This window comes from Tsukamurella spumae (genome assembly GCF_012396015.1).
Lineage (GTDB): Bacteria > Actinomycetota > Actinomycetes > Mycobacteriales > Mycobacteriaceae > Tsukamurella > Tsukamurella spumae.
The window spans coordinates 57672-115342 of record NZ_JAAXOQ010000004.1 but is presented as its reverse complement, the minus strand read 5'-3'; the positions used below and the strand labels follow the sequence as shown (position 1 = coordinate 115342).

At 69.3% G+C, this 57671-nt stretch carries 51 protein-coding genes (1 of these 51 only partly in view); 26 read left to right on the top strand and 25 right to left on the bottom strand.

Features of this window, described 5'->3' with window-relative positions; all coding sequences use genetic code 11:
- Window positions 1-384: 384 nt before the first annotated feature.
- Complete coding sequence (dnaB, locus tag HF999_RS04540; RefSeq protein WP_168544719.1) at window positions 385-3045, bottom strand: replicative DNA helicase; 2661 nt, start codon at window positions 3043-3045, stop codon at window positions 385-387.
- A 545-nt stretch (window positions 3046-3590) separates the two neighbouring features.
- On the opposite strand from dnaB, the gene HF999_RS04535 reads away from it, so the two are divergent.
- The gene (locus tag HF999_RS04535) at window positions 3591-4091 is read left to right on the top strand and encodes a hypothetical protein (RefSeq protein WP_168544718.1); all 501 of its coding nucleotides are present in this window, start codon (window positions 3591-3593) and stop codon (window positions 4089-4091) included.
- A 66-nt stretch (window positions 4092-4157) separates the two neighbouring features.
- Here the strand turns inward: HF999_RS04535 and rplI are convergent, their stop codons facing one another.
- The 5 genes from rplI to HF999_RS04510 form a co-directional block, all read right to left on the bottom strand.
- Window positions 4158-4610, bottom strand: a complete 453-nt coding sequence (gene rplI, locus HF999_RS04530; RefSeq protein ID WP_168544717.1) for a 50S ribosomal protein L9 — start codon at window positions 4608-4610, stop codon at window positions 4158-4160.
- Between the two features lie 14 nt (window positions 4611-4624).
- Window positions 4625-4882 carry a 30S ribosomal protein S18 gene (gene rpsR / locus HF999_RS04525; RefSeq protein ID WP_068526176.1) on the bottom strand — a complete coding sequence of 86 codons (258 nt, stop codon included), beginning with the start codon at window positions 4880-4882 and terminating at the stop codon, window positions 4625-4627.
- A gap of 77 nt (window positions 4883-4959) precedes the next feature.
- Entirely contained in the window at window positions 4960-5496 is a 537-nt protein-coding gene (locus HF999_RS04520) for a single-stranded DNA-binding protein (RefSeq protein ID WP_068570215.1), read from the bottom strand.
- A gap of 27 nt (window positions 5497-5523) precedes the next feature.
- Window positions 5524-5808, bottom strand: coding sequence for a 30S ribosomal protein S6 (gene rpsF / locus HF999_RS04515; protein ID WP_068570214.1), 285 nt, complete (start codon window positions 5806-5808; stop codon window positions 5524-5526).
- A 141-nt stretch (window positions 5809-5949) separates the two neighbouring features.
- Entirely contained in the window at window positions 5950-7119 is a 1170-nt protein-coding gene (locus HF999_RS04510) for an oxygenase MpaB family protein (RefSeq protein WP_376766473.1), read from the bottom strand.
- 39 nt (window positions 7120-7158) lie between these two features.
- Here HF999_RS04510 and HF999_RS04505 point away from each other — a divergent pair, with 39 nt between their 5' ends.
- Genes HF999_RS04505 through HF999_RS04490 form a run of 4 tightly spaced genes read left to right on the top strand, consistent with a single transcriptional unit; the run spans window position 7159 to window position 10136 of the window.
- Window positions 7159-7374 carry a hypothetical protein gene (locus HF999_RS04505; RefSeq protein WP_168544647.1) on the top strand — a complete coding sequence of 72 codons (216 nt, stop codon included), beginning with the start codon at window positions 7159-7161 and terminating at the stop codon, window positions 7372-7374.
- Between the two features lie 29 nt (window positions 7375-7403).
- Window positions 7404-8417: an MlaD family protein gene (locus HF999_RS04500; protein ID WP_168544716.1), complete on the top strand. Its 1014-nt coding sequence runs from the start codon at window positions 7404-7406 to the stop codon at window positions 8415-8417.
- Complete coding sequence (locus HF999_RS04495) at window positions 8414-9376, top strand: MlaD family protein (protein WP_168544715.1); 963 nt, start codon at window positions 8414-8416, stop codon at window positions 9374-9376. Before HF999_RS04500 ends, HF999_RS04495 begins: the two co-directional genes overlap by 4 nt.
- Window positions 9377-9398: 22 nt before the next feature.
- Window positions 9399-10136 (top strand): hypothetical protein, encoded by a 738-nt coding sequence (locus HF999_RS04490; protein ID WP_168544714.1) that lies wholly within the window; start codon window positions 9399-9401, stop codon window positions 10134-10136.
- 21 nt (window positions 10137-10157) lie between these two features.
- Here the strand turns inward: HF999_RS04490 and HF999_RS04485 are convergent, their stop codons facing one another.
- A complete protein-coding gene (locus HF999_RS04485) occupies window positions 10158-11348 on the bottom strand; it encodes a TetR/AcrR family transcriptional regulator (protein WP_168544713.1) in 1191 nt (396 codons plus the stop codon).
- Window positions 11349-11479: 131 nt separating this feature from the next.
- Here HF999_RS04485 and HF999_RS04480 point away from each other — a divergent pair, with 131 nt between their 5' ends.
- From HF999_RS04480 to HF999_RS04475, 3 genes are read left to right on the top strand one after another with little or no spacing between them, the layout of a single operon-like run.
- Entirely contained in the window at window positions 11480-12403 is a 924-nt protein-coding gene (locus HF999_RS04480) for an oxygenase MpaB family protein (RefSeq protein ID WP_168544712.1), read from the top strand.
- A 35-nt stretch (window positions 12404-12438) separates the two neighbouring features.
- The gene (locus HF999_RS22380) at window positions 12439-13029 is read left to right on the top strand and encodes a helix-turn-helix domain-containing protein (protein WP_246207213.1); all 591 of its coding nucleotides are present in this window, start codon (window positions 12439-12441) and stop codon (window positions 13027-13029) included.
- Between the two features lie 20 nt (window positions 13030-13049).
- A complete protein-coding gene (locus tag HF999_RS04475) occupies window positions 13050-13658 on the top strand; it encodes an RES family NAD+ phosphorylase (protein ID WP_312854013.1) in 609 nt (202 codons plus the stop codon).
- A gap of 84 nt (window positions 13659-13742) precedes the next feature.
- On the opposite strand, the gene HF999_RS04470 is transcribed toward HF999_RS04475, so the two are convergent.
- On the bottom strand, window positions 13743-15326 hold the full coding sequence (locus HF999_RS04470) for a long-chain-fatty-acid--CoA ligase (protein WP_168544710.1): 1584 nt from the start codon (window positions 15324-15326) through the stop codon (window positions 13743-13745).
- Between the two features lie 112 nt (window positions 15327-15438).
- Between HF999_RS04470 and HF999_RS04465 the strand changes: the two genes are divergently transcribed.
- Together HF999_RS04465 and HF999_RS04460 are read left to right on the top strand one after the other, a co-directional pair.
- Window positions 15439-16650 carry an acetyl-CoA C-acetyltransferase gene (locus tag HF999_RS04465; protein ID WP_168544708.1) on the top strand — a complete coding sequence of 404 codons (1212 nt, stop codon included), beginning with the start codon at window positions 15439-15441 and terminating at the stop codon, window positions 16648-16650.
- A 36-nt stretch (window positions 16651-16686) separates the two neighbouring features.
- Window positions 16687-18858: a 3-hydroxyacyl-CoA dehydrogenase NAD-binding domain-containing protein gene (locus tag HF999_RS04460; RefSeq protein ID WP_168544707.1), complete on the top strand. Its 2172-nt coding sequence runs from the start codon at window positions 16687-16689 to the stop codon at window positions 18856-18858.
- Window positions 18859-18946: 88 nt separating this feature from the next.
- On the opposite strand, the gene HF999_RS04455 is transcribed toward HF999_RS04460, so the two are convergent.
- The 3 genes from HF999_RS04455 to HF999_RS04445 form a co-directional block, all read right to left on the bottom strand.
- Window positions 18947-19450 (bottom strand): DUF805 domain-containing protein, encoded by a 504-nt coding sequence (locus tag HF999_RS04455; protein ID WP_168544706.1) that lies wholly within the window; start codon window positions 19448-19450, stop codon window positions 18947-18949.
- A gap of 111 nt (window positions 19451-19561) precedes the next feature.
- Complete coding sequence (locus HF999_RS04450) at window positions 19562-20323, bottom strand: enoyl-CoA hydratase-related protein (RefSeq protein ID WP_168544705.1); 762 nt, start codon at window positions 20321-20323, stop codon at window positions 19562-19564.
- Complete coding sequence (locus HF999_RS04445) at window positions 20320-21309, bottom strand: NAD(P)H-dependent flavin oxidoreductase (RefSeq protein WP_168544704.1); 990 nt, start codon at window positions 21307-21309, stop codon at window positions 20320-20322. Before HF999_RS04445 ends, HF999_RS04450 begins: the two co-directional genes overlap by 4 nt.
- 74 nt (window positions 21310-21383) lie before the next feature.
- Here HF999_RS04445 and HF999_RS04440 point away from each other — a divergent pair, with 74 nt between their 5' ends.
- Complete coding sequence (locus HF999_RS04440; protein ID WP_168544703.1) at window positions 21384-22874, top strand: aldehyde dehydrogenase family protein; 1491 nt, start codon at window positions 21384-21386, stop codon at window positions 22872-22874.
- Between the two features lie 54 nt (window positions 22875-22928).
- On the top strand, window positions 22929-23174 hold the full coding sequence (locus HF999_RS04435) for a hypothetical protein (RefSeq protein ID WP_168544701.1): 246 nt from the start codon (window positions 22929-22931) through the stop codon (window positions 23172-23174).
- A 62-nt stretch (window positions 23175-23236) separates the two neighbouring features.
- Here HF999_RS04435 and HF999_RS04430 read toward each other — a convergent pair whose 3' ends face one another.
- The 4 genes from HF999_RS04430 to HF999_RS04410 all read right to left on the bottom strand — a co-directional run bounded on the left by HF999_RS04430 (window position 23237) and on the right by HF999_RS04410 (window position 30041).
- Window positions 23237-23785, bottom strand: coding sequence for a hypothetical protein (locus HF999_RS04430; RefSeq protein WP_168544700.1), 549 nt, complete (start codon window positions 23783-23785; stop codon window positions 23237-23239).
- A 1367-nt stretch (window positions 23786-25152) separates the two neighbouring features.
- Window positions 25153-26751: a glycosyltransferase family 87 protein gene (locus HF999_RS04420; protein WP_312854018.1), complete on the bottom strand. Its 1599-nt coding sequence runs from the start codon at window positions 26749-26751 to the stop codon at window positions 25153-25155.
- Between the two features lie 95 nt (window positions 26752-26846).
- Complete coding sequence (locus HF999_RS04415; RefSeq protein WP_210733454.1) at window positions 26847-29582, bottom strand: transglycosylase domain-containing protein; 2736 nt, start codon at window positions 29580-29582, stop codon at window positions 26847-26849.
- Between the two features lie 60 nt (window positions 29583-29642).
- Window positions 29643-30041: a DUF5318 domain-containing protein gene (locus tag HF999_RS04410; protein WP_312854012.1), complete on the bottom strand. Its 399-nt coding sequence runs from the start codon at window positions 30039-30041 to the stop codon at window positions 29643-29645.
- Between the two features lie 237 nt (window positions 30042-30278).
- Between HF999_RS04410 and HF999_RS04405 the strand changes: the two genes are divergently transcribed.
- The 4 genes from HF999_RS04405 (at window position 30279) to HF999_RS04390 (ending at window position 33958) form a co-directional block, all read left to right on the top strand.
- The gene (locus HF999_RS04405) at window positions 30279-30833 is read left to right on the top strand and encodes a PadR family transcriptional regulator (protein WP_168544698.1); all 555 of its coding nucleotides are present in this window, start codon (window positions 30279-30281) and stop codon (window positions 30831-30833) included.
- The gene (locus tag HF999_RS04400; protein WP_168544697.1) at window positions 30826-31923 is read left to right on the top strand and encodes an inositol-3-phosphate synthase; all 1098 of its coding nucleotides are present in this window, start codon (window positions 30826-30828) and stop codon (window positions 31921-31923) included. The genes HF999_RS04405 and HF999_RS04400 overlap by 8 nt, the downstream gene beginning before the upstream one ends.
- A gap of 135 nt (window positions 31924-32058) precedes the next feature.
- Entirely contained in the window at window positions 32059-32841 is a 783-nt protein-coding gene (locus HF999_RS04395; RefSeq protein ID WP_168544696.1) for a DUF1542 domain-containing protein, read from the top strand.
- 28 nt (window positions 32842-32869) lie between these two features.
- Window positions 32870-33958 carry a DUF475 domain-containing protein gene (locus HF999_RS04390; protein ID WP_168544695.1) on the top strand — a complete coding sequence of 363 codons (1089 nt, stop codon included), beginning with the start codon at window positions 32870-32872 and terminating at the stop codon, window positions 33956-33958.
- 88 nt (window positions 33959-34046) lie between these two features.
- Here the strand turns inward: HF999_RS04390 and HF999_RS04385 are convergent, their stop codons facing one another.
- On the bottom strand, window positions 34047-36047 hold the full coding sequence (locus HF999_RS04385) for an OPT family oligopeptide transporter (protein WP_168544694.1): 2001 nt from the start codon (window positions 36045-36047) through the stop codon (window positions 34047-34049).
- 124 nt (window positions 36048-36171) lie between these two features.
- Between HF999_RS04385 and HF999_RS04380 the strand changes: the two genes are divergently transcribed.
- From HF999_RS04380 to HF999_RS04355, 6 genes are all read left to right on the top strand, one after another.
- Window positions 36172-37050, top strand: coding sequence for an LLM class flavin-dependent oxidoreductase (locus tag HF999_RS04380; protein WP_168544693.1), 879 nt, complete (start codon window positions 36172-36174; stop codon window positions 37048-37050).
- A gap of 225 nt (window positions 37051-37275) precedes the next feature.
- Window positions 37276-39342: a PhoX family protein gene (locus HF999_RS04375; RefSeq protein ID WP_168544692.1), complete on the top strand. Its 2067-nt coding sequence runs from the start codon at window positions 37276-37278 to the stop codon at window positions 39340-39342.
- A gap of 92 nt (window positions 39343-39434) precedes the next feature.
- Window positions 39435-39920 carry a MarR family winged helix-turn-helix transcriptional regulator gene (locus HF999_RS04370; protein ID WP_168544691.1) on the top strand — a complete coding sequence of 162 codons (486 nt, stop codon included), beginning with the start codon at window positions 39435-39437 and terminating at the stop codon, window positions 39918-39920.
- Between the two features lie 96 nt (window positions 39921-40016).
- Complete coding sequence (locus tag HF999_RS04365) at window positions 40017-41288, top strand: MFS transporter (RefSeq protein WP_168544690.1); 1272 nt, start codon at window positions 40017-40019, stop codon at window positions 41286-41288.
- An 84-nt stretch (window positions 41289-41372) separates the two neighbouring features.
- Window positions 41373-42056 (top strand): SDR family oxidoreductase, encoded by a 684-nt coding sequence (locus HF999_RS04360; protein WP_168544689.1) that lies wholly within the window; start codon window positions 41373-41375, stop codon window positions 42054-42056.
- Window positions 42057-42098: 42 nt separating this feature from the next.
- Window positions 42099-42737 carry an O-methyltransferase gene (locus tag HF999_RS04355; protein ID WP_168544688.1) on the top strand — a complete coding sequence of 213 codons (639 nt, stop codon included), beginning with the start codon at window positions 42099-42101 and terminating at the stop codon, window positions 42735-42737.
- On the opposite strand, the gene HF999_RS04350 is transcribed toward HF999_RS04355, so the two are convergent.
- Window positions 42738-43919, bottom strand: a complete 1182-nt coding sequence (locus tag HF999_RS04350) for a winged helix DNA-binding domain-containing protein (protein WP_168544687.1) — start codon at window positions 43917-43919, stop codon at window positions 42738-42740.
- A 118-nt stretch (window positions 43920-44037) separates the two neighbouring features.
- On the opposite strand from HF999_RS04350, the gene HF999_RS04345 reads away from it, so the two are divergent.
- Window positions 44038-45657 (top strand): HNH endonuclease signature motif containing protein, encoded by a 1620-nt coding sequence (locus HF999_RS04345; protein ID WP_168544686.1) that lies wholly within the window; start codon window positions 44038-44040, stop codon window positions 45655-45657.
- Between the two features lie 16 nt (window positions 45658-45673).
- On the opposite strand, the gene HF999_RS04340 is transcribed toward HF999_RS04345, so the two are convergent.
- From HF999_RS04340 to HF999_RS04325, 4 genes are read right to left on the bottom strand one after another with little or no spacing between them, the layout of a single operon-like run.
- Window positions 45674-46312, bottom strand: coding sequence for a maleylpyruvate isomerase family mycothiol-dependent enzyme (locus HF999_RS04340; protein WP_246207208.1), 639 nt, complete (start codon window positions 46310-46312; stop codon window positions 45674-45676).
- Window positions 46309-47346: a hypothetical protein gene (locus HF999_RS04335; protein ID WP_168544685.1), complete on the bottom strand. Its 1038-nt coding sequence runs from the start codon at window positions 47344-47346 to the stop codon at window positions 46309-46311. The genes HF999_RS04340 and HF999_RS04335 overlap by 4 nt, the downstream gene beginning before the upstream one ends.
- A gap of 15 nt (window positions 47347-47361) precedes the next feature.
- A complete protein-coding gene (gene leuS, locus HF999_RS04330) occupies window positions 47362-50211 on the bottom strand; it encodes a leucine--tRNA ligase (RefSeq protein WP_168544684.1) in 2850 nt (949 codons plus the stop codon).
- 30 nt (window positions 50212-50241) lie between these two features.
- A complete protein-coding gene (locus tag HF999_RS04325; RefSeq protein WP_168544683.1) occupies window positions 50242-50997 on the bottom strand; it encodes a hypothetical protein in 756 nt (251 codons plus the stop codon).
- A gap of 88 nt (window positions 50998-51085) precedes the next feature.
- Between HF999_RS04325 and HF999_RS04320 the strand changes: the two genes are divergently transcribed.
- The 3 genes from HF999_RS04320 (at window position 51086) to HF999_RS04310 (ending at window position 53720) form a co-directional block, all read left to right on the top strand.
- Complete coding sequence (locus HF999_RS04320; RefSeq protein ID WP_168544682.1) at window positions 51086-51556, top strand: SdpI family protein; 471 nt, start codon at window positions 51086-51088, stop codon at window positions 51554-51556.
- A gap of 4 nt (window positions 51557-51560) precedes the next feature.
- Window positions 51561-52550 (top strand): bile acid:sodium symporter family protein, encoded by a 990-nt coding sequence (locus HF999_RS04315; RefSeq protein ID WP_168544681.1) that lies wholly within the window; start codon window positions 51561-51563, stop codon window positions 52548-52550.
- A gap of 90 nt (window positions 52551-52640) precedes the next feature.
- Window positions 52641-53720 carry an endonuclease NucS domain-containing protein gene (locus HF999_RS04310; protein ID WP_168544680.1) on the top strand — a complete coding sequence of 360 codons (1080 nt, stop codon included), beginning with the start codon at window positions 52641-52643 and terminating at the stop codon, window positions 53718-53720.
- A 16-nt stretch (window positions 53721-53736) separates the two neighbouring features.
- Here the strand turns inward: HF999_RS04310 and HF999_RS04305 are convergent, their stop codons facing one another.
- The 4 genes from HF999_RS04305 to HF999_RS04290 form a co-directional block, all read right to left on the bottom strand.
- A complete protein-coding gene (locus tag HF999_RS04305) occupies window positions 53737-55014 on the bottom strand; it encodes a hypothetical protein (protein WP_168544679.1) in 1278 nt (425 codons plus the stop codon).
- Between the two features lie 91 nt (window positions 55015-55105).
- Complete coding sequence (locus HF999_RS04300) at window positions 55106-56080, bottom strand: ABC transporter substrate-binding protein (RefSeq protein WP_168544678.1); 975 nt, start codon at window positions 56078-56080, stop codon at window positions 55106-55108.
- Window positions 56080-57078, bottom strand: coding sequence for an ABC transporter substrate-binding protein (locus HF999_RS04295; protein ID WP_168544677.1), 999 nt, complete (start codon window positions 57076-57078; stop codon window positions 56080-56082). The genes HF999_RS04300 and HF999_RS04295 overlap by 1 nt, the downstream gene beginning before the upstream one ends.
- A gap of 45 nt (window positions 57079-57123) precedes the next feature.
- Window positions 57124-57671, bottom strand: partial view of a YqgE/AlgH family protein gene (locus tag HF999_RS04290; protein WP_312854011.1) — the 3' portion only. It continues 82 nt past the right edge of the window; the window shows 548 of its 630 coding nt (coding positions 83-630); the start codon falls outside the window, past its right edge — the gene reads right to left on this strand; the stop codon is at window positions 57124-57126.

Sequence of the window (57671 nt, the reverse complement as noted above, 5' to 3'; positions counted from 1 at the left end):
GAACCCGTTGGCACACGCGCTTGTCTCACGCCTAGAGATTCAAACCCGCGCCACTAGTGGCGCGTGGTGCTCGACCAGAACCACCCCGAGCAGCGCTCTTGCCCCTGTACTAGCGGAAGGTTCGCCACTGCGCGGCAGCACAGAGGTCCTCCAGCTCAGCCGACGACAATGCGACTCTCCGCTTACAGAGGTTATCGCCGCGGCGGAACGAGACGTCTACCGCGGACCCCGCGAGCCGATCAGGCGGCATGCACCTGACGGTGCCATCTCAGACCTCAGATCCGGGGAGTTCGCGCGCCTGTCCCATGCAAATGTCGGAACCACCAAGTGTCCGACAAGTAGGTTCGGATCCCGACATGTCATCAGGGGACCCTACAGACGAGCTCAGCCCTTGGCCATGTCCACGAACCGGGAGTAGTGCAGCTGGTGCGCCACGGTGATGGTGGCGGTGGGACCGGCGCGGTGCTTGCCGAGGATGAAGTCGGCCTCACCCGCGCGCGGGTCGTCGCGCTCGTAGGCGTCGGGCCGGTGCACGAGGACCACCATGTCCGCGTCCTGCTCGAGCGAGCCGGACTCGCGGAGGTCGGCCACCTGGGGCTTCTTGTCGGTGCGCTGCTCGGGACCACGGTTGAGCTGTGCCACGGCGATGAGCGGGACCTCGAGCTCCTTCGCCAGCAGCTTGAGCTGCCGGGAGAACTCGGAGACCTCCTGCTGGCGGGACTCGACCTTCTTGCCCGAGGTCATCAGCTGCAGGTAGTCGATGACGATGAGCTTGAGGTCGTGCCGCTGCTTGAGGCGGCGTGCCTTGGCCCGGATCTCCATCATCGTGAGGTTCGGCGAATCGTCCACGAACAGCGGCGCTTCGGAGATCTCCGACATGCGGCGCGCAAGGCGGGTCCAGTCGTCGTCGGACATCTTGCCCGAGCGCATGTCGGCGAGCTTGATCCGCGCCTCCGCGGAGAGCAGGCGCATGACGACCTCGGTCTTGCTCATCTCGAGACTGAACAGCACGCCGGGCATGTGGTGCTCGACGGTGCACGAGCGCAGGACGTCCAGCGCCATGGTCGAGTTGTGTGTAGGAATCATCGACTCACCGGCGAGGTAGAGGTGGGATTCGTTGTCCACCTGCACGCAGCGCACGGGCACGCTCGGAATCGGCCGGACGTCCACGATGAATCGAGTGCCTGAACGAGCGGGGCTCGCGGTGCGCCGGCGCTCCTTGTGCAGGATCGCCTTCCGGCTCAAGCCGAAGACCTCGTCCTGGGTCGTGAACGTCAACGTGTAGGCGATCGACGATGCCTCCGAGCGACCCGATACCCGCTTGGTCGACACATGGCACCGGTAGCCGAGGCCGACGATCAGCTCACGAACATCCATTGCGAGACGGCGATCCGTCACCCCGAACTGAACCCCGCCGCTCGGAGTCACAGTGCCGTCCGTGTCGAGCAGCCCGGCGAGCAGCGCACGGCGCTGAGCCTCGGAACCGCGCAAGTACTCCATCGGGATGTGCTTCGCGCCGAGGACGCCGATGGTCCGCAAGCGCGCCGTCACCGAGCCGAGGCCCTTGTAGCAATCCATGCACTCCGCGCCACTCCCCGTGGCGCGGTTCCCGCAATGCTTGCATCGGAGCGCAGGTACCGGCGCACTGACCGCCTTCGCCTTGCCCCCGCACACCTTCCCGCACGTGCGCACGTGCGGGAGCTTCGGCGTGAACGTCGTGCCGCACACCACGCACGGCTTCGGGGCGAGCAGTCCGTCATCAGCTAGGGCGATCCGGTAGCGGTACTTCGCCGACGCCGACGGGGTGCACTGGTACCCCTCCGCCTCGATCAGCATGGGCACCTCGGGGTCGGCGGAGGTGATCTGCGCGACGGCCGATGTTCCGTCACCGAGCCACGCGCCGAGCGTGTACGGGCCCACGAGCAGTTCCGCGGCCGGAAGACGGAGGGGCTCGGTATTCGTCACACAGTGGTTGAGTCGAGCGTCCTTGGTGCGGGTGCGCAGCGTCCCCGCGATCTCCTCGGTCGTACGGACCGCCGCGACGGCGTGTTGGACACGGACCCTGCTGTACACCGCGCGTACCGAATTCGCGGACTTCCGCGAAGTCCGGTCCTCGGTGAGCCACTGGTGCTGAGCGTCGGCCACGATGACGGACCCGTCGGAGAACTCGACCTCGTAGCACGGCCGGCCCGTCATCACCTCGGTCGCGGCGACCACCATCGTCGGGATGCCATCAGCGCCGATGAGGTGATCCCCCGGCCGGACCTGCCCCATCGTGGTCCAGCCCGTCGGCGTCGGCAGCTTCGTATCGAGGGACAACGCCTTGCCGGCGCCCGGCCGCCCGGCCACGATGATCATCTGCCCCGCGTGCAGGCCGTTGGTCAGCGCGTCGAAGTCGGTGAACCCCGTAGGCACGCCCATGCTGACGCCGCCGCGCGAGGCGATCGCGTCGATCTCGTCCATCGTGGGCTGCAGCAGCTCCTCGAGGATCACGTAGTCCTCGGAGGCCTTGCGCTCCGTCACGTCGTAGACGGCGGCCTGCGCGCGGTCGACCACCTCGGCGACATCGGCACCGTCGGACCCCGAGTAGCCGTACTGGACGATCCTGGTCCCTGCCTCGACGAGCCGACGCAGGATGGCCTTCTCGGCCACGATCTCGGCGTAGTACCCGGCGTTCGCAGCCGTCGGCACAGTGGAGATCAGGGTGTGCAGGTACGGGGCGCCGCCGACGCGCTTGAGTTCGCCCTTGCGGTCGAGCGTGGCGGAGACGGTGACCGCATCGGCGGGCTCACCCGCACCGTAGAGGTCCAGGATCGCGTCGTAGACCGACTGGTGCGCGGGCCGGTAGAAGTCACCCGGGCTGAGCACCTCGAGCACGTCGGCGATGGCGTCCTTGGACAGCATCATGGCGCCGAGCACCGACTGTTCCGCGGCGATGTCCTGCGGGGGCTGGCGGCCGAAGTCCTCGGGCGGCGGACCGCTGGGAGCGGGCTCCGAGCGCTGAGCCGGGTCCGGGGTGAACTCCTGCTCGTCCGTGACCGACACCGCGCACCCACCTCTCCTCGCACCCGCGTGCCGCCGGGGGCCGCGCGCAGGGACTCACCAACGCTCACTACAGGTCTAGCGCGGACCACTGACAGGTTTCCGGGGACTCCCGTGCGGGCGCGCGACCGACGCACGTGAACGCTAAGCCCTCCGCTCGCCGTTGCAAACTTCACCTGTGGACGAATCTGTGCATTTCCTGTGTACGGCGCGCTGTCAGCATGGGGACATCGGTGTGGACCGATGGGGAAAACCTGTGGAAACCTGTGGCGCCGATTCGGGCCACCGCAGGTCAGATCGGGTCCAACGGCTTCCCCACCCTGTGGATCGAAGTTCCTCCGCGTGTCGCACTGAACTCACATTCGGGCGTGTCGTCAGTGCACCCGTCGTCGCCGGGCCGGCAAAACCACCCCTCGTTGTTACCTGCCGGTCACCCGCCGTGCCCCCTACCTGCACGAACACGTCACCGGGCCCGGACGCACCTTCTCCGGGTCACCTACGACGCGTACTCTTTGTCCGAGCATTGACGACTGCAGAAGGACGCACCGATGAACACCTCCACGATCTCGACGCGCACAGCCGGCGTCGCGGTCGCGCTCGCGGCTGCCGCCACGTTCGCCATCGGACCCGCCACGGCCGCACCCGCACCCGCACCGAAGCCGAAGCCGAAGCCCGCCTCGGTGACGGCCACCTGCTCGAGCGCGAACCCGATGTTCACTCTCGGCGGCGATCAGCTCACCTGGAAGGTCACGGTCACCGTCGGAGGCCCCGGGCAGATCCTGGTCTCCGCGACGGGCAACGCGGGCTACCGCGACTTCGTCCTCAGCCAGTTCGCGTCGAACGGCTCGTTGTCCTGGAACAACACCACGTCCGGCAAGTACGGCACCGCCAAGGTGACCGGCGTCGGCGCGTCGCCGACGCTCAACAAGACGCCCGTGACGACCGGTAAGGGCTCCGTCACCTTCAACCTGGTGATCAAGGCGGGCGCCGGCTCGGAGTGGATCGGCACGCAGACCAGCACGCCGTGCGTGGGCACGATCACCGTCTGATCGCCCCGGAGACGCGAAAGAACCCCACCGCCCCGCGAGGGCCGGTGGGGTTCTTCGTTCGTGGAGCTACTGCGCCGCGACGGTGAGCGCGAACTTCGCGCGGACGTCGGGGTGCAGGGCGACGACCACGGGGAACGAGCCCGTGGACTTGATGTGCCCCTCGGGCAGCTCGATGGTGCGCTTGTCGACGACGGGGCCGCCTGCGGCCTTGAGCGCGGCGGCGACGTCAGCGGTGGTGACCGAGCCGAACAGCTTGCCCGACTCCGCGGTCTTCACGGTCAGCGAGACGGCGGCGAGGCCCTCGATGGCCTGCTTGATCTCGTTGGCGTGATCGAGGCCGCGCACGCGCTTGGCCTCCTGGCTGCGGCGGATGCCCTCGACCTGCTTCTCAGCACCGCGGGTGGCCACGATGGCCAGGCCGCGGGGCAGCAGGTAGTTGCGGCCGTAGCCGTCCTTGACCTCGACGGTGTCGCCGGGGGCGCCCAGGTTGTCGACGTCGGCGGTGAGGATGAGCTTCATTTCTTCATCCCTCCTTAGCGGGTCGTCGACGTGAACGGCAGCAGGGCCACCTCACGCGCGTTCTTGACGGCGATCGCGATGTCGCGCTGGTGCTGGACGCAGTTGCCCGTCACGCGGCGGCTGCGGATCTTGCCCCGCTCCGACAGGAACCGACGCAGGAGCGTGGTGTCCTTGTAGTCGATCTTGGTGTTCTTCTCCTTGCAGAACGTGCACGCCTTGGCCTTGACGGCCTTCTCGACGCGCACCTTCCGGCCATTGCCCTTACCGGCCATGGTGTTGGTACTCCTTGATGAGGTCTACTTCGGCGCCCGGCGAAACCGGGGCGCCTTCACAGTGTTCGATCCCGGGATCAGAACGGCGGATCGTCGTTGCCGCCGCCGAAGCTGCTCCCGGCCGCGGGGGCACTGCCCCACGGATCGTCTGCGGGCTGGTTCTGGCGCGGAGCCTGCTGGGCCGGCTGCTGGCTGTAACCGCCACCGCCGCCCTGGCCGCCGCCACCGAAACCGCCGCCGCCACCGCCGCGCTGCGTGCGCGTCGGCTTCGCCGTCGCGTACTTGAGGGAGGGGCCGATCTCGTCGACCTCGAGTTCCACCACCGTGCGCTTGTTGCCCTCACGATCGTCGTAGGACCGCTGCTTGAGCCGGCCGGAGACGATGACGCGAGTGCCCTTCGTGAGCGACTCGGCGACGTTCTCCGCCGCCTCGCGCCAGATGTTGCAGCGCATGAACAGTGCCTCGCCGTCCTTCCACTCATTGGAATTCCGGTCGAAGGTCCTGGGCGTGGACGCGACGGTGAAGTTGGCCACCGCTGCACCCGACGGGGTGAAGCGCAGCTCCGGGTCCGCCGTCAGGTTTCCGATGACCGTGATGACCGTCTCGCCTGCCATGGTGTTTCTCCCTGCTTTGTAGTACGGCTAGTTCTGCCGCAGCACCTTAGTGCGAAGCACCGACTCGTTCAGCTTGAGCTGGCGATCGAGCTCGTTCACGGTGGCGGGCTCGGCGGTCAGATCGATCACCGCGTAGATGCCCTCGGCGTTCTTCGAGATCTCGTAAGCAAGACGGCGCTTGCCCCAGATGTCGACGTTCCCGATCGATCCGCCGTCCTTGCGGACCACGTTCAGGAAGGTCTCCAGCGAGGGCGCGACGGTGCGCTCATCCAGGCTCGGATCCAGGATCACCATCAGTTCGTAATTACGCATGGGCTTTTCGCCTCCTCCTATGGACTATGCGGCCGTGGACTCTCCACGGCAGGAGTGTTGCCGTGACGGCAACCGCCCCAGGCTACCGCAAGGGCCGCCGACCTGCGAAATCCGCGCCGAGCGGCGGCCGGATCCGCCGGATCAACGACGCAGGGGCGTGGCGGCGGCGAACCGCTCCGACTTGTTGCTCAGCGCCCACCGCTGCCACCGGTCCCAGGCCCGTACGGATGCGCGCTGCCAGGCCGCGTCCGCGGCAGGGCTGATCCGGCGGGCCACCTCGAGCGCGACGATCGCGGGGGCTCGTGCGAGCAGCAGGCAGAGCCCGAGGGCCGACGACGGCATGCGGTACTTGCGCCGGTTCCACGGCAGCATGAACAACCTGCTGTAGCCGGCCTGCATGCGCAGGTGCAGGCCGGCGCGCAGCCGGTCCGCGGGCCCCTGGCCGGCACGGGGCGCGAACGCCGGAACGAACGACTCGACGAGCTCGGTGCCCGCGCTCCCCGCGTCGTACGAGCGGGTCGCGTTGAAGAGGTAGAGCAGGCGGAGACCGTCGGCGACGGTCGTCGGGAAGCGGTCCCAGTGCATGCCCACCAGATAGCCGAGGTAGCGGTTGAAATGGAGCACCGCCCGGATCTCGTGCGCGGACGTCAGGTAGCCGACCGCGTACAGCCCCAGTGCCGGACCGACGCTGCCGCCGAGCAGTGTCAACATCATCTCGGCCTGACTGATCGGTAGGCCCCATCGCTGCGCATCCCACTCCGGGTGATCCGCCACGCGGCGCCGCACGCTCACGTGCATGACCCGGACCTGCATCGAGATCCGTCGGCCGAGCGAGCCCGGGGTCATGACGGCACCGGGACGGCACACCTCGATCCACCACCGACTGGTCTCGAGGTAGCGATTGAGCGCCGAATCGCCGGCATAGCCACCGGAGAGCGAGAGGGGAACGGCCAACGAGCCCTCGGTGTAGGTGTCCATCGTGCCGGCGTTGCCGACAGCGCCGAGCGCATAGCCCCACCGTCGCCAGACCGCGGCCCCCTCCTCGATGAGGGCCGGGTCCACCCACGACGGAACCTGCTCGAACTCGGAGAACAATGCGCGCATCGATTCCGGCGCATCGGGCAGGTCGTCCACCGAGCTCTCGAGTGCTCGGTTCAGGAGATCACGGGACCTCTCCGGTCCCAGCGGCCCCAGGAAGGTCTCGTCGACGAAGCGCTCCGCCACCGGGTCTCCGGTCGTCAAGAGCCTGCGGTAGTCCGCCACGAGATCCTCGGCGGGGTAGAGGTCGAAGCCGGTGAGGCGGAGCACCACCCGCCGGATCCGCGCGGAGGCCCCCGCATCATCCCGCCGTTGATCGAGGCCTTCAATGTCTCGTTCGATCAGCGCACGATGCGACTGCGACTGAGCTACTCGCCTCCGCGCACCGAGATCCCCGCCCTGACACCGCAGCACACGTGCGACAGCGTCAACCGCATCAGCCCCGGACAGTGCCGCGTCGTCGGGCCCGATCGGATCGACGTCGACCTCATCACCGCGATCCTGCGCGGGACGGGGGCGGCGCGATGAGGCGCTCCGTCCGCAGAACCGCCCGGACCGTGACGGCGGTACTGGTAGTGGCCGTGCTCGCAGTGATCGGGTTCCAGTCCGCCGCACCGCAGAACCTTCCGACACCGGCGACGTGGGCGCGCGGGTGGACACTGCGCGTCGAGTTCCCGAGCGTCCTGAACCTTCCCGATCGAGCACACGTGCGGCTCAACGGCCGATCGATCGGCGGGCTCAAGTCCATCGCGCTGCGCGCGGACCACGCCGAGGTCGCGCTCGCCATCACCGAACCCGCCCACGTCACGTCCGAAACTACCGCCGAACTCCAGCAGGACACCTTGCTCGGCGATCTCTACGTCGGTCTGCACACACCGGGCTCGTCGAGCGGAAGGGAACTGCACGACGGCGACGTGATCCCCCTGTCCCGCACACAACCGCCCGTGCAGGTGGAGGATCTGATGTCCAGCGCTGCTTCGTTCCTCGGTAGCGGTGGCCTGGCGCAACTGGGCAACACGGTCGACAGGATCAACGCCGCCTTCCCCGCCGATCCACGCCTCACCCGCAGCATCACCGCGAACGTCACCACAACACTGAACGCATGGTCCGCCGACACCCGGTCGCTGGACTCGCTGCTGCGATCGGTCGTGAGCATGACGGGCAAGTTCGTAGCCGACTCCGCGAACATCGAGTCGTACCTGTCCCCCGAGAGCGACCACCGCTGGCCGATGTACGTCGAGGCCTCGCGGGTGGCGGAGGTCTTCGGCAAGTTCGGTCCCCTGTTCAGCAATCTGGCCCCGCTGACTCCAGGGGGCCGCGACCTCGCGACGCTGATGCAGCAGGTCGTGGGACCGCTGCTGCTGCTGAACCGTCCCATCGGGGCGTCGCAGCCGGACAACCTGACCAACCTCCGCAACCTGGTGCGAGACACCATCGCACCCTTCTTCGCGCAAGGACCGAAGGTGAACGTACGCAAGGTGTCCGGTGCTCCCGCCCCCGCCGCGGTACCCGTCGCGGATCAGACCGAACAGGTCGTACGGACCCTGCGGATGCTCGGGGCGGTGCGATGAGAAGGGAACTGATCGCCAACATCATCACCTTCGCCGCGGTCCTCGTCGTCGGAGTCGTGGTACTGGTCTTCGGCTACCTCGATGTGCGACCGGGAACGCAGTACACCCGTCTGGTTCTCACGCTGGGGAACACCTCGCAGCTCGCGGAACGATCGCCGGTCCTGCTGCGCGGCGTCCGGGTGGGCGAGGTGTCCAAGGTCTCCCCCCATCCCGGCGGAGTCGATGTCACTGTGAAATACGATGACAAGTACCGCATTCCACGCGACAGCGCGATCTCCGTGGAGCAGCTGAGCGCGCTGGGCGAACCGTACGTGGAGTTCGCACCCCGCACCGACGGCGGGCCCTGCTTCACCGACGGGGCGACCGTGGAGCCGGCCGCCATCACGCAGTACCTGACGGTGGCCCAGGTCTTCCAGGCGTTCGCCTCGCTGAATCGCGCGACACAGGCCGGGCCCGTGGGCGACCTCGTCACCACCGCGTGGCAGGCGACCGCGAACACGGACGAGCAGATGCCCAAGCTCACCCGAGCCGGCGATCTGCTCGCCGCGACCCTCATGTCCCGGATGCCCGGGATCCGGCAGATGTTCGCCGACACGCAGGCGTATTCCGCTGACCTGCAATGGCTACCGCCCACCCTCGATCGACTCGGACCCGCATTCGACAGCACCGTGCGGACGATCCGGGACGCCGTCGAGGACGTGCAGCGGATGATCCAGGTCCTCGACGCACCCAAGCCCTTCGACAACGTCCTGATACCGTTCGTCACCCGTCTGACGCCCTACCTGCGCGAGCTGATCCCGTCGCTCGCGACCACCTCCGGCCCGTTCCTGGCCATTCTCTCGGCCATCGACAGGACTGCACCCCAGATCGACCTCAGCGCGTTCTTGAGCAACGCCCTCAACGCCGTGGCGCCCGACGGCACCGCGCGCCTGACCATCACCGTCCCAGCACCCCGATAACCGTCGACAGCGAGGAAACCTCATGGCCAACAAGGCTATCGACCACGAAGACACCGCCGCCGAGACGAGCGGGGAGGGCGCCGACGAGGACGCGGATACCGCCACCGAGGTCGACGCGGCCGACGAACCGGAGCGCCCCGCGAGCGGCCGCCGCCGGTCGATCGTGCTCACGATCGTCGTCACCGTCCTCACCGTCGCCGTCATCGCGCTCAGCGTCACCGCGTACCTGCAGCACCGGGCCTCGGACCAGGACCACCGGCGCGCGGCTGATCGTGCGCACGCCGAGCAGTTGGGCACCAACTACGCCGTCAAGGCCGCGACACTGAACTACAACGACCTCACCCCGTGGCTCAACGCGATGAAGACCGGCGTGACACCGACATTGGCGGCGAAGTACGACGCGATCGCCGAACAGATGCGGCAGGTGCTCGTGCCGCTGCGAATGGTCGCCACCGCCACTCCCGTGGTCGCCAAGGTCTCGTCCGAGGTCGGCGGCGTGTACCAGGTGAAGGTCGTCGTCGACGTCTCCGCGCAGAGCGCACAGTCCCCCCAGGGGACGCTCAGCACGACCGCGTACACGATCACCCTCGATCGCGATCAGAACTGGGTGATCACCGAGGTCGGGGATCCGGCCTCCGGCCCCGCGGTCGGGGCAGCGACGACGAGTGCCGCACCGTCGAACTCGACACCTGCACCGACGGGCTCGGCACAGCCGACGATTCCCGCGATCGGTGCACCGACCGCCACCCCGAGCCCCTAGCGAGAGGTGCCGGGAGGTCGGTCAGTCCACGGAGCCGAACAGCACGGTGCAGACCATGGCGTACACCTCCGCTTGGAAGCTCGGGTCCTGGTCGAACCGGCGGGTGCGCCCGACGTCGAAGACCACGGCGAAGGCCGCGTGCACGAGGAAGGTGGCCTCTGCCGCGCTCAGCTCGGGGCGGACGGCGACCACGGTGTCGGCGAAGGCGGCGATGTTCGTCCGCTGCAGGCCCGCGAGGCGGCCGCGGTCGGCGTCCGGGACGTTGCCGATCTCCCGGAAGTACACCGTCATCAGCCGCGAGGTGCGGAAGGACAACTGCACGTAGGCCTGGGACAGGGCCGCGAGACGGTCGCGCGGTTCGGGATTGGCAGCGGACACCTCATCGATCATGCGCGCCGTCGCATCGGCCGCGCGCTCGAGAGCGCTGACCAGGATGCCCACCTTGTTCGGGAAGTAGCGGTACATCCCGGACGGCACGATGCCCGCGGCCCGGCCGATCTGCCCCATGCTCACGTTGTGGAAGCCGTGCTCGAAGATCTGGCCGATCGCCTCGTCGAGCACCTGGCCCTGCCGTCCCGCATCGGGCTCCGGTTCGGGCTCCGGCGCGAGCCGGAACAGCGCCGGCGGATCGGGCAGCGCCAGCACGGCGCGCCCGGCGGCGGCGAGCACCGCCTCCGCGCGCTTCTGGGCGAGGACCGTGCGATGCGCGGTCACGCTGCCCGTCACGCTGATCGCGGCCACGCACCGCAACTCGACCTCGGTGCGTCCCACGCCCGGGAGACCCGCCTCCGCCGCATCCGCGAAGGTCTCGATCATGCCGGTCAACTGGTGGCGGATCCGCGCACGGTCGTCGCGCTCCAGAAGCCGCTGCTCCCAGCGGAACAGGCCGCCCGTGTTACGCCGCTCGAAGGACACGCCCAGCGCCGCGTCGAGGATCGCCTCGACCCGTACCTCGGGCGCCTCGCCCACCGTCTTCTCCGCCGCATCAGCGACGGCCGTGGCCAACGCGTCCGAGGCCGAGGTGATCGCGTGCTCGAGCAGGGCGTACTTGTTGGGGAAGTGGCGGTAGACCGCGGGGCCGCTGATGTCCAGCGACGCGGCGATCTGCTCGATGCCGACGCCGTGATACCCCCGCCGGGAGAAATCCTCCGCAGCGACCCGCGCGATCTGTTCACGCCGGTCCTTGGGGCGCTTCCGTTTCGCCTGCGTCACCTGCCACTCCTCCTTGGTCCGCTTCGAGCGTACTCGGTGACGAGTGCTCGTCCGCGGTGTACCGTCGACCCTACTAAGTAAGTGAACGTTCACACACCGTTTTGGTACGGAACTTCCCGGAGGAACCCGGCATGACCACCACTGCACCCATCGCCCCCGCGAACGTCCCAACGGCGGTCGGGCGCACCGTCGACCCCGTGGCGACCGGTCACCGGATCGCCCTCGCGGTCCCCGAGCGACGCGCGGACGTGCTCACCGTCCTGGCCGATTCCATGGACGCGCCCTCGGCCGCCGCGGGCCCCGCGAACGTCGTGATGCAATTGCTCAACCCGCCCGTGGCCTACGGGGTGATGGAGTCGCGCGTGGAATCCGTTGCGCTGTACAAGCATCCGATCAAGCGCAGCCGCACCACCTTCACCTACCTCGCCGTCGCGATCCTCGGGAACCCGGACGACCGGGTCCGGTACCGCACAGCGGTCGACGGTGCCCACCGCCAGGTCCAGCCCACCGCCGAAAGCCCGGTCAAGTACAACGGTATGGACCGCAACCTGCAGCTGTGGGTGGCGATGTGCCTGTACGTGGGGTTCGAGGACACCCACCAGCTCCTGCGCGGACGAATGAGCCGCGAGCAGCGCGCCCTGTTCTACCGCGACTCCGCCCCGCTGGGCACCACCCTCCAGGTGCACCCGGACATGTGGCCCGGCACTCCCGAGGAGTTCGACGCGCTGTGGATCGAGCTGTGCGAGCAGAAGATCCGGCCCACCACCGAGACGCGCGACTACCTGCGTCAGCTCGTCGACCTCACCTTCGTCGGCGCGGTCCCCCGCCCGCTCAAGGGCTTCTCTCGGTTCCAGACGGCGGGCTTCCTCGCGCCGCGGTTCCGTGAGGCCATGGAGATCGAGTGGACCGCCGCCGATCAGCGCCGCTTCGACCTGTTCTGGCGCGTTCTCGCCGGCGTGAACCGGCTCGTCCCGCTGGCGCTACGGCGCCTGCCCTACCGTCTGCTCCTCGCGGATATGCGACTGCGCGCGAAGCTCCACCGCCCGCTCATCTGACGCACGCACCAGCATCACGGTGCTATTCTGTGCGCATGTCCGAGGTCGATAGTCGGCTGGAGCACATCCTCCAGTCCCACGGTGTGGACGGCGTGAGCAGCGATGCGGTGCTCCACGCGATCGACCTCGCGCTCGCCGCAACCACCGGACCGCACACACCGCTCACCGCGACGGAGGAGGAGTTCCTGCGCGAGTTCGGCGGTCCGGGCGCCGCGAGTGCCCTCGACACACGGGACCCCCGTCGCGACGCCGCCACCGCTGCGACCGACGCGGCCCGCCGCGTCGCCGCGCTCCTCGCCGGATCACTGTCGCTGGCCGAGGCCGCGGAGCAGCTCGGCGTGGATCGCTCCCGGGTATCGCGTCGATGCTCCGCCGGTCGCCTCTGGTCCTTCATGGTCGACGGTCACGTGCGGATCCCGCGGTGGCAGCTGGCCGGCGCCAGGACCCTGCCGGGGCTCGAGCAGGTGGTGCCGGCGATCCCGGCCGAGAGCACGCCGCTCATGATCGAGGCTGTGATGACGGAACCCCAGGAGGAGACCGCGCTGCGGACGCCCGTCGAGTTCCTCGCGGAGGGCGGCGCCCCCGCCGTCGTCGCCGAGATGGTCGCGGACCTCGCGCGTTGGTGACCCCGGCGAAGGTGCCCCGGGTGCCGCCCGGCCCGCTCTCGGTGCACTCCTCCGAGGTGGTCGAGTACGCGGGCCCGCAGTGGCGGATCCACCGGACCGCGGGCCGCCATCTCGTCGCCTGGAACGAGGCCCGCCGATACGGCCCCCTGACCTCGATGCGGTTCGATCCGCACCCGACGGATCCGTGCGGGCCCGCACTCCACCCGTCGATCGGCGTGCACTACAGCGCCGTGGACATCACCACCGCGGTCGCCGAGACCTTCCAGCGCGTCCGCGCGGTCGACCTGTTCGCAGGCGGACCCGTTCTCACCGGCTGGCGACCGGTGCGCCCACTCCGCCTCCTTGATCTCGCGGGCACGTGGGCACTGCGCCAGGGCGCTGCCCAATCCCTCACTGCGGCACCGCGGTCGGTCTGCCGCGCGTGGGCTCACGCCGTCCACGCGGAACTTCCGGAGCTCGACGGGATGTGGGCACCGTCGACCATGACCGGTGCGGCGAACATCGTGCTGTGGCACCGCGCAGTGGACGCCCTGCCCGCGGCACCCGCCTTCACCCGGCCGCTCGACCATCCCGACGTGCGGCGGATGCTCGGTCCGATCTGCGCGGGGATCGGCTACCGCCTCCTCTGACACCCGCGCCGGCCGGCCCGGGCACCGGCGTGTGGTGGATCGACCTCGCTGAGCGGGGTCGATCCACCACAGGACACGGCCGCGTCAGCCGAACTGCTGGCGCAGGGTGGGCTTGGTGACCTTGCCGGCGGGATTGCGGGGCAGCTCGGGAACCACCACCAGGTCACGCGGATGCTTGTACCGGGCGAGGTGGTCGTTGAGGAACTCCGAGAGCGCCGCCACCGACAGCTCCGCACCGTCGCGCACGCTGACGACGGCGACGACGGCCTCGCCCCACTTCTCGTCGGGCCGGCCGATGACCGCCACCTCGGCGACGGCCGGGTGGGCTGCGACGGCGTTCTCCACCTCCACCGAGTAGATGTTCTCGCCGCCCGAGATGATCATGTCCTTCGCGCGGTCGGTGATGTAGACGAAACCCTCGTCGTCCATCCGCACCAGGTCGCCGGAGTGGAACCACCCACCGTCGAAGGCGGCTCGCGTGGCGTCGACGTTGTTCCAGTACCCGGCCATCATGTTGGGTCCGCGGTAGACGATCTCGCCGACCTCGCCGCGCGGCACGTCCTTGCCCTCGGGATCGACGACGCGGGCGGCGACGGTGCGCACCACCTTGCCGACGGAGCCGAGCTTGCGCAGCGTGTCCTCTCCGGTGAGGGCGCAGGTGACCGGGGACATCTCGGTCTGTCCGAAGACTGCGCAGATGGTGGCGTCTGGGAAGGTGTCGACCAGGGCACGCAGCAGCGTCTCGCTGGCGGGCGCGGCTCCCCACCAGACGTACTTGAGCTTCAGAGCGCGCGGGCGGGCCCGTTGCTCCGCCACCGCGAGCTGCCACTGCATCGGCACCATGAACATCGTCGTGATCCCCTCGCGCTCGAGGGCGTCCAGAGTCTGTGCCGGGTCGAACGCGCCCAACGGGAAGATCACCGACGTGGTCCCGGCGATGAAGGCGGTGGCCAGCACGCCGAAACCCGCGATGTGGAACAGCGGCACCGCGACCGCGCCCACCGCCTCGTTGTCCACCGATCCCGGGGCGATGAGGTTGTTGAAGCCCTGCGCCGTCATGTTCACGTGCGTGAGCACCGCGCCCTTGGGGCGGCCCGTCGTGCCCGAGGTGTACATGATCAGGGCCGGGGAGTCCTCCGGCACGTCGACGACGGGGGCCGTGCGCCCCTCCGCGGCGAGGTCCTCGTAGCCCAGGGCGCCCACGGCCTCGTCGGCACCGTCGAACCGGATGCGCAGGCCGAACTCGGCGCCGGCGGCGGACGCGGCCGCGACCAGCGGGTCGAACGGGGCCTCGTAGACGACGGCGCTGCAGCCAGTGTCCTGCGCCACGAAGGCCACCTCGGGCGGTGCCATCCGGAAGTTGACGGGGACGGCGATGCCGCCGAGGGCGGTCACGGCGAGCACGGTCTCGATGTACTCGAGACGGTTCAGGCCGAGGACGAGCACCCGGTCGCCGAACGAGACGCCGCGCTCGGACAGCGCGCCGGCGACCGCGCTCACCCGCTCCGCGAGCTGCGTCCACGTGAGGGTCTTGTCCAGGTACTTCAGGGCCGCCTGATCGCCGCGCATGACGGCGTGATTGCGGACCTGGTTGTTCCAGGTGTTGCGCTGTGAGCTGCGGGGCTCCTCCGTGCGCGGGAACCAGGCGATGTTCTCAAGAGCGGTCATGTATGCGATTGTGTTCTAGAACATGTTCGACGGGAGCCGAATCGCCTAAAGTTAAAGAATAGTGATTCACTTGTGACTAACCCCGCCGACAGTCATCCATGGAAGGAACACCGTGCCCGAAGCATTCATCTACGAGGCCATCCGCACTCCGCGCGGTAAGCAGCGCGGCGGCGCCCTACACGCCACCAAGCCCCTGGACCTGGTGGTCGGCCTGATCGACGAGCTCAAGGACCGCTACCCCACGATGGATCCGGCCGCGATCGACGACATCGTGCTCGGCGTGGTCTCCCCCGTGGGCGAGCAGGGCGGCGACATCGCGCGCACCGCCGCCACCGTCGCGGGTCTGCCCGAGACCGTGGCCGGCGTGCAGATCAACCGGTTCTGCGCGTCCGGCCTCGAGGCCACCAACATGGCCGCGCAGAAGGTGGCCGCCGGACTCGGCGACGACCTGGTGCTCGCGGGCGGCGTCGAGTCGATGTCGCGCGTGCCGCTCGGCTCCGACGGTGGTGCGATGCACCAGGACGTCACCACCAACTACGACACCTACTTCGTGCCGCAGGGCATCGGCGCCGACCTCATCGCGTCGATCGACGGCTTCAGCCGCGAGGACGTGGACACCTATGCCGCGCAGTCGCAGGCCAACGCCGCGGCCGCCTGGGACAACGGCTGGTTCGCCAAGTCCGTCGTGCCCGTCAAGGACATCAACGGCCTGACGGTCCTCGACAACGACGAGCACCGTCGCCCCGGCAGCACCGTGGAGAGCCTCGGCAAGCTGCGCCCCGCCTTCGACGGCATCGGCGAGATGGGCGGCTTCGACGCCGTCGCGCTGCAGAAGTACTACACCGTCGAGAAGATCAACCACGTCCACACGGGCGGCAACAGCTCGGGCATCGTCGACGGTGCCGCGCTGATCCTGGTGGGCAACGAGGCGGGCGGCAAGAAGGCCGGCCTGACCCCGCGCGGCCGGATCGTGGCCACCGCGGTCACGGGCTCGGAGCCGACCATCATGCTCACCGGCCCCACGCCGGCCACCGAGAAGGTCCTCGCCAAGGCGGGACTGTCGAAGGAGCAGATCGACCACTGGGAGCTCAACGAGGCCTTCGCGTCCGTCGTGCTGCGGTGGATGAACGACTTCAAGCTCGAGCGCGAGCAGGTGAACCCGCTCGGCGGCGCCATCGCGCTCGGCCACCCGCTCGGCGCGACCGGCGCGATGCTGGTCTCGACGGTGCTCGACAACCTCGAACGCACCGGCGGCCGCTACGGCCTCATGACCCTCTGCGTGGGCGGTGGCATGGGCATCGCCACCATCATCGAGCGCCTCTGACGGCCCCGGAAGACTTTCAGGAGAACACGAATCACCATGGCTGAAAACATGATCCGCTGGGAGCAGGACGCCGACGGCATCGTCGTCCTGACGATGGACGACCCCACCAGCTCCGCGAACACCATGAACGACCTGTACCGCGAGTCGATGGCGGCGACGATCGACCGCCTGGAGGCCGAGAAGGACTCCATCACCGGCGTCGTACTGACGTCCGCGAAGAAGACCTTCTTCGCCGGCGGCAACCTGGGCCTGATCCGCCAGGCGACGAAGGCCGACGCGCAGCAGGTCTTCGAGAACGTCGAGTCGATGAAGGCCGCCCTGCGCCGCCTCGAGACCCTCGGCAAGCCCGTCGTCTCCGCGATCAACGGCGCCGCCCTGGGCGGCGGCCTGGAGATCGCCCTCGCCACGCACCACCGCATCGCCGCCGACGTGCGCGGCTCGCAGATCGGCCTTCCCGAGGTCACCCTCGGACTGCTCCCCGGCGGCGGCGGCGTCACCCGCACCGTCCGGCTGCTCGGCCTGCAGGGCGCCCTGATGGGCGTGCTGCTGCAGGGTCCCCGGATGAAGCCCACCAAGGCGCAGCAGGTGGGCCTCGTGCACGAGGTCGTGGGTACCGTCGAGGAGCTCATCCCCGCCGCCAAGGCCTGGATCAAGGCGAACCCCGAGGGCGGCGTGCAGCCCTGGGACGTCAAGGGCTACAAGATCCCCGGCGGCTCGCCGTCGTCGCCGGCGATCGCGGCGAACCTCCCCGCGTTCCCCGCGAACCTGCGCAAGCAGCTCAAGGGCGCCCCGATGCCCGCGCCGCGCGCGATCATGGCCGCCGCGGTCGAGGGCGCGATGGTCGACTTCGACACCGCCAGCGTCATCGAGGGCCGCTACTTCGTCTCGCTGGCCACCGGCCAGGTGTCGAAGAACATGATCAAGGCGTTCTTTTTCGACCTGCAGCACATCAACGGCGGCGGCTCGCGGCCCGAGGGCTACGACAAGTACCAGGCCAAGAAGGTCGGCGTCATCGGCGCCGGCATGATGGGCGCCGCGATCGCGTACGTCTCCGCGAAGGCCGGCATCGAGGTCGTGCTCAAGGACATCGACATCGAGGCCGCCAAGCGCGGCAAGGCCTACTCCGAGAAACTGGAGGAGAAGGCGCTCGCCAAGGGCCGCACCACCGCCGAGAAGTCGGCGGAGCTGCTCGCCCGCATCACGCCCACCGTCGACCCCGCCGATTTCGCCGGTGTCGATCTCGTGATCGAGGCCGCGTTCGAGTCGGTCGAGGTCAAGCACAAGGTGTTCCAGGAGATCGAGCACATCGTCGAGCCCGACGCCATCCTCGGCTCCAACACCTCGACGCTGCCCATCACCATCCTCGCCGAGGGCGTGGGGCGCTCCGAGGACTTCATCGGCATCCACTTCTTCTCCCCCGTGGACAAGATGCCGCTGGTGGAGATCATCCGCGGCGCCAAGACCTCGGACGCGGTGCTGGCCAAGGTGATCGACTACACCCTGCAGATCAAGAAGACCCCGATCGTGGTCAACGACTCGCGCGGCTTCTTCACCTCGCGGGTTATCGGCACGTTCGTCAACGAGGCCATCGCGGCCGTCGGCGAGGGCGTGAACCCCGTGCTCATCGAGCAGGCGGGCCAGCAGGCCGGCTACCCGGCGGCGCCGCTGCAGCTGATGGACGAGCTGACCCTGACGCTGCCGCAGAAGATCCGCAAGGAGGCCCGCGCCGCAGCCGAGGCCGCCGGCAACCCGCTGCCCGTGCACGGCAGCGATGCCGTGGTCGACGCGATGGTCGACGCGGGCCGCACCGGCCGCAAGGACGGCGCCGGCTTCTACGACTACGTGGACGGCAAGCGAACCGGTCTGTGGCCCGGCCTGAAGGATCTCCTGCCCACGGGCCAGGACATCCCGCTGCAGGACATGATCGACCGGATGCTGTTCGCCGAGTCGCTGGAGACGGTACGCTGCTTCGACGAGGGCGTGCTGACGTCCGTCGCCGACGCCAACATCGGCTCGATCTTCGGCATCGGCTTCCCCGCCTGGACCGGCGGCGTGCTGCAGTTCATCAACGGCTACGAGGGCGCCGACGGAACCGTGGGCCCCAAGGCCTTCGTCGCCCGCGCTCAGGAGTTGACCAAGTACGGCGAGCAGTTCACCCCGCCCGCCTCCCTGGTCGCCAAGGCCGAGGCGGGCGAGACCTACGAGTAGGGCTCTCCGCTAGGGCGTAGCGCGAAGGGCCCGGCACCGTCGTTCGACGGTGCCGGGCCCTTCGTCATGTCCGCGTTTCGGCGGACCGCTAGACCTGCGCCGACTGCACCGAAGGCCCCTGCTGGTCGAACCGGATTCCGGCAGGATTGCTCGCCAGCACGCCGATCACGATCGGACCCACTGCACCGATCATCGGGACGATTCCCACAACGCAGACCAGTAGGTACCACCAACCCGAGGCGTTCGCGTCGTGCAGACGGCGGACGCTGAGCGCGATGTTCGCCACCCCCATCGGGAGGCCGAGAAGCAACCCGGCGATCGCGAGGCAGAGGAAGATCCACGAGAGCACCGGAGCGGTGTTCTCGAGGGCACCGCCGATCAGGCTGCAGGCGAAGACGGCGACGAAGAGGATCACGTACAGCAGCCAGGTCCACCAGTACTCGCTCTGCGAGGCCCGGCCTCGGTAGCGGAACGCCGACTTGAAGAAGCGTTTGGTCGCTTCGCCGAAGCTCGCGCCGTAGAGCGGCCGTGTCAGATCGTCGGGATTGCGCATCCCGATCGCCGGTGCCTGGTGCTGGTAATACTCCGTCATGTGATTCCCCCTGGTCACTCGGCCGCAGTTCAACCGCCGGGAAAACCTTAGAGCGCCATAAAACAACCTGGCAATATGCTTTACATCACCCCGGGTTGATCGCGGGGAGTGTCAGTCCGCGAAGCGGGCCGGGCGCTTGCCGAGCATGGCCGCGACGCCCTCGCGGTGGTCGTCGGTCTTGAGCAGGACGACCTGCGACTCGGTCTCGCGGCGCAGGGCACCGTCGAGGCCCGCGAGGGTGGAGGCGTTCATGGCGCGCTTGGTAGCGGCGATCGCCGCCCGCGGACCGGACGCGAGCTTCGCCGCCGCGGCGGCCACCGCATCGTCGAGCTCCTCGGCCGGTCGGACCGCCGTGACCATGCCGGCGGCGAGGGCCTCCGGCCCGTAGATGCGTTCACCGAGCAGAGCCATGCCCATCGCCCGGGTACGGCCGATGGCGGCGGGCACGAGCGCGGTGGTGCCCGCGTCGGGCAACAGGCCGATGCCGACGAAGGGCAGCAGGAAGTACGCGGTGTCGGCGACGAAGGTCAGGTCGGCGGCCAGCGCCAGCCCCACCGCCATCCCCGCGCAGGGGCCGTTCACCTTGGCCATCACCGGGATCGATGCCGCGACGATCGCGCGCACGTACGCATTCACCGCCTCGAGCGCCTCCTGCGGGTCCGCCGCCTCCCCCGCCAGGTCGGCGCCCGTGCTGAACGCGCGACCCTCGCCGGTGATGACCACGACGCGGATTCCGGGGTCCGCGTCCGCCTCGGTGATGAAGCGCGCGAGGTCCCGTGCCGCGCGGATACCGAAGGCGTTCATCCGCTGCGGGCGGGTGATGGTGATCGTCAGGACACCGGACTCGACGGTGCGCTGGAAGCTCTCGCTCATGCCACCGACTCTTCCACTCGCGCCAGCGGCGCGAGGCGCCGTTCGACGATGGCCGCGCCCTCGACGATCATCCGCTCGATCAGCGCCGCCACCGTCGGCACGTCACGGATCAGGCCCTGACACAGGCCCACGCTCCAGATGCCGGCCTCGACGTCACCGTCCTCGAAGACGGTGCGACCGCGGGCGCCGGCCACGAGGTGGCGGATGTCCTCGAACTCGCAGCCCTGCGCCTCGGTCTCGACCACCTCGACGGAGACCGAGTTCTTCGCCACGCGGGCGGTGTTTCCCAGCGTGCGGAAGATGAGTTCCGTGTCCAGCTCGGAGTTCTCGACGATCTGCTGCTTCACCTCGGGCGCGATCGGGGACTCGACCGTGCACAGGAAACGGCTGCCCATGTTGATGCCGTCCGCACCCAGTGCGATCGCGGCGACGAGCCCGCGGGCGTCCGCGATACCGCCCGACGCCAGGATCGGAATGTCCAGCGCATCCGCGGCGGCGGGGATGAGGACGAGGCCGGGAATGTCGTCCTCGCCCGGGTGGCCGGCGCACTCGAAACCGTCGATCGACACCGCGTCGACGCCGATGGCCTGCGCCTTGAGCGCGTGCCGGACGCTGGTGCACTTGTGGATCACCTTGACGCCGTTGTCCTTCAGGAAGGGCAGGAACCTCGCGGGGTTCGACCCCGCGGTCTCGATGATCTTCACGCCCGAGTCGACCGCGGCGCGCAGATACTCCTCGTAGGGCGGCGGGTCGATCGTCGGCAACACGGTGAGATTCACGCCGAAGGGCTTCGACGTCAGCTCACGCGCCCGCGCGATCTCCTCACGGAGCGCCTGCGGCGTGGGTTGCGTGAGGGCGGTGATGATGCCGAGGCCGCCGGCCTCCGACACCGCGGCGGCCAGGCCCGCGCGCCCGACCCACATCATTCCGCCCTGGACGATCGGATACCGGACGCCGAACTGCTCGGTGAAGCGCGTTGAGAACATGTCCGAAAACTAGCACAGATGAGAGAACAGTCTCTAACATATGGATCTGACGACCGAGACCTCCCGGAGGACCCATGACCGCACCGTCGAACCTGCAGACCGGTGACCTGATCTCCACCGACCCCCGAACCGGCGCGGAGGTCGCCCGCTTCCCCATCGCGGACGCCGCAGCCGTCGTCGCCACGGTGGACACCGCCCGGGGCGCCGCGACCTGGTGGGGCGGCCTCACCCCCAAGGCCCGCCGCAGTTGGCTGCTGCGCTTCCGCGGCGAGCTCGCGCGCCGCTCCGAGGACCTGGCCGGCGTCATCGGGGCCGAGACCGGGAAGCCGCACGACGACGCGCTTCTGGAGGTCATGCTCGCGATCGTCCACCTGGACTGGGCCGCGAAGAACGCCGAGAAGGTGCTCGGCCGCCGCAAGGTCGGCACCGGCATGATGGGCGCCAACCTGACCGCCACCGTCGAGCACGTGTCCTTCGGCGTGATCGGCGTGATCGGGCCGTGGAACTACCCCGTCTACACCCCGATGGGCTCGCTCTCGTACGCCCTCGCCGCGGGGAACGCGATCGTCTTCAAGCCCAGCGAGCTGACGCCGGCCGTCGGCCAGTTCCTCGCCGACACCTGGGCCGCCGCGTGCCCCGGACAGCCCGTGCTCCAGGTGGTGCACGGCTACGGCGACACCGGCGCCGCACTCTGTCGCGCGGGCGTCGACAAGCTGGCGTTCACGGGCTCCGCCCGCACCGCACGCGCCGTGATGGCCACGTGCGCGGAGACACTGACCCCCGTCACGATCGAGGGCGGCGGCAAGGACGCGATGCTCGTGGACGCCGATGCGGACATCGACGGCGCAGTCAAGGCCGCGGCGTTCGGCGCCTACGGCAACGGCGGGCAGACCTGCGCCGGCGTCGAGCGGGTGTACGTCGTCGCGGACCGGTACGACGAGTTCGTCGACAAGCTGGCCGCCGCGTCCCGCGAGATACACGGCGGCGAGACCGACGGCGTCGACTACGGTCCCGCGACGATGCCCAAGCAGCTGCAGATCATCGCCTCGCACATCGACGACGCGCTGAGCCGCGGCGGCCGCGCCCTCGTCGGCGGCCGGGAGTCCGTCGGCGAGCGGACCGTCCAGCCCGTACTCCTCGTGGACGTGCCGGACGATTCGACCGCCGTCACCGAGGAGACCTTCGGCCCCACGGTCGTCGTCACGCGCGTCAAGGACATCGACGAGGCGATCGACAAGGCCAACGACAGCACCTACGGACTCTCCGCCGCGGTCATGACCAAGAACCTCGCCTGGGGCCGGGAGCTGGCCCGCCGGCTGCGCACGGGCGCCGTCGCCGTGAACTCGTTCCTGTCGTTCTCCTCCGTGCCCGCGCTGCCCTTCGGCGGCATCGGCGACTCCGGCTTCGGCCGGATCCACGGCGCCGACGGGCTCCGCGAGTTCAGTCGGCCGCAGTCGGTGGCCGCGCAGAAGTTCGCGCTGCCGATGGACCTGCTCTCGTTCACCCGCAAGGAACGCGACATGAAGGTCGTGCGGGTGATGCTCAAGCACCTCTACGGCCGCTGACCGGTGGTCGGCGTGCACCGGGGCCGCACGGCCGACACCGAATGACAACGGTTCATGCTGCCGTGGAATCGCCGGCGCTATCGCCTCCCGAACCCGGCGGCCGGACTCGCGCTGACCTACGCGCGCGCCCCGTTCATCGTCGCCGTGGAGATCCTTCGACGATGCAGCCCCACCGTGGACGCGGAATGGCAGGCCTCGTCGATGCGGTCGTGGGAACGCTGGCTGGACTGGGCCGCCCGCGAGCAGGGCCAGGACTTCCACGTCTCCGCCAACCTCCGCGAGGAATCCGCCGCGCACTAGTCATCCCCACGGACAGCGCGAAAGAGCCCACGTACCACGGTCGCCCCCGACGGAGGGCCGGGTCAGAAGGTGGTCGTGTTCGCCACGTCCACACTGACGCCGTGCCCGCCGCGGGAGAACACGGTCTTCCCCGCGCTCGCCTCGACGGTCCAGCCGTAGGCGCTGTAGGTGCCGCCGTAGTGGATGGTCGTGGCGGGCACGGTGACCGCCATGTTCCCGTAGTACCAGTCGAGGGCCCCGCCCCGGTAGACGAACCCGGTGGCGGGCTCGCCCGTCCGGGCCCGGTAGGTCTTGCCGAACTCGACGGACTGGCACTCGACGAATTCGGCGCGGATGTTGCAGGTGGTCTTACCGGACTCGGTGAGCACCCGCACTACCTGTCCCGCCGTGGGCAGGGCCGTGACCGTACGGTTCGGGACCGCCGGGGCGGCGGTCGCCGTCCGCGCCGGCGTCCGGGGTTGCTGCGTCCCCGCGGTCGAGCCGTCCTGGTTCGCGCTCGGGGCGGCGGTCACCGTCACCGTCGGGCCGGCCGAGCGTGCGCCGTCCCCGCACCCCGCCACGGCCACCGTCGCGAACAGCACCGCCCCCGCGACCTTCATCGTCGTCCCCATGTCCGTTCCTCCCCTGCCGCGCGATGCGGCTCACTGGATGATCGACCGACACCGCGTGGTCGTTAACAAGGTTCGCGAAGTGGCACGACCGCGCTGCCGGGCCGCGCGACCTCGACCGATAGGGTGGAGCGCATGTCCCGGCCCAGATTCCGCCCCGACCGGGTGGCGTGGACCGTGCTCGGTCTCACCGTTGCAGCGCTCGTCATCGGCTACCAGATCAAGGCGCAGTGCACCGGCGCCCCCTTCGACCAGTTCGGCCGCTCCGAGGGATTCGCCAACACTCCGGGCCGGATCTGCTACTCCGACCTGCAGTTCCTCTGGAGCGGGCGCGACGTGAACAACCACGTCTTCCCCTACCTGAGCGGGTGGATCGACGCCGACGGCAAGCTGCAGGGCGGCGCGATCGAGTACCCCGTGCTGAGCGGGCTGCTGTTCTGGGTGGGCGCGATCGGCGCGCACAACGACGCCGAGTTCCTGCTGCACATGGCCGTGCTGCTCGCGCCCTTCGGACTGCTCACCGCCTGGGTACTGGCGAAGGTCTCGGGCCGCACCGCCGCGCTGTGGGCGGTGGCCCCGCCGCTCGCGCTGTACGCCTTCCACAACATGGAGCTTCCGGTGGTCGCCGCAGCCACGCTCGGCTTCGGCATCATGGCCTGGGCCGATCGGACGGGCGGGTCGATCCGGATCCCGGCGATCGCCACCGCCGCGGTGTTCGCCGTGGGCTTCGACCTGAAGATCTATCCGGGCCTGTTCGTGGCGCCGCTCGTGCTGTACGTGCTCACCCACGGGAGGGGCGGCACCGTCGCGCTGCCCGACGGGCCCGGGCGCAACGCCCGCGTCGACCGACGGTTGCTCGACTGGGTCGGCGCCGCCGCCACCGCCGCGACCGCCGTGGTGGTGGCCGTCGCGATCAACGTGCCCTTCATGGTCCTCGGCTTCGACGGCTGGCGGGCCTCGCTGAAGTTCCAGGAGCTGCGCACGGCGGACCTGTCGACCAACTCCATCTGGTACTGGGGCGTGCTCAGGGCCTTCGACGATCCGAAGGCCTACGACGACCTGGTCGGCAAGCTCTCGCCGCTGCTGATCGCGGTCTCGATCGTCGCGCTGCTGGTCGTCGGATGGATGCGTTACCGCCGCACCGGCATCTACCCGTGGGTCGGCGTCAGCGGCGCGATCCTCGCCGCGTTCATGCTCTTCCACAAGGTGCACTCCCCGCAGTACGTGCTGTGGCTGCTGCCCTTCTTCGTGCTGCTCAAGGTCGACTGGCGACTCGTCGGCGCGTACCTGCTGTGCGACCTGAGCCTCGAGCTCACGGTGTGGAACTACTTCTCCGAGCACGCGGCCAACACGCCGATCACGTGGTGGGTTCAGTGGGGCGTGTGGATCGGCGTCTGGGGCAGGGCGGCACTGCTGCTGCTGTTCCTCTGGTACCTCCCCCGCGCCTCCCTGCGGCTGCGCAGCCAGGACGCGTCGGGCGCACCGTCGAGCACGCCGCCCGCAGGGTCGTCCAGCGGAGGCGAGTACGGCCCCGGGAAGGTCGACCGGACCAGGTCCTCGTCGGGCCGGTAGATCTGCCGCACCACCAGCACACACAGGCCGATCACGGCCAGGTCGCGCAGGAGGACGGTGGCCGTGAAGGCCTGCTCCGGCAGCCCCTTGTTCTGGATGCCGAGGAAGTACATCATGCGCGGCACCCAGACCAGCGCGTCGATCGTCATCCAGGCCAGCAGGATCCGGGTGTGCGGGATCGCGAGCACGGCCAGCGGCACCAGCCACAGCGAGTACTGCGGGCTCCACACCTTGTTCACCAGCAGGAAGCCGGCGACCAGCAGGAAGGCGAGCTGCGCCACTCGGGGCCGGCGGGGGGCCTTGAGCGCGAGGTAGCCGACGCCGGCGACGAACGCGAGGAAGAGTACGAGGGTGATCGCGTTCGCGAGCGTGGAGGCACCGCCCCGCGGCCCCGCGCCCCCGAACACCCAGCCGCCGGTGAACGAGCTGACGGCGGTGTAGATCGAGTCCATGTCGACCGCGCGGATCGAGTTCCGGTGGAAGAACTCCCACCAGCCCTGCGGCCACAGCGCCAGCACCGGCAGATTGACGGCGAGCCACGCGGCGGCCGCGGTGAGCGAGGCGGTGAGCCACGGCCGCAGGCGGCCGGCCCGCAGACACAGGAAGAACAGCACGATCAACAGGAACGCCGGGTACAGCTTCGCCGCGGCGCCGAGCCCGATCACGATGCCCGCCCACGCGGGCATCCGCTTGGCCCACAGCAGCATTCCGACGGCCATCGCCGCGACCGCGATCGCATCGAAATTGGTGAAGACGTGCACGACGACGAGGGGCGACGCCGCCATCAGCATCGCGTCCCACGGGCGGCGGGCCGCCAGCCGGCCCGGGCCGGCGGAGCCACCCGCTAATCGGGTCGTCGCCCACACCGCGATCAGCCAGAACATCGCGAGCCCGACCGCGACGACCGTGAAGAACAGCACGACCTCGATGGCCGCGGGTACGCCCCAGGCGTCGTGCACCGCCGCCCAGGTCTTGGCGATCCGCATCGACGCGTACTGGTAGAAGCCGGTGAGCACCGGGTACTCCATGTAGCGCTCCTGCTGGGCGCCCGTGGGATCGGTGTCGAAGAACTGCGTCTTGTAGGGCATGCGGCCCTCGTTCAGGCGCTCCGCCCCGTACAGCGGCACCGTGTCCGAGTAGCACATCGCGGCGTAGGGCCGGTTGCCCGACCAGTCCAGCACGAGCTGGCCACCGTCGTTCTTCTGCTGCAGACACCCCGCCTTGGTGGTCCAGCCCAGCGCCAGGAACAGCACCGCGACCAGCAGGATCAGCCGCAGCGGCGTGAAGAACCGCTGGAAGCCGAGCTGTGCGTGCGCGCCGACCGGACCGCCGACCGCCGTCGAGAAGTCCCGCGCCACCGCGTCGGTGCGGCTCGGGACGTCCCGGTCCGGCTCGATCGCCGTGGCCGGATCGAAGCGGCCCGGGCTGACGTGGAGACGGTCGGCGTCCACGTCCGTGCCGACACCCGGGCCGGACTCGTCCGGTGCGTCCGTCACGGCACCGGGTTCGTCACCCGCGGCGGCACCGTCTGGCCGCCGTTGCCGTTACCCGTGCCGCCACCGGGGCGCGGGCGCGTGGTGGGCTGGCCGGGGTAGGTCGGGTAGCCGTTGCCCGGCTGCGTGGTGGTCGGGTCCCAGGGGAAGGTGGGCATCGGAACGCCCGGCAGGCCGGGCACCGTGCGGCTCACGCTCGGATCGGCCGAGGCCGAAGCGGACGCCGAGCCCGCGGAGCTCGTCCGCACCCGGGTCTCCACCGGCACGCCCGCGGAGCCACCGATGTAGCCCGGGGTCGGGAAGGACTCGTAGTCCGAGTCGGAGAGCGCGCCGTCCATCGTCTGCTTCCACACGTCCGACGGGACGCCCGAGCCGTAGATGATGCCGCCGTACGAGTTGGTGATCGGGCCGCCCTTGTCGTTGCCGACCCAGACCGCCGTCGAGATCGACGGGGTGTAGCCGACCATCCAGGCGTCCTTGTTCTGCCCCGTGTCCTGGTACTGCGCGGTGCCGGTCTTGGCAGCGGAGGCGCGGCCGCCGGCCAGCCCGTGGCCGTTGGAGTAGGAGGCGATCGGCTGCAGCGCCGCGGTGACGTTGTTCGCGACGTCCTTGCTGAAGCGACGCTCACCGGGATCGTTCTGGCGGTCGAGCAGCGTCCGGCCGTCGGCGGTCACGACCTTCGAGACGAGGTGCGGCTTGCGGTAGACGCCCTCGGCGGCCAGCGTGGCGTACGCGGAGGCCATGTCGATCGGCCGGCTCTGGTACTGGCCCAGCACGACGCCGCCCTCGACGCCGCTGCCGTCGGACTGCTCCAGCGTCTTCTTGATGTCCCCGAAGCTCTCCGCCACGCCGGCCTTGTGCGCCGCGTCGGCGACCGCCTGGGCCTGGCCGTTGAGGTCCATCATGAGCCGGTAGAACACGGTGTTCAGCGACATCTTCATCGCCGTCGCCAGGTTGCAGCTGCCGCAGGACTCGCCGTCCGAGTTGGTGACCGTGACCCCCTGAGCCTTGAACGGCGCCGAGGAGTAGACCTTCGACAGGCCGATGCCCTGCTCGAGCCCGGCGACCAGCGCGAACACCTTGAACGACGATCCGGTCTGCAGGCCGGCCTGCACCCGGTCGAAACCGTTGCCGTCGTCGCCGCCGTAGTAGGCCAGCACGCCGCCGGTCTTCGGGTCGACGGAGACGATCGCGGTGCGCAGGTCCTTCGGCTGGTTCTCGGCCATGTTCCGGGCGGCCTTCACCGCCGCGGCCTGCGCCTGCGGGTCGATCGTGGTGGTGATCTTCAGGCCCTGCGTGTTGAGCGTCGACTCGTCGATGCCCGCATCCTTGAGCTCGCGCAGCACCTGGGTCTTGATCAGACCGTTCGGCCCGGCGGACAGGTCGTCGCCGCTGCTCTTGCTCAGCGCGGTCACCTTCGGGAACTGCATCTTCGCCCGTTGCGCCGGATCGAGCGTCTTCATGTCGACCATGCCGTCGAGCACGTAGTTCCACCGGCCCGTGGCGTCGGCGAGGTGCGTGGTGGGCTCGTACAGCGACGGCCCGCGGACGACGCCCGCCAGCAGCGCCGCCTGCTCGGCCTTGAGATCCTTCGCATTGACGTCGAAGTAGGCCTTCGCCGCGGCCTGGATGCCGTACGCGCCGCGCCCGAAGTAGATCGTGTTCAGGTAGGCGGCCATGATGTCGTCCTTCGACCAGGACTTGGACATCTTGGTCGAGATGATGAGCTCTTTCCACTTGCGCGTCAGCGAGGACTCATCGCCGACCAGCGCGTTCTTCACGTACTGCTGCGTGATCGTGGAACCGCCGCCCGCGTCCTGGCCGTCGCCCGCAACGCCCGGCACGCGCAGCCACACTGCGCGCGCGAAACCCTTGAGCGAGAAACCCGGGTTCGTCGCGAAGTCGCGGTCCTCGGCGGCCATGATCGCGTTCTTCATCACGTCCGGGATGTCCTGCGCCGGCAGGATCTCGCGGTTGCCGCCGGCCGGGATGACCCGCGCGACGGGCGTGGTCCCGTCCTTCATCGTGATGGTGGCGACCTGCTCGGTCTGAATCTCGCCGGGCTGCGGCACATCGGTGCGCCAGTAGCCGATGAGGAAGGCCAGGAGCGCGACCACCATGATCAACGCGACCGCTGCGACGCCGCCGGTCACGACGCGTCGGAGGAGTGATCCGCTCACGAGTGCTCGCAGGCCCTTCTTGTCGGAGTCGTCATGATCGCCGTCCTCGGGCTCGTCCGGACCGTCCCCGTCGCCCCCGCCGGGACCGTCTCCGCCCGGACCGTCTCCGCCGGGACCGTCACCGCCACCGTCGGCGGGAGGGGGCGGGACGGGGGCCGTCTTGCGGATCACGACCGGCTGTTCCGGCTCCTCCGGGCGCGGCCGCCCGCCACGGTCCGCCTCAGCGGCGAGCTCGGACTCGTCGACCGGACGACCCGAAAGGGGCTGGTACGCCGAGCGCGCGGCGCCCGCCGGCGGCAGGTTCGCGCCCGACGGTGCCGAGGCGGCGTTCGCACCCGCACCGGGACGGCCGGGGTTCGGCCCGGCGCCCTGCGCCGGGCCCTGGCCACTGTTCTGCACCAGCGGGAACTGCGTGGTCGGCGCCGCCTGCGGCGGGACCGGCGGCTTCGGCGCGGGCTGTGGAGGAACCGGCCCTCCGGGCCGCGACGGCCCTCCGGCCGCCCCGTTCCGCTCGTCGTTGCCACCCGGGTTCGTCACCGCTGGTTCTCCGCTCATCTCTTCGTTCGTTCACTGCGCCCCGCGCCGACCCGTCGTTCCGACCGGCCGTCGGATCCGCTAGCCGGGCGCCGCGCGACGTTTTCGCTTCGGCCGCGGGGGGAGCCCCGCGACGTACGACTGCACCAGATGATTCCAGTTGCACGACCTGCAGACCTCCACGACATGCACTGAGAACTCCACTGACGTGGATTCGAGGTCGCTGAGCTCCGCGTCCGTCCGCGCCGAACCCGACGCGGGACCGAGCGAATCGCCGAACACCCACGACACGAGGGTCAGCTGCTCCTTGCGGCAGATCGGGCACAGTACCTCGGACGATCGCCCGTGGAACTTCGCCGCGCGGAGCAGGTAGGTATCGGCATCGCACACGGATTTGACCGCAGTACGCCCGGCGTTGACCGACGCGAGCAGCGATCGCCGCTGCAGCGCGTAGTCCACCGTTTGCCTCTGCGTCCGCACGGATCCAATGTACTTGGCTCGGGTGCGCACTGCCGCGACAAGGGCATTCCGCCCCGACCGATCCGCCCCGGTCCGAAGCCCTCGTAACGGACGCGACGCCGACGGCCGTTCACCGTGCGTTCATCGCTGAGGTATCGTCCTATATATCGGCGCGATACAACTGCCGATCGATTGATGAGATAGATCCACTCGCGTCGGCCGCACGGGCTCGGCGTCGTGCCCGGAGAGGAGGCGGCAGTGCTCGAACTCGCAGTACTCGGTCTGCTGCACGAATCCCCCATGCACGGCTACGAGATCCGCAAGCGGCTGACGGAACTGCTGGGTCCGTTCCGCGCGTTCTCCTACGGTTCGCTGTACCCCGCCCTGCGCCGCGCGCAGGACGCCGGTTACATCGCCGAGGAGGACGGACCGGGCCCGTCGAAGCGCCGCGCGCGCCGTGTCTACGGTCTGACCCCGGCGGGCAAGGAGCGGTTCTCCGCCCTCGTCGCCGACACCGGACCGCAGAACTTCACGGACGACGGGTTCGGCGTGCATCTCGCCTTCTTCACCGCCACCCCCGCCCAGGCCCGGCTCCGCATCCTCGAGGGTCGACGCCGGCAGGTCGAGGAGCGGCGAGAGGAACTCCGTCGGGCCCTCGCGGCCGGGGGCTCGAGCGAGACGTACACGCGGCAGTTGCACGAGCTGGGACTGGAAACGACGGAGCGTGAGGTGCGGTGGCTCAACGAGTTGATCGCCGCCGAATCCCGCTCCGACGACCGACTGACACCGACTGAAGGGAAGAACGGTGACTGACAACTCCACCAAGGTCCGCGTTGCGATCGTCGGCGTGGGCAACTGCGCCAGCTCGCTCGTGCAGGGCGTCCACTACTACAAGGATGTGGCCGACGACGCCACTGTCCCGGGCCTGATGCACGTGAAGTTCGGCCCGTACCACGTCCGCGACGTCGAATTCGTCGCCGCGTTCGACGTGGACGGCAAGAAGGTCGGCTTCGACCTCGCCGAGGCGATCAACGCCTCCGAGAACAACACCATCAAGATCGCCGACGTGCCGCCGACCGGCGTCACCGTGCAGCGCGGCCACACCCTCGACGGCCTGGGCAAGTACTACCGCCTGACCATCGAGGAGGCGCCGGGCGAGGGTGTCGACGTCGTCCAGCAGCTCAAGGACAACGAGGTCGACGTGCTGGTCTCGTACCTGCCCGTGGGCTCCGAGGAGGCCGACAAGTTCTACGCGCAGTGCGCCATCGACGCGGGCGTGGCCTTCGTCAACGCGCTGCCCGTGTTCATCGCCTCCGACCCGGTCTGGGCTGCGAAGTTCCGCGACGCCGGTGTCCCGATCGTCGGCGACGACATCAAGAGCCAGGTCGGTGCCACCATCACCCACCGCGTGATGGCGAAGCTGTTCGAGGACCGCGGCGTCACACTGGACCGCACGTACCAGCTCAACGTCGGCGGCAACATGGACTTCAAGAACATGCTCGAGCGCGACCGCCTCGAGTCGAAGAAGGTCTCCAAGACGCAGGCCGTCACGAGCAACCTCAACGGCCCGCTCGCCGGCAAGGTGCACGACAAGAACGTGCACATCGGCCCGTCGGACTACGTCGAGTGGCTCGACGACCGCAAGTGGGCGTACGTCCGCCTCGAGGGCCGCGCCTTCGGCGATGTGCCGCTGAACCTGGAGTACAAGCTCGAGGTCTGGGACTCGCCCAACTCGGCCGGCATCATCATCGACGCCGTGCGCGCCGCGAAGATCGCCAAGGACCGCGGCATCGGCGGCCCCGTGATCCCCGCCTCGGCGTACCTCATGAAGTCCCCGCCGGAGCAGATCGCCGACGACATCGCGCGTAAGCAGCTCGAGGAGTTCATCATCGGCGCGGAGTAGTCCGCGCGACATCCGGACCGGAGGGCCCGTCACCCGCGTGGGTGACGGGCCCTCCGTCGTTCACCGTCGGCGAAAAGTCCGAATCTTCAGACAGCTGTAAGCCGCGCGACGTCCGGTCTCGGTAACGTCGACCGCATGAAGACCCTGCTCGTCATCGTCGTGATCGTGGTGATCGCGCTCGTCGTCGCGAACGTCGTGCGCAATCGTGGTGCCCGGGCGACCGCCCTGTCGGACGCCCAGGCCGACGCCCGGGCGACGATCGACCGGCTCGCCGGGCAGGTGAACAACCTCGTCGGGTCGAACGACGCGGCACGGCAGGCCCTCGCCGACGCGGGCGAGCGGTACACCGCAGCCGGCGCCCAGGTGGGCGGCGCGAACACCCCGGCACAGGCGCGGCTGGCGAAGCAGACCGCGCTCGAGGGCCTCTACTACGCGCGGGCAGCCCGCGTCGCGATGGACTTGGACCCCGGCCCGCCGATCCCCGAGCTCGACGGTCAGCGCTCCGCCGGCTCGGTCTCCGAGGACCGTTCGGTGGACGTCGACGGCCGCACGCTCGAGGCGTCCCCGGCACCGTCGGACCGCACCCCGAACTACTACCCCGGCGGCGTCGTCGCAGGTCGCCCGGTGCCCGCGGGCTGGTACAGCGAGCCCTGGTGGAAGCCCGCTCTCGTGGCCGGCGCCTGGGGCGTGGGCAGCTACCTGCTGTTCAGTTCGATGTTCGCCGGGATGGCCGGGATCGGGCCGGCCGTCCTCGCTGATCCCGGGGTCGACGGTGCCTTCGACTCGGGATCCTTCGACGCCGGGGACACCGGCGACGGCGGCGGTTGGGACACCGGCGGCGACTTCGGCGGAAGCGGCTTCGGCGGTGGAGATTTCGGCGGAGGCGACTTCGGTGGCGGAGACTTCGGCGGCTTCTAGGACCGCGTTGCCGGTATAGTTCGCCGGCGTGTTCCGCATCTTCGGACTGTCCTTCGCAATCACGATCGCCGCGCTCGTGGCGGCGTTCCTCTACGGCGGCCCGGAAGCGTTGATCCTGACGCTGATCCTCGGCGTCCTCGAGATCAGCCTGTCGTTCGACAACGCTGTCATCAACGCGACCGTGCTGCAGCGGATGAGCCGCTTCTGGGTGCGGATGTTCCTCACCGTCGGCATCCTCATCGCCGTCGTCGGCATGCGGTTGCTGTTCCCGCTCGCGATCGTGTGGATCACCGCGGGCCTCAACCCGAAGGACGCGCTCGACCTGGCGCTGAACCCGCCGCCCGACGGTGCCGCGTACTTCCCGGACGGCCGCGCGAGCTACGAGACTCTGATCACCGCAGCGCACCCGCAGATCGCTGCGTTCGGCGGCATGTTCCTGCTGATGCTCTTCCTCGACTTCATCTTCGACCCGGATCGCGAGGTGACCTGGCTCAGTTGGATCGAGAAGCCGCTGCAGCGGATCGGCCAGCTCGATCGCCTCTCGATCGTCGTGGCCCTGGGCGCACTGCTCGCGACCGGCGTCTGGGCGGCCCACACCGTCGAGGAATCGCGCACCGTCTTCCTCGCGGGTCTCCTCGGCCTCGTCACCTACATGGTGGTGAACGGCCTCGGCGACTTCTTCCACGTCGAGGAGCTCGAGGAGGAAACGGAACGCGCACGATCCGGCCCGTCGGAGCTGGCGAAGGCGACCGGTAAGGCCGCCTTCTTCCTGTTCCTCTACCTCGAGGTCCTCGACGCCTCCTTCTCGTTCGACGGCGTGATCGGCGCGTTCGCCATCACCGCCGACCCGATCATCATCGCCCTGGGCCTCGGCTTCATCGGCGCGATGTTCGTCCGGTCGCTCACCGTGTACCTGGTGGAGAAGGGAACACTGTCCGAGTACGTGTACCTCGAACACGGTGCGCACTGGGCCATCGGCGCGCTGGCCGCCATCCTGCTGTACTCGATCCACAGCCCGGTGCCGGAGCTGGTCACCGGGCTGATCGGCGTCGTCCTCATCGCCGCCGCCCTCGTCTCCAGCATCGCCCGGAACCGGCGCTCGGCGCAGCCTGCCTGAGGGGGCTGCGCCACCGGAGGTGACTCCACCACCGGCGACGACCCGATGAGCACCCGGTCCGGGCGCAGCGCGTCCGCTGCCGCGGGCCCTACGCGGGTGCTGCGGCCAACTTCTTGGTCCGGAGGTACAGCGCCGCCGTGATCCCGGCGAACACCACCACGCCCAGCGCCTCGCCCCAGTGCAGGAAGCCCTCACCGATGAAGGGCAGCGCCAGCGGCTCGTCCTTGTTCGTCGCGACCACGATCGCCGCGTAGACCACACCGAACAGCGACTCACCGACGATCAGGCCCGTCGCGAGCAGCGTGCCGAGCCGCTTACGGCCCTCCGCGGCATCGCCGGCCCCGTCGGCCCAGCGGTTGTAGAAGTGGCCCAGGATCGCGCCCACGGGAATCATCAGCGTGACGCTCATGGGGAGGTACATGCCCATGCCGACGGCCAGCGGGGGGAGGCGGAACTTCGATGTGCGGCTGAGGACCTCATCGATCACGATCACGACGAGACCGATCAGCGCCCCGAGGCCGATGAGCCCCCAGTCCAGGTCTCCGCCGAACACGCCCTTGGAGAGATCGGCGAGGAGAGAGGCCTGCGGCGCCGCGAGGGCGGTCTTCTCGTTGGCGCCGGGGGCGCCCGAGAACCCGAATCCGCTCTGCAGCAGATCCAGGACCGGCGGGATGATCGCGGAACCGAATGCGACGCCGATCACCAAGGCCACCTGCTGCTTCCACGGGGTGGCCCCCACCAGCTGGCCGGTCTTGAGGTCCTGCAGATTGTCGTTGGAGATCGTGGCGATGCTGAACACGATGGCGGCGGTGAACAGCGTGAACGCCACCAGCCCGTCGGCGGTGGTGCCCTCGGCGGGTCCGTACACGGCGCGGATCAGCAGCGCCGAGGCAAGCACCACCAGAATTCCGACGCCGGACACCGGGCTGTTGGACGCACCGATCAGGCCGGCCATGTACCCGCACACCGACGCCACGACCAAGCCGAGTACGAGGATGAACAGGATGCTGGTCAGGATGATGCCGCCCGAGCCCCCACTGAGTGGGTTGCTGTCCGAACCCGCCTTCGGTTCCGTCGTGAACCGCCACAGCAGGATGCCGATCGGGATCATCGACAGCAGAACGATGCCCGCGACATAGGGGAAGGGCATGTCGCGCTCGGAGATGTCCACGATCTGGCCGTCGCGGCGCTTGCGCGAGCTGGCGATCGAATCGGCGATGCCCTTGAGGACCGGGCCGAGGATCTTGATCAGCGTCCAGACCGCGGCGATGGCGATCGCGCCAGCGCCGATCAGCCGGATGTCGTGCTTGAAGGTGGCGTTGATGACCTTGGTGATGTCCGCGACACCCGTGAGATCGCCGGAGGTCCAGATGGGAAGAAGCACGAAGTACGAGATGACGAGGCCGACGATCATGGCGATGCCCACGGTCAGGCCCACGAGGTGTCCGACGCCGATCAAGGCGAACGACAGGCCGGGCGTGAACACCGTCCCGCCTCCGCCGACGCGCAGCGTGACGGACAGGCCCTCGGCGACGACCTTCATCTTCGCGAGCAGTACGTACGCCGCGGATGCCACCGAGCCGATCAGGATCAGCCGCAGGCCGCGCTTGTTCTCCTGGGCGCCCTCCGTGGTGTCACCCACTTTGAGCACCTCCGCCGCGGCCACGCCCTCCGGGAACGGGAGGTCCGATCCCGTGACGAGCGCCCGACGCAGCGGGATCGAGTACATGACACCGAGCACGCCGCCGACGAGGCAGACGAGCATCGTGGTCCAGTACGGGAACCCGGCCCACCAGCCGATCATCACGAGGCCGGGCAGGATGAACACGATCGCCGAGAGCGTTCCGGCCGCCGAGGCGATCGTCTGCACGATGTTGTTCTCGACGATGGAGTGGTTCGCGAAGTACCGCAGCAGGGCCATCGAGATCACCGCGGCGGGGATCGAGGTGGCGAAGGTCAGGCCGACCTTGAGGCCGAGGTACGCGTTGGCCGCGGTGAAGACGAGCGTGATGAGGCCGCCGAGGATGACGGCCCTGGTGGTGAACTCTCGGACACCGGATTGCGGCGCCGTTGAAACCGGGGAGGACATGTGGTGATCCCTTCGAAAGAACCGGTGGTCTGATGAACCAATGAGAGAACCTTAGGTCCAAGGACGCGATCGCACGATCAGAACGCAACACCTCGTTCCGCGGCGGCCGTCGTAGGGTGGGTGGATGCGATTCGGCGTGGTGATCCTTCCGCAGTACCCGTGGCCCGAAGCGCGCCGCCGGTGGCGCAAGGCCGAGGAGCTCGGCTTCGATCACGCCTGGACCTACGACCATCTGTCGTGGCGCACACTCGCCGACCAGCCCTGGGGTGCCACGGTCCCGCTCCTGACTGCGGCCGCGACCGCGACGGAACGCATCCGCCTCGGCACGTTCGTCACCTCGCCCAATTTCCGGCATCCCGTGCCCTTCGCGAAGGATCTCGCGAGCGTCGACGAGATCGCCTCCGGTCGGATGCTGTTGGGAATCGGCTCCGGCGGCACGGGTTTCGACGCCTTCGTCCTCGGGCAGCCCGAGCTCACCCCCCGCGAGCGACACGAGCGGTTCGTCGAATTCACGCGCGATCTCGACGTGCTGCTGCGGTTCGAGCAGGGCGGGCCCATCTCCTTCGACGGTCCGCGCTACCGCGCCGTGGACGCGCGCATGGTCGGGGCGCCGGCCCAGTCCCCGCGCATGCCCTTCGTGCTCGCCGCGAACGGCCCGAAGGGCCTGCGGATCGTGGCCGAGCAGGGGCAGGGCTGGGTCACCACCGGGCCCGACGGTGACGGTGGTGACGCCTGGTGGTCCCGCGTCGCGGAGCTCTCCCAGCGCCTCGACGACGCCCTCGACGGTGCCGGACGCGCCCGCGGGAGCATCGACCGCTACCTGTCGATCGACTCGGGCGGCACCTATTCGCTGAGCTCCCCCGAGGCCGCCGACGATGCCGTGGGCCGCGCCGCCGAGCTGGGCTTCACCGACGTCATCCTGCATTGGCCGCGCGACGGTGAGCCGTACCTCGGCACCGAAGCGGCTCTCGACGCCTTCGCCGACCGCCACCTGCGGGGCTGACCGACTTGAGCCACCCGTTCCGTTCTGTCCCCACCGGAACGCCGGGCGAATCGGTGGGGACGCACCGGAACGGGGGGCGCCGGTCGAAGTAGCGACAGTTCCATTGCGAGCGCTCTCCCAGGCGTTTACCTGAGCTTTGCCGGCTCATCACGTGTCGGTTCTACATTGGCGACGACCAGCCACGAGCTCAGCCCGAGCCGCCCAGTTCAGCCACAGGGAGAACCCATGCGCCTGCCCAACCTGCGCCTGCTCACCGATCACGACGGTAAGTCCGCGCGCTCGCACACGACCTGCAAGTACAAGTGCGGTAACCAGTGCTTCCGCGAGCACGACAACCAGTCCGAGGGCGAGTACTTCGGCGACATCACCCGCCGCACCGTGCTGCGCGGCGCCGGCGTCGCGGCGATCGGCGCGGGCGCGGTCACCGTCCTCGCGGCGTGCGGCGACTCGGGTTCCACGGGCGCGGGCACGTCGTCGAGCGCGGCGGCGGGCAACGCCGCACCGTCGGAGAACGTGAACGCCCCCGGCCTGAACTTCAACGCCATCACCCCGAACAAGGCCGACGCCGTGACGGTGCCCGAGGGCTACGAGCAGGCGGTGGTGATCCGCTGGGGCGACCCGGTGCTGCCGGGCGCTCCGCAGTTCGACTTCGACAACCAGACCCCCGAGGCGCAGGCGCAGCAGTTCGGCTTCAACAACGACTTCACCGATCTCATTGCGGTGGAGGGCAAGCCGGATACCTTCCTCATGGTGTGCAACCAGGAGTACACGACCGGCACGTCGATGTTCAAGGGGTACAAGGAGGGTGACCCCACCGAGAACCAGGTGCGCATCGAGATGGCCGCGCACGGCATCTCGGTGGTCGAGGTCAAGGGCGAGCCGGGCTCGGGCAAGCTGACTCCGGTTCTCGGCGAGTACAACCGGCGCATCACGGCGTCGACGCCCTTCGAGCTCCGGGGCCCCGCGGCCGGCACCTTCTTCACGCGGACGGCCGCCGATCCGACCGGCACCCGCGTGCTGGGCACCATCGCCAACTGCTCCGGCGGCATCACGCCGTGGGGCACCATGATCTCCGGCGAGGAGAACTACACCAATTACTTCTCCGGCACCGACACACCGCCGCTGGACGGCCTCAAGGAGGGCTGGAAGCGGTACGGGGTGGGCAAGGACGAGGACGCCCACCACTGGATGAAGTACGAGGACCGGTTCGACCTGTCCAAGGAGCCCAACGAGATCAACCGCTTCGGCTATCTCGTCGAGGTGAACCCGCACGACCCCACGTCCACGCCGATCAAGCACTCGGCGCTGGGGCGGATGAAGCGCGAGGGCGGCAACATCTACGTCACCCCCGCGGGCGATGTCGTCACCTACTGCGGCGACGACTCGAAGTTCGAGTACATCTACAAGTTCGTCAGCTCGCGGAAGGTCCAGCCGGGCAAGGGCGCCGCCGCGATGGAGGCGAACATGCGCATCCTCGACGAGGGCACTCTGTACGTCGCGAAGTTCGAGGGCCGGAAGGTCGAGAACGGCAAGGTCCCGGACGGCGGCTACCAGGGCACGGGGAAGTGGATCCCGTTGCTCACCACCAAGGCCGACGGCAGCGCCGAGTCGCACGTCGACGGCATGCCGGCGGAGAACGTCGCGCTGTGGACCCGCGTGGCGGGCGACAAGGTGGGCGCCACCAAGATGGACCGCCCCGAGGACATCGAGCCGAACCCCAGGACCGGCAAGATCTACTGCGCGCTGACCAACAACAGCGACCGCGGCGCCGAGGGCAAGGCCGGCATCGACACGCCGAACCCGCGCGTGAAGAACAAGAGCGGTCAGCTCCTCGAGATCACCGACGACCACACGGGCACCACCTTCTCCTGGGACCTGCTGCTGGTCTGCGGTGATCCGGCCGCGGCCGACACCTACTACGGCGGCTTCGACAAGAGCAAGGTGTCGCGGATCAGCTGCCCCGACAACGTCACCTTCGACTCGCACGGCAACCTGTGGATCTCCACGGACGGCACCAACGCCACCTTCGACAGCAACGACGGCCTGTTCGGCGTCGTCCTCGAGGGCAAGGACCGCGGCCTGACCAAGCAGTTCCTGACGGTGCCCTTCGGCGCCGAGACCTGCGGCCCCGTCGTGCGCGACAACCGCGTGCTCGTCGCCGTGCAGCACCCGGGCGAGACCGACGACGCCACCGCCGACAAGCCCACCTCGCACTGGCCCGACGGCGGCGGCTCGCAGCCCCGCCCCTCCGTGGTCGCGGTCTGGAAGAAGAGCGGCGCCATCGGCTCCTAGTTCCGCTGCGCACCACCGGTTCTCCGGCCCGACGGTGCCGGTCCTCCCGCGGGGGGACCGGCATCGTCACAAATGTGCCTAATATCGACATCATGACTCCCGCGCCCGAAGCCTCCGACGCGCCGTCGACTCCGGCCTCCGACGCCGCGCACATCGACCTCGCCTCGCGCCTGCGGCCTCCGCTGTTGCAGCTGCACTTCCTGGTGCGCCGCAACACCCCGGGGCCGGACCTGACACCGGCGCAGCAGGCCGCGCTGCAGAGCCTAGCCCGGCTCGGCCCCGTACGCATGGGCGAACTGGCCCGCTACCTGCGGATCCGCCTACCCTCGGCGACCAGCGCCGTCGACGGATTGGAGCGCCTGGGTCTGGCCGAGCGCAGCCCCGATCCCGACGACGGCCGGGCCGTCGTGGTCCAGCTCTCCGAGCACGGCACCGAGCTGACCAACGAGTTGATCGCTGCGCGCAACATGCGGCTCGCCGGTCACCTGGGCGAGCTCACGGAGGCCGAGCGCCGCAGCCTGGATGCGGCCGTGCCCGCGCTGAACCGCCTGATGGAGCTCTACCGGGACGCGGTCTGAGCCGGCGTTACTACGGACTCCTGACGAATCGGTCACACCGCCTTGTGCTCCGCACGGCGATATAGTTAGAGTTTCGTAGTATCGAAAGGAGCTGCGATGCCGACCACCGCCGAACGTACTGAGGCCGATCACGGGCACCCGAGCCTGCGCGACACCCTCTCCCATCAGCCCAAGGCGGTGTGGGTCACGGCGTTCGCCGCGGTCATCGCGTTCATGGGGATCGGCCTCGTCGATCCGATCCTGGTGTCGATCGCGGAATCGCTGCACGCGACGCCCAGCCAGACGACGCTGCTGTTCTCGTCCTACCTCGGCGTGCAGGTCGTGGCGATGCTGTTCATCGGCTGGTTCACCTCGATGTTCGGCGCGAAGCGCACCGTGATCGCGGGCCTGCTGCTCATCGTCGTCGCGGCAGCGGCCTGCGCCCTCGCGAACTCCATCGGCGTGCTGGTGGCCTGGCGTGCGGTCTGGGGCCTGGGCAATGCGCTGTTCATCGCCACCGCGCTCGCCGTGATCGTCGCCGCCGCCACCGGCGGCCAGCAGGGCGCGATCCTGCTCTACGAGGCGGCGCTGGGCGTCGGCCTGGCCGTCGGTCCGCTGCTGGGCGCCGTCCTCGGTGGCATCTCGTGGCGCGGACCGTTCGCCGGCACCGCGATCCTCATGCTGATCGGCGCCGTCCTGTGCGCCACCATGCTTCGCTCCGACGCCGCCGAAGCCAAGGAGAAGCGCCAGCGCGAGGGCACCGTATCGCCCCTGGCCCCCCTCAAGGCCCTGCGCCAGCGCGGACTGTTCCTCACCGGCCTCGGATCGGCCTTCTACACCGCCGCCTTCTTCACCATCCTCGCCTGGTCGCCCTTCGTCCTGCACCGCAGCGCGTACTTCGTGGGCGCCGTGTTCGTCGGCTGGGGCCTGCTGGTGGCCGTGAGCGGCGTGTGGCTCGCCCCCAAGGTGGCGGCCGCCTTCGGCGAGCGGGCGGGTTCGATCGTCGCGGTCATCGTCTACGGCGCGCTGCTCGTGGTCGCCGGCGTGGGCCATGAGAACGTCGCCGTCGTGGTCATCGTCGTGGTGCTCTCCGGCATCCCGTCGGGCGTGCTGAACACCCTGTTCACCGGCACCGCGATGTCGATCGCCGACGCGCCGCGCCCGGTGGCCAGCGCCGGCTACAACTTCCTGCGCTGGGCCGGCGGCGCGCTCGCCGCGACCTTCGTGGCGCACTTCGCGAACTGGTTCGGCAGCCCGGCCGCGCCCTTCTACATCGGCGCCGGCGCTTGCATCGTCGCCGCGGTGATCCTCACCCAGGTCCGCGGACCGAGGGCCGATTCGCGCACCGTCCCGGCCGAGGCCGCCCTGCTGGGGGACGCCGAATTCTGATCGTCACCATGACGAAAACCCCGGCTGATTCCCAGGATTCGGCCGGGGTTCTCGTCCTGGAGCCGGTTCGTCTACGGTGAGACGATGACCGACGACGCCCGTCCCCTCGCCCTCGTCACCGGCGCGTCCCGCGGGCTCGGCTCGCACATCGCGCGCGGGCTCGGCCCCTCGCATCGCCTCCTGCTCGGCGGCCGGCCCTCCCCCGCGCTCGACTCCCTCGTCGCCGAGTTCGACGGTGCCGCACCCTTTCCGGCGGATCTCACCGATCATGGCGCCGTCCGGGAGCTCACCGCCCCGATCGATCGCCTCGACGTGCTGGTGCACAACGCCGGCGTGGGCCGGATCGGCACCATCGAGGAGACCACGGCCGCCGACTGGCGGGAGATGTTCGAGATCAATCTGCTCGCGGTCGTCGAGCTCACCCGCGCGCTGTTGCCCGCCCTCCGCGCCGCGGGCGGGCACGTCGTCCTGATCAACTCCGGCGCCGGAAAGCGCGCCAACCCGGGCTGGTCCGCCTACGCGGCCAGCAAGTTCGGGCTCACCTCGTTCGCCGAGGCGCTGCGCGCAGAGGAGCCCGCGCTGCGGGTGACCAGTGTGTTCCCGGGGCGGATCGACACGGAGATGCAGCAGGGCATCTTCGCCGCCGAGGGCCGGGAGTACGCCACCGACGGCCTGCTCCGCCCGGAGACCGTCGCCCGCGCCGTGCTCCACGCGATCGAGACCCCGGACGACGCGCACCCCACCGAGATCGTGCTGCGGCCCCGCTGAACCCCGTGGCCGGCGGGTGTCGATCGGCGTAGGGTCGAGCCCGTGAACAGCGCGTCGTGGGCGGAGACGGACGACTACCTCGAGCGGACGGTGGCCGTCGACGCGGCCGAGTTCGAGCCGATCCGTGCCGCGCAGGCAGCGGGCGGCCTCCCGGACATCGCCGTCTCCGCGACGCAGGGCAAGTTCCTCTACCTGCTCGCGACCATCGCCCGAGCCGACCGGATCCTCGAGATCGGTACCCTCGGCGGCTACAGCACCGCCTGGCTGGCCCGGGCGGTCGGACCATCGGGGTCGGTCGTCACGCTGGAGTTCTCGCCCGAGCACGCCGCGGTCGCCCGAGCCAGCCTCGACAAGGCCGGGCTGGGCGAGCGCGTCGACATCAGGATCGGTGCGGCGCTCGACACCCTGCCCTTCCTCGACGGCCCCTTCGGCCTCGTCTTCATCGACGCCGACAAGGCGAACAACCGTGCCTACCTGGATTGGGCGCTGCGGCTGAGCGTTCCGGGCACCGTCATCGTGCTCGACAACGTGGTGCGCCGCCTACAGGACGAGGGGCCGGACGCCGACGGCATCCGCGGCGCCCTCGAACGCCTGGGCACCGACCCGCGGCTGGACGCCACCGCGCTGCAGACAGTCGGCATCAAGGGCTGGGACGGCCTCGCGATCGCCGTCGTCCGCTGATCAGGACCCCCACGCGGGCAAGATGATCGGAGACTTGTACAGGGAGTTCACGCGCTCCCCGGCCAGCCACTCCTGCAGCCGAGCGGCCTCCACGTCGAGGGCCCTCCGTGCGGCGCGGGGCGTGCCGGGCGCGAGCACCGGCACCACGGCGCCGTCGTCCTCCTGGGTGTAGGCCCCGACGATCCGGCCGTCCCACCACGCCGTGGTGCCGGCGTTCCCGACGCTGTCGTAGATCGCGGCGGCGAAGCCGGGTTCGAGGTAGAAGGCGCGCTCCTTCCAGCCCATCGGCGTGGGGTCGAGCGCAGGCAGGAGTGCGGCCCACGGCTCCGCGGGCGCCACGGGTTCGACATCGTCGGGCAGTACCCACCCGGTGGCCCCGCGCTCCAACTCCACCTCGACCGCGCCGATCTCGGCGAGCGCCCCGCGGATCGCCGTCTTGGTGGCGCCGAACCACCACACCACGTCGGCCTCCGTGACCGGGCCGAAGGCACGCAGGTACTCGCGTACCAGAATCGCGTAGGCCTCGCCCGGATCGGTCCGCGCGACGGGCGACCCGAGCCACTCATCTGCGCGGGCCCACAGGTTCCGGTTCACCCGCCAATGGCTCTCGTTGTGGGCGCGCACCAGCTCCCCGGCCGCGCCGAGCCAGGTGAGAACCCGCGGGGCGAGGTGCATTTCGCCGCCGTACGGCTTGCCCTCCGAGATCATCACCTTGCCGTTGAGCTCGGGCAGCTGCTCGCGCAGCCGCACGGCGCTGAGTTCACGGCCGCCGAGGGCGTCGAGCACCGCGGAGCGCGCCTGCGCCAGCCAGGCCTCGCCGTCGTCGGCGATACCGCCCCGGACCGCGTCCTTCGCGATCTTCGCGTGCTCCCGGGCAGCGACCCGGGCCGACGGGCCGCTCAGCGCCGGGCCGTGCAGCTCGCGCGGGAAGACGAACATGGTGCGGCGCATGGCGAGCTGCTTGACGAGCGAGCGCTCCTCCCACAGCTCGCGCTCGTACTCCTCGCGCACGAAGCCGTGCATCCGCGCGAGGACCGACAGGTACGGGGTGGCCGGCTCTGTGGCATGGAGAACGCCGACGGTGCGGACTGCGTCGAGCACTGTGCCGACGCGGTGCTGCGGCGCGAGCGCCTGGCGCTGCGCCATGCGGGCACGCCGCTCCGCGTCATCGATCAGGCGCATCGGGCGCTCCCCTCTTCTGGAACGTCCAGGCTAGAGCATGGGATGGGAATACCTGTTCCCATTCATGGCACTTCGTCGAATTTCGAGGTATCCTGGAGGGAGCGGAAGGAGGCACCGCATGATCGAACGAAGCACTGCACCTGAGTATCTCGATGCCCTCACCGCATTCGAACACGCCGCCGAACGATTGGCCGCGGCGAACCCCGTCATGCTCTCCTCCCAGCAGGTTCTCGACGCACTGCATCGGCTCGAGCGCGCGGCGCGGAGGGTGCCCAGCAGTCAGCACTGGCTCACCGAGGTAGGCATCGAGCAGGGCCTGCCGCCGCAGCTCGGGTACACCAGCGCGCAGGAGATGCTGATGGATCAGCTGCATCTGGCCGGCGGGGAGGCGCGGGACCGCGTTCGCGGCGCCCGGTCGCGCGCACCGCGGCAGGAACGCGGGTACGCGCCCGAACCCCGGCTCCCCCTGCTCGCGGCCGCACAACGCGAGGGGCTCCTCTCCGAGCGGCACGCCGTCGCCGTCGAGCGGGCTCTCGACAAGTGCTCGCGAAAGCTCGCCGATCCCGCGATGCACGATCTGGAGGACATGCTGGTCACCGCCGCCATCGGCGGATGCACGCCGGACGACATCGCGAAGCTCGGCAATCGGGCCTACGAGCTCCTCGATCCCGACGGTGCCGAGCCCTCCGCGGAGGACGTCTCCCGCGCCCGGGAGGTGACCGTCGGGAAGCAGGGCGATGACCTGATGTCCGGCCTCGCCGGGGCGCTGTCCCCCGAGGCGCGGGCACTGATGGACGTGGTGTTGGAGAAGTTGGCCCGGCCCGGCGTGAACAACCCGGACGATGCGGATGCGCCGATCGACATGGACGACGCCGACGCCGTAGCTGCTGCCGCGAAGCGAGATCGGCGCACCACCGCGCAGCGCAATCACGATGCCCTCACCCAGGCCTTGCGGGCGGCGATCAGCTCGGGTCTGCTCGGGCAGCACCGCGGGCTCCCCTGCGTTCCGATCATCACCCTCGATATCGACCGACTCGAATCCGAGACCGGCATCGCGACCACCGCCACCGGGGGCCGGCTGCCCGTGGAGGATGCTCTCCGGATGATGGGCGCCAACCCCCGATACGTCCTGCTGCTCGATGTCGCGGGGCGGCCGCTGTACCTGGGCCGCGAGAGGCGACTCGCCTCGGCGGACCAGCGGATCGCGCTCTACGGTTCCGAGAAGGGCTGCAGCGCACCGCGATGCGATGCGCCGGCCACGCGATGCCAGGTGCACCACATCACCGAGTGGCGGGACGGCGGTCGCACCGACATCGACGTGCTCACCCTGGCCTGCGACGCGCACCACGGCAAGGTGGTACCCAGCGCGGACGAGGCCCGGCGCGGCTTCGAGACCGTCACCCTGCCGAAGGACGACGAATACGCCGGCCGCACCGCCTGGCGGCGCACCGCGGACCCCACCGGCGACTACCGCGTCAACCACACGCACCACACCCAGGAGCTCTACCGACTGGCGCAGGAGCATCACCGGCAGCGCCACCAGCAGTACGCCGACGCCTGGCGTGCCCAGGACCTCCGGGCGCAGTACGAGGACCTCGTCGGGAGCATCCACGACGACATCGCCGCGATGCTCGACGGGCCACACGGCCCTCCGCTCCTCGAGGACCTACTGTCCGAACACGACGCCGCGAACCATTGGCGCGAGGATCCGCCGTGGCCCGCGCACGCGGCGGCATGACCTTCGCGCGGCACCGTCAGGCGAGCGCGCTGAGGTTGCGCGCCAGGCGGTCCCGGCCCGGACCCTGCAGTTCGTCCAGAACGACGGTGCGCCCGCCCATCGCGAGGAGGATCGCCTCGCCGGTCCCCCGCACCTCGGGTCCACGGCCGAAGGTCCACCCGAGGTCGTCCGCGACCAGGCGTACTCCCCTACCGCGGATCGCGCCGCGCAGCGGCGGGGCGTAGGTGGCGAAGTTCAGCGCCGGCCGGATCCGCTCCGCGGGGATGGTCCGAGGCAGGTTCAGCGGCCTGCGGATGTCCTGCTGGTGGATCATGCAGTCCGTGAGGCAGATTCGGCTGCCGAAGCCCGCGGCCAGGCCGCGGGGGCGGAGGTGGCCCCGGTACGCGTCGATGAGGTAGTCGGTCGACGCCTCGGACAGCTCCGCAACCCTGCGCCGATTGGACCGCGGACCGGGGTCCGCGCGGCCGGTCACCATCCGCGTGAGCAGTTCCGGGCCGGACAGCAGGTCGTAGCCGATGTGGTGCGCCACGACCTCGCGGACCGTCCACTCGCCGCAGAGGCTCTGCGCGCTCCACTGGTCCGCCGCGAGGGACTCGATGAGCGCGAGCATGCTGCGCCGTTCCTCGATCGCCAGATCGACGACGGATCCGATCATCGGCTCCCCTCCTCCGCATGCCACAGGTCGTCGTCCCGATCCTTGACGAACACGCGTCCTTCGGGCTCGACTTCGACGACATCGGTGAGCCAGTAGGTGTCCCCCGGCGCCCAGCCCGCGATGACCGAGTGCACGCCGGGCTCCACCTCGATGGCCGTGCCGCTCGCCGCGAGGTAGGCGCCGACCTGCAGGTGCACCGCGTCGTACTCCCGCGCCACCGAGGCCCAGTCCGGCATCGCCCAGCGGGTGCCGGCCAGACCTGTGGTGCGGAACCAGTCGTGGCGCTTGGACGCGGTCACCTCCATCGGGTGCTCGCGGCAGAGGCCGGCCCACACCGCCGCCGAGTCGATCTCGAGCACTCTGCCGGTGCCACCGACGCGGTGCACCGTCGCCCGAGTCTCGCCGAAGCCGTCCTCCACCAGGTACAGGCCGGTGGGCACGCCGCGCTGGGCGCCACAGGTCGCTGTCAGCTCGAAGCCCGGCGGCGTAGACGGCCACCACGCACTGATGTTCGCGCGCGGGTCGGGATCCCACTCGGCTGCGGCTCCCGATTCCAGGCGCCGCGTGTCCTCAGCCCACCGCGGGAGCGCCTCAGCGGCGGCAGGCCGGATCAGGTCGTCGCGCCACCCCTCCATGCGCACCTGGAACTGCTCCGCAGCAATCGGATCGGTCCACCACCGTGCGACCCGCGCATTCGACACCATTGCCGCGATGCGTTCGATCTCGGCCGCCACCTCTGGACGTCCTGCAATCAACTCGTCGTCGGAGGGCTCCTGCCAATACATGGCTCCGTCCACCGTCGTCGACAGTGCCCGCTGAAGCGAGTTCGCGTCCAGTTGAACAAGGCTGCTCAGCCGCTCCGACAACAGGCCGAGTCGGGGATCCGACTCCACAGCCTGCCAACCGGTGCGATCGTGCAGCAACCGCAACGCAAACAACGCATCGAACACCGGCATGCTCGCCGAGGACGCGAGTTCCAGACACAGCGCCCGCCCACGGGGGCCGGCCATGAGCTGCTCGGCGAGCGTCTGCACGGCCGGACTCCCCTGCTACGGAACGATGTTGACGAGCTTGCCGGAGACGACGATCACCTTGCGGGGGGCACCGTCGAGGAGCTCCGCGATCTTGGGGTCCGCCAACGCTGCAGCCTCGAGGGCCTCGTCGGAGGCGTCAGCGCCCACGGTGATCCGGGCGCGGACCTTCCCCTTCACCTGCACCGGCACCTCGATCGTGTCCTGCACCAGCCACTGATCCTCGGCACGCGGGAACGGGCCGTGCGCGAGCGACTCGGTGTGGCCCAACCGGTTCCACAGCTCCTCCGCGATGTGCGGGGCGACGGGAGCGAGCATCAGAGCGAGCGGCTCGGCCAGGGCGCGCGGGGCGCCGCCCGGGTAGGCCTTCGTGAGGTGATTGGTCAGCTCGATCAGCTTCGCGATGGCGGTGTTGTCCCGCATCTCCGCGTAGTCCTCGCGGACCCCGGCGATCGTCCTGTGCAGCACACGCATCGACTCCTCCGACGGAGCCTCGTCGGTGACCCGCACGGCGCCGGTCTCCTCGTCGACCACCGCGCGCCACGCGCGCTGCAGGAAGCGCTGCGCACCCACCACGTCCTTGGTGGCCCAAGCGCGGTCCTGATCCAGTGGCCCCATGGACATCTCGTAGACCCGCAGGGTGTCGGCGCCGTAGTCGCGAGCGATGTCGTCCGGTGCGACCGAGTTCTTCAGGGACTTGCCCATCTTGCCGTACTCACGGTTGACCTCCTGCTCGCCCAGGAAGTACTTGCCGTCGCGCTCGACGACCTCGTCGGCCTGGACGTACACGCCGCGGGAATCCGTGTAGGCGAAGGCCTGGATCATGCCCTGGTTGAACAGCTTCCGGTAGGGCTCACGCGAGGTCACGTAGCCCAGATCGAAGAGCACCTTGTGCCAGAACCGCGCGTACAGCAGGTGCAGCACCGCGTGCTCCACGCCGCCCACGTAGAGGTCCACGCCGCCGGGATCACCCGCGCCATTGGCCTCGGGCCGCGGGCCCATCCAGTACGCCTCGTTCTCCTTGGCGCAGAAGGTCTCCGTGTTCGTCGGATCGACGTAGCGCAGCTGGTACCACGAGCTGCCCGCCCACTGCGGCATCACATTGGCATCGCGAGTGTAGTCCTTGAGCCCATCGCCCAGGTCCAGCTCGACGTGCAGCCAATCCGTGGCCTTCGCCAGCGGGGGAGAGGGCTGCGAATCGGAGTCCTCGGGGTCGAAGGCCACGGGCGCGTAGTCCTTGACCTCCGGAAGCAGAACCGCCAGTTGCGATTCCGGGAGGGCGTGCGGCGCACCGTCGGCGTCGAAGACGATGGGGAAGGGCTCGCCCCAGTACCGTTGGCGCGCGAACAGCCAGTCGCGCAGCTTGTACTGCACCGTGCCCTCGCCGGAGCCGGCCCGCTCCAGGTGGGCAATGACGGCGGCCTTGGCCTCGGCGATGGGAAGCCCGTTGATGTCCAGTTCGGCGTTGGCGGAGTTCACCACGGGGCCCTCGCCGGTGTACGCCTCGTCGGCGACACCGGCCTCGCTGCCGACCACCTCGACGATGGGCAGGCCGAACTTCGTGGCGAACTCGTGATCGCGCACGTCGTGGCCGGGGACGGCCATGATCGCGCCGGTGCCGTAGCCCATGAGCACGTAGTCGCCGATGAACACCGGAACCCGCTCGCGGTTCACCGGATTGACGGCCGTGGTGCCGAGGAAGACGCCCGTCTTCTCCTTGCCCTCCTGGCGCTCCAGATCGGACTTGGCGGCGATCGAGGCGCGATAGGCGGCGACGGCCTCGGCGGGGGAGGCGGCACCGCCGGTCCACCGCTCGTCGGTGCCGGCGGGCCACTGCGCGGCGATCAGCACGTCGACCAGCGGATGCTCGGGGGAGAGCACCATGTAGGTGGCGCCGAACAGGGTGTCCGGGCGGGTGGTGAAGACCTCGATCCGCTCACCGGCGGCGGTGAAGGCGACGCGCGCACCGCGGCTGCGGCCGATCCAGTTGCGCTGCATGGACTTGACCTTCTCGGGCCAGTCCAGCACCGCCAGGTCGTCGATCAGCCGATCCGAGTAGGCGGTGATCCGCATCATCCACTGCCGCAACTGCTTGCGGTACACCGGGAAGTTGCCGCGCTCGCTGCGGCCGTCCGCCGTGACCTCCTCGTTCGCGAGCACCGTGCCCAGGCCCGGGCACCAGTTCACCAGCGAATTGCTCTCGTAGACCAGGCGGTGATCGTCGAGGACGGCGCCGCGCTCGGGCACCGTCAGGCCCGACCACTCGCGACCGTCGGGCAGGGCACGGGCACCGGACGCGAACTCCGCCTCCAGATCCGCGATGGGCCGCGCGCGGTCCTGAGCGGCGTCGTACCAGGAGTTGTAGATCTGCAGGAAGATCCACTGCGTCCAGTGATAGAACTCCGGGTCGGTCGTCGACACCCGGCGGCGCTCGTCGTGGGCCAGGCCCAGGGTGGCGATCTGCTCCAGGTAGCGCTCGATGTTCTTCTCGGTGGTCACCCGCGGGTGCGTGCCGGTCTGCACGGCGTACTGCTCGGCGGGCAGGCCGAATGCGTCGAAGCCCATCGTGTGCAGCACGTTCGCGCCGTTCATCCGGTGGTACCGGCCGTAGACGTCCGTCGCGATGAAACCCAGCGGGTGCCCCACGTGCAGCCCCGCGCCCGACGGGTACGGGAACATGTCGAGCAGGAACAGCTTCTCGGCGGGCAGGGCCCCGTCGCCCCGCAGCGGCCCGACGGGGTTCGGGGCGTTGAACACGCCGGCCTCACGCCACTCGTCGCGCCACCGCTGCTCGATCGCGCCCGCGACCTCGGCCGTGTACCGATGGGCGGGGCCGGCCGAGGGAGTCTGTTCACCGTTCTGCGTCACCCCACCAGCCTAAATGCCCTGGGGCGGCACTCAGCCCTCGCCCCCGGGCAGGGCCGCCGAAAGCCGCAGGACAACGCTCTCGCCCTCGGCGACGCCCTGCTGCGGCGGCACCGCCAGCATCGCGCGGATCTCGTCGCCGGTGTAGACGCGGTCACCGGCGGTGAGCGCGTCTAGCGTGGAGAGCACCGTACTCGGACTGATCATGTAGCCGAAAGCCGTCATGTTCTCCGGCTTGGGCCCATCCACAAGGCCGATCTCGACGGAGGGCGCTCCGCGCGGCGGCTCGTAGAGCCGGTACAACAGCCGGTCGTATCCGATGACGCGACCCCGCGGCGTCACGACGTTCCCCTGTCCGAACACGAAGGCCCTGCGACCCCGCCACAGCACGAACACCATCACCGCCAAGCAGACGCCGAGCACCGACCCGAGCACCAGCATCAGCAGTCCGCCCTCCGGATCGGTCACCACCGTCGCCGCCATACCCGCCAGGAGGAGGCACAGCCCACTCAGCAGATAGGTGGCCCCGTTCTTCCACCATGCGGCCTGCTCGATCCGCACTCCGTCGGGCGACAACCGAACCGTTTCGCCCTGCCGGCCGCCGAGCTGAGGCACGATCAGCCCCGTAGTGAGCACCGCTATGCCGAGGAACGCGAGCCCGACGTCGAGCAACGGCGTGGCGACGAGGGCCAGCACCCCCAACGTCCCGAACAGCAGGACGCCGATCACCGGCCCCGCCGCGGCCCGCCATTCGTCTCGGTGATTGGTCCATACGAAGTCGAATCCCACACATGCCCCTCCCGACTCGCACTGCATCGTAACCGCGCCCCATACGACCGGTCGAGGGCTGATTTGCGCAGGTCTCTAGACTGGACGGGTGTTCGTGCTGGTTGTGATCCTCGCTCTGGCCGCGGTGGCGGCCGTCATCGTGGGCGGCGCCGGGCTCGCGGGCCGCCTCCCGGAGAACGGCATCGTCGGGGTCCGCACCGAGCAGACCCTCTCCGATCCGCTGCTGTGGCGCACCGCCAACCGCGTCGCCGGACCGGGCCTCGTGGCGGCCGGCGTCATCTTCGGTGCCGGCGCCCTGATCGGCGTCGCGATGGACGCCCCCTGGTCGTTCGTCGCGGTCGCGGTGGCCGTGGTCGCGGGCCTCTTCCTGGCCGGCTTCGGCGCCCTCCAGGGCGCCCGCGCGGCCTCGATCCAGGCGCGCCTGCAGATGCCCGAGGCCACGTGCTGCAGTGCCGACGACGCACCGTCGGACGACCCCTCCGCGGATTGCGGCGTGACCGGAGGCTGCGGCGCCTGTGCCCTCAAGGGCATGTGCGACCACGAGGCACGACCTGCGTAACGCGATGCGCAAGTTCCTCGACAAGCTGTCGATCGACGGCTTCATCCTCGCGATCCTCGCCGCCGTCGGCATCGCGGCGCTGTTCCCGGCGACCGGTCGCGCGGAACCGATCGTCGACGACGCGGTGACGGTGGCCATCGCGATCCTGTTCTTCCTGTACGGCGCGCGGATCCACCCGCGCGAGGCCCTCACCGGGCTGCGGCACTGGCGCCTGCACGCGGTGATCCTGAGCTTCACCTTCGTAGTGTTTCCGATCATCGGTGTGCTGCTGCGGTTCGCGCCGGACGCACTGCTGCGGCCCGAGCTGTACGCGGGCGTCCTGTTCCTCACGCTGCTGCCGTCGACGGTGCAGTCGTCGATCGCGTTCACGTCGATCGCGCGCGGCAACGTGCCCGGCGCGATCGTCAGCGCCTCGGTGTCGAACCTGCTCGGCGTCTTCGTGACGCCGCTGCTCGTGCTGGCCCTCATGGCCACCACCGGCCAGGTGAAGTTCCACAGCGGCTCGATCGTCGACCTGTGCCTGCAGCTACTGCTGCCCTTCCTGCTCGGCCAGCTGCTGCGGCCCTGGGTGGGCGGATTCGTCAAGAAGCACGCGGCGGCTCTGAAGTACGTCGATCGTGGATCGATCGTGCTGGTGGTCTACTCCGCGTTCTCGGCGGGTATGCGCGAGCACATCTGGAGCCAGGTCTCCTGGGTGGGCGTCACGCAGCTGATCGTGCTGTCCCTGGCGCTCGTGCTGCTCATGCTGTGGATGACGCGCGCCACCGCGGAGAAGCTCGGATTCGACCGCGCCGACATGATCGCGATCCAGTTCTGCGGCACCAAGAAGTCCATGGCCACGGGTCTGCCGATGGCCGCCGTACTCTTCGCCGGGCAGCCCGTGGGCCTGCTGGTGCTCCCGCTCATGATCTTCCATCAGGTCCAGCTGATGACGTGCGCGTGGCTGGCCGGTCGGTACGGGCGAGAATTGGAGCCGACGCCAGCCGCGGCCTGAGACGCGTGTCAACGCTCCCAATCCGCGTACGCTGCCCGAGAAGCAGTCGACGATCAAGGTGAGGTGAGGTCCGTGGGTACGAAGATCGCGATGTGGCGGATCGACGGCGAGCCGCGCCGCGTGCAACCGACGAAGTTGGCCCTCGAATCGCGTCTCGAGGACATCATCGAGACGCAGACCGACGTGCTCGGCCAACCCATCCTGTTGATCGGACGCCAGGTCCCCACGAGTTACGGGAAGTTCATCGACCTCCTCGGCGTCAATGCCGAAGGTGACGTGGTTGTCATCGAGCTCAAGCGAGACCGCACTCCCCGCGACGTCGTCGCGCAGATCCTCGACTACGCCTCCTGGGTCCAGGATCTGGAGAATCCCGAGGTCCGCGCGATATTCGACGACTACCGGCGGCGCACCGGCGGCGCCGCCTCCTTCGACGAGGCGTTCGCGGAGGTCTTCGGCGACGGTGCGCCCGACGACCTGAACTCTCGGCACCAGCTGATCGTGGTCGCGAGCGATATGGACGGTGCCACTGAAAGACTCGTTGGTTATCTTTCCGGCGGCTATCAGGTGCCTATCAACGTGCTTCTGCTCGACTACTTCGCCGATGGAGACCGCGAGTACCTCGCCCGTACCTGGCTGATCGACGATGCTGGCCTCACCGCAACGCGCAGCGGTGCGGCGTCGGCGGCGAAGAAACAGGCAGTGTGGAACGGTCACGACTGGTACGTGAGCTACGGGGAGGAGTCCGGCGGACGCAGCTGGGACGACGCCCGTACGTTCGGATTCGTCTCGGCAGGTGGGGGCGAATGGTTCTCCCGCACTCTGCGGCAACTACCCGTTGGCGCCCGAGTGTTCACCCACATCCCTAAGTCGGGGTACGTCGGCGTCGGCGAAGTACTCGCCGCGGCCGTTCCGTTCGAAGAAGCAACGGTCACCCAGGAAGGAAAGTCGATGCCACTGTCATCGCTTCCGCTGCGGGGCAACTACGTCTACCCGACGACTGACGACTCACAGGATCGGAGGGAATGGGTAGTTCCTGTGCGATGGACTCGAGCAGTGCCACGCGCCGAGGCTGTGTGGAAGCCCGGCTTCTTCGCGAACCAGAATTCCGCCTGCAAACTGCGAAACGAGTACACCATCGCCGAGGCCTCCAGCCACTTCGGCCTGGATTGAGCTACTGCGAATTCGGTCACGACGCGACGGCCGGCAAAACCACGACCGATCCATCCGTTGCTCCGACGATATCGATCGCCACATCGCGATGGGCACCCGCCGGGTCAGCCACCCGGTTGCCGAGCGCCCGCAATCGCTCGCCCGCCTCGAGGAGCTCATCGACCTGTCCCGCGCGGAAGACGATATCTCGGATCCCGTGGGAACGGTCGAGTCGAACCTGGGAGAGGGTACTCAGAACGCGGTACAGACCGGACTCCACTCGCTCCACATTCTTTTGGTCTAGCCGCAGTGTCCTGGTGAAGTTCTCGAAGAGGTTCCCCTCTTCCAACTGCGCGTGCTCGACCGCCTGAAGGAGAATCACGCGGCGCTTGAGAGCCAGAGCGAGGCCCGCCAGCTCAAGCTGGATCTGAAACTCTCCGGCTTCGTCATCGACACCCGGAAGCAGGTTGCGGAGCTGCCCTAGTTCGACCTTGCCTTCCGGCAGATCCGCCAGCGCCTTCTCCCAGGTGCCAAGCCTCCGGTCCGCGGTCGCCACGGCCGTGTCGATTGCGTGCGCCGCCGAGTCCAAGCCGAGCGATGCACCGATACGCCCCTCGTCCAGCAGAACTGCCGTGGCCTTATCGATCGCGCTGCGGCAGCCGTCGAGCTGATTGCGCTCACTCTCCAACCTGGCTCGGTCCGCCTTCTCAAGGAGCGCAGCGATCTTCTCCATCTGCTCCCGACGCTGCTGCTCGGCGTGCGCGCTCAAACCGGCTGCCACCGCCATCAGGACCAGGGGTGCCGCAATCGTCATCGCAGCGCCCGCACCCGCAGCCCCGGCGACTCCGCCTGCCAGGCCCGTCTTCCCCGCGACCGGCACGAAGGACGCATGGGCGGCGATGCCTGATTTCCCGACCATCGCGCTATGGATGCCTCCGGCCACCGACTTGGATGCCATCGGAACCACCCCGGCCCCGAGCCTTCCCGCAACCTTCGCCGGCACGACCATCCTGTAGAGCACCTCGCCGGAACCGCCTTTCGCGACGCGGGAAGCGCCAGCCACCAGCAGGGCTAGTTGCTGCGCGAGCGGGCTGGCCACGTCCAGCGGGATCCCGCGTGACCTATCCACCCCCTCCGGCGCGTGGTGCACCTCAAGGGTAGCGATGGGAGCATCTGCAAGGACGGCGAGCGCACTGCGAAGCTCTCGCAACCGTTCCGGCGTGATCCCGTCCACGTCGGCCGACACGGGCAGCGGCCCAACGTCGTCCGTCGCGAGCGTGTAGAGCGGGACAACCGTGTCTTGATCGTCACTCAAGGGATTCACCAGCCGTTGATTTGAGAGGAAGCATGTCGATCGAAATGGTAGCGGTAGGCGCCGACATTTCCTCGTGCAGTGCGCATGGCCGCTACTCCACGACTGGCTGCTCCGCGACCTTCGCGAGCGTCGGCTCCATGGTCCGCAGGAACCAGGAGCGGCTCAGCGATGTGGGCTGGTAGACGGAGTAGGTGAGGTCGAGGTCGGCCACCACCGCGGTACCCCGCTGCACCTGCGGCAACGCCGAGTAACCGGGCAGCCGCAGCAGATCCTCGCCCGTCGCCCCGTTCGGATAGATCGCCATGAAGTTCGCGCCGACGCGGGGGAGGAGCTCCAGCGAGACCATCCCGCGCGTCGCGGGGTTGACGAAGCGCGGCTCCTCGCGGATCGCCTTCGGCACCGTCAGGCCGAGCTCCGCGAAGAAGAGGTTCGTCGGGTCCTCAGGGCCGGCGATCACGTTGAAGCTCGATGCCGCAGCGGCGTACTGGGCGACGAAGCCCGTCTTCCCCTTCAGTCCCGGGTATCGGCTCGCGAACTCCGCGACGGCATTGCGATCGGCGGCGACCACGCGCCTCGCCTCGTCGTCCTTGCCGAGGATCCGGCCCAGGGCGAGGAGCTGGGCGTCCCAACCCGACTCCTTGCCCGTCGCGGCGATGCCGCCCAGCACCTTGGTCACGCCGCTCAGCGCGGTGAAGTTCTGGCCCCTCACCACGCGATGGTCGCCCACGAACAGGTCCGGCTTGTACTTCGCGATCTCCTCCGCGGGCAGGGTCGACGCGCCTGACGCCGCGATCACCGGAACGTCCTTGAGCAACTCCCGCTGCCACGCAGCGGGCAGCGGCTGGGTCAGTTGGACGATCGCAACCGGTTTGATCCCCAGCGCGAGCACATTGTCGATCGAGTAGCCCTGCGCCACGATCCGTTTCGCGCCGACCGGGTACTCGACGGTCCCGTTGGCCTGAGTGATCGAGACCGTTGCGGCCGACGGTGCCGCCCGCTCGGCATCGTTGCCACCACAGCCCGCAAGGAGGGCGAGAACCGACACGACAACCGCGAGACGCCGCATCACGCGACTCCCTGCTGCTGCGCCGCGTTCACGAACAGCGGCTCGAGCTGGGGCAGGATCCACTCCCGGCTCAGTGGGGTGGGTTGGTTCAGCGCGATCACCGTGGACAGGTCCACCACCTTCGTCGCGCCCGCCCGCACCTGCGGCAGGCCCGCGTAGCCGGGGAGCCGCTCGAGATCCGCCGCGGTGGCTCCCGCCGGGTAGATGACCATGAGGTTCGCCGCGATACGGGGCAGCAGCTCCAGCGAGACCGGGGTGCGGCCGCCCTGTGCGCCCGCACCGCTGGCGAACATCGGGTCGTCCTTGATCGCCTTCGGCAATGTCATGCCCAGCTCGGCGAACATGGTGTTGGTGGGGTCCGTGCTCGACGAGACGAAGTTGAACGTGCTGGACACCGCGAGGTACTGGGCCAGGACGGCCGACTTGCCCGCCAATCCCGGGTGCTGTTCGCGGACCTTCGCGAACCGCGCCTTGTCGTCCGCCAGCACCCGCGCGACCTCGTCCTGCTTGCCGAGAATCCGGCCGAGGGCCTTGAGTTGCACGTCCCACGCGGCGCTGGACCCGTTCTCCTCGATGCCGCCGAGCACCTTGGTCACCGAAGACACTCGCGCAAAGGTGGGCTGGTCGACGACGTAGTTGTCGCCGGCGAAGAGGTCCGGACGGTACTTGGCCACCTCTTCGACCGGGATCGACTTCTTGTCCGGCGACTTGATGATGGGAATCCCGTCGAGCTGCTTGCCCTGCCACGGGGCCGGAAGCGGCAGTCCGGTCTCGACGACCGCGACCGGCTTGACCCCGATGGCCAGCAGATTGTCGATGGAGTACCCGGTGGCGACGATCCGGGTGGCTCCCACCGGGAACTCGGTCACGCCGTGAACCTGCGAGATCGTCACCGTGCTGGATGCGGCAGCACCGTCGGAGCCCGAACCGCCGCACGCCGTCGTGACGAACCCGACCACCGCGACCGCGGCGACGAGCCGCACATTGATCCGCTTCATGAACCCTCCTCGTCTGAGGAAGGTAAGACTACCCTAATTCGATGGTCAGTTGACCGAGACGTCCACCGGATGCGTCGCCAGCAGGGAGGTGGGGAAGCCCTGGCGGCGCAGGACCCTGCCCCACAGGTCCACCCGTCCCGGTGCCAGCACATCGGTGTGCAGCGACGCGCAGGGGATCCAGTCGCCGCGATCGAGCTCGTCGTCGAGCTGGCCCATGCCCCAGCCGCTGTAGCCGGCGAACACGCGCACACCGTCGAGCAGCTCGTCCATCATCTCGACGTCCGAGTCCAGGTCCACCAGCACGACGCGGCCGGACACCGGCTGCAGTCCCCGGATGCCGCTGACATCGACGCCCGCCTTCACCACGCCCAGGCACAGGGCCGCCGACTGATTGACCGGGCCACCGACGAAGACGGCCTTCGGCTTGGCCGCGAGGTCGTGCCACTGGGGGAGGACGCCGTGCACCGCGGACTCGCTCGGGCGGTTGAGGACCACGCCCAGGCTGCCCGACTCGTTGTACTCGATGAGGTACACCACGGTGCGCGAGAAGGTGGGCTCGACGAGCTCCGCGGAGGCCACCAGGAGCGTGCCGG

Excerpts from the sequence above, each read along its gene's own strand:
- HF999_RS04340 (WP_246207208.1), bottom strand. The coding sequence starts at position 46,312 with ATGATCGGATCCGTCGTCGATCTGGCGATCGAGGAACGGCGCAGCATG.
- HF999_RS04380 (WP_168544693.1), top strand. The coding sequence starts at position 36,172 with ATGCGATTCGGCGTGGTGATCCTTCCGCAGTACCCGTGGCCCGAAGCG.
- HF999_RS04535 (WP_168544718.1), top strand. The coding sequence starts at position 3,591 with ATGAACACCTCCACGATCTCGACGCGCACAGCCGGCGTCGCGGTCGCG.
- HF999_RS04360 (WP_168544689.1), top strand. The coding sequence starts at position 41,373 with ATGACCGACGACGCCCGTCCCCTCGCCCTCGTCACCGGCGCGTCCCGC.
- HF999_RS04430 (WP_168544700.1), bottom strand. The coding sequence starts at position 23,785 with ATGGGGACGACGATGAAGGTCGCGGGGGCGGTGCTGTTCGCGACGGTG.
- HF999_RS04345 (WP_168544686.1), top strand. The coding sequence starts at position 44,038 with ATGATCGAACGAAGCACTGCACCTGAGTATCTCGATGCCCTCACCGCA.
- HF999_RS04315 (WP_168544681.1), top strand. The coding sequence starts at position 51,561 with ATGCGCAAGTTCCTCGACAAGCTGTCGATCGACGGCTTCATCCTCGCG.
- HF999_RS04520 (WP_068570215.1), bottom strand. The coding sequence starts at position 5,496 with ATGGCAGGCGAGACGGTCATCACGGTCATCGGAAACCTGACGGCGGAC.
- HF999_RS04310 (WP_168544680.1), top strand. The coding sequence starts at position 52,641 with ATGTGGCGGATCGACGGCGAGCCGCGCCGCGTGCAACCGACGAAGTTG.
- HF999_RS04480 (WP_168544712.1), top strand. The coding sequence starts at position 11,480 with ATGACCACCACTGCACCCATCGCCCCCGCGAACGTCCCAACGGCGGTC.
- HF999_RS04365 (WP_168544690.1), top strand. The coding sequence starts at position 40,017 with ATGCCGACCACCGCCGAACGTACTGAGGCCGATCACGGGCACCCGAGC.
- HF999_RS04385 (WP_168544694.1), bottom strand. The coding sequence starts at position 36,047 with ATGTCCTCCCCGGTTTCAACGGCGCCGCAATCCGGTGTCCGAGAGTTC.
- HF999_RS04395 (WP_168544696.1), top strand. The coding sequence starts at position 32,059 with ATGAAGACCCTGCTCGTCATCGTCGTGATCGTGGTGATCGCGCTCGTC.
- rplI (WP_168544717.1), bottom strand. The coding sequence starts at position 4,610 with ATGAAGCTCATCCTCACCGCCGACGTCGACAACCTGGGCGCCCCCGGC.
- HF999_RS04300 (WP_168544678.1), bottom strand. The coding sequence starts at position 56,080 with ATGCGGCGTCTCGCGGTTGTCGTGTCGGTTCTCGCCCTCCTTGCGGGC.
- HF999_RS04490 (WP_168544714.1), top strand. The coding sequence starts at position 9,399 with ATGGCCAACAAGGCTATCGACCACGAAGACACCGCCGCCGAGACGAGC.
- rpsF (WP_068570214.1), bottom strand. The coding sequence starts at position 5,808 with ATGCGTAATTACGAACTGATGGTGATCCTGGATCCGAGCCTGGATGAG.
- HF999_RS04295 (WP_168544677.1), bottom strand. The coding sequence starts at position 57,078 with ATGAAGCGGATCAATGTGCGGCTCGTCGCCGCGGTCGCGGTGGTCGGG.
- HF999_RS04375 (WP_168544692.1), top strand. The coding sequence starts at position 37,276 with ATGCGCCTGCCCAACCTGCGCCTGCTCACCGATCACGACGGTAAGTCC.
- HF999_RS04350 (WP_168544687.1), bottom strand. The coding sequence starts at position 43,919 with ATGCGCCTGATCGATGACGCGGAGCGGCGTGCCCGCATGGCGCAGCGC.
- HF999_RS04470 (WP_168544710.1), bottom strand. The coding sequence starts at position 15,326 with ATGACCGCTCTTGAGAACATCGCCTGGTTCCCGCGCACGGAGGAGCCC.
- HF999_RS04460 (WP_168544707.1), top strand. The coding sequence starts at position 16,687 with ATGGCTGAAAACATGATCCGCTGGGAGCAGGACGCCGACGGCATCGTC.
- HF999_RS04435 (WP_168544701.1), top strand. The coding sequence starts at position 22,929 with ATGCTGCCGTGGAATCGCCGGCGCTATCGCCTCCCGAACCCGGCGGCC.
- HF999_RS04455 (WP_168544706.1), bottom strand. The coding sequence starts at position 19,450 with ATGACGGAGTATTACCAGCACCAGGCACCGGCGATCGGGATGCGCAAT.
- rpsR (WP_068526176.1), bottom strand. The coding sequence starts at position 4,882 with ATGGCCGGTAAGGGCAATGGCCGGAAGGTGCGCGTCGAGAAGGCCGTC.
- HF999_RS22380 (WP_246207213.1), top strand. The coding sequence starts at position 12,439 with ATGTCCGAGGTCGATAGTCGGCTGGAGCACATCCTCCAGTCCCACGGT.
- HF999_RS04415 (WP_210733454.1), bottom strand. The coding sequence starts at position 29,582 with ATGAGCGGAGAACCAGCGGTGACGAACCCGGGTGGCAACGACGAGCGG.
- HF999_RS04445 (WP_168544704.1), bottom strand. The coding sequence starts at position 21,309 with ATGTTCTCAACGCGCTTCACCGAGCAGTTCGGCGTCCGGTATCCGATC.
- HF999_RS04495 (WP_168544715.1), top strand. The coding sequence starts at position 8,414 with ATGAGAAGGGAACTGATCGCCAACATCATCACCTTCGCCGCGGTCCTC.
- HF999_RS04450 (WP_168544705.1), bottom strand. The coding sequence starts at position 20,323 with ATGAGCGAGAGCTTCCAGCGCACCGTCGAGTCCGGTGTCCTGACGATC.
- HF999_RS04440 (WP_168544703.1), top strand. The coding sequence starts at position 21,384 with ATGACCGCACCGTCGAACCTGCAGACCGGTGACCTGATCTCCACCGAC.
- HF999_RS04370 (WP_168544691.1), top strand. The coding sequence starts at position 39,435 with ATGACTCCCGCGCCCGAAGCCTCCGACGCGCCGTCGACTCCGGCCTCC.